The sequence below is a fragment of the Bradyrhizobium sp. SZCCHNR1043 genome (genome assembly GCF_032489675.1).
Taxonomy (GTDB): Bacteria; Pseudomonadota; Alphaproteobacteria; order Rhizobiales; family Xanthobacteraceae; genus Bradyrhizobium.
Window position 1 is genome coordinate 457,404 of record NZ_JAUEYN010000002.1, and the last position, 57,311, is coordinate 514,714.

Below are 57,311 nucleotides of genomic sequence, written 5' to 3' on the forward strand. Positions count from 1 at the left end.
TCAGGCTCCACCAGCCGGCATCTGATCGATCAGATCTTCCATCGCGAGGATGTCAGGCGCGTGCTGCGGGTCGAGACGACGCTGTCGGAAATCATGTGCGGGATGGTGTCGTCGGGACTGGGCGTCTCGATTTGTGATCCGTTCACCGCGCGCGAATTCGACGGCCGCGGCGTGGTGATGCGGCCATTCACGCCGCGCATCGATTTCGAATTCGCCGCGGTGTTTCCGCCGCAGCGCAGCCCCTCGCCGGTGGCGCTGGACCTCGTCGAGTCGGTGCGACAGGCCCTGGAAGAGCTCAGCCGGGCATCAAGCGCTGGAGAAACCGGGGAAGGCTTGGTCGGGGGCCTGGTGGGCGCACCTACGACCCGCTGATTGAGCGGCGTATGATCCGGTCCTTCGCCTAGACCAGGGTTCAACTGGTCAGGCCGCGGGCGCTTCAGCGATTGCGCCTCCAGGCGCCGGATCGCGCGGAAACCGCCATGCCGACAGCTCCGCAAGCTCAGCTTCGGGCCGTTGCGCGACGATTTCGCCGCGTCCCAGGTAGAGACGGCCCGTATTGCCGTCGACGGTGATCCAGTCGCCGGGGGACACGACCGCTGCGCCGATACGCGCCTGCTGCGCTTCACCATCGACCCGGATCGCGGCGCAACCGACCACGCAGGGCTTGCCCATCTGACGGGCGACAAGCGAGGCATGCGCGGTGCGGGCGCCAACGGCCGTGACGATCCCGGAAGCTGCAGCGAAACCCGCGATGTCTGCGGTGCTGGTGTCGTGACGGATCAGAATGACCGGATCACCTGCCGCCGCGAGGCGTTCCGCGGACGCGCTGTCGAAGGCCGCCCGACCCGTTGCGACACCGCCGGAAGCCGCAACTCCCACGGCTGCGGGCTGGCCGGCCGAAACGAGCGAGGTCTCCGTGAGTGCCTCGACATCAATGCCTTCAAGTCTTCCCAGGGCCTCTTCCTGCGTGATCGATCCTTCGTGCACGAGGTCGACCGCGATGCGGAGCGCGGCGCGCGGGGTGCGCTTGGCGGCCCTTGTCTGCAGGATCCACAATCGGCCTTCCTCGATGGTGAATTCGATGTCCTGCACATCGCGAAATTCACTTTCCAGCCGCTTCAGAGTTGCACGCAGCCCCAGCGCCACATCCGGCAGCGCCCGTGACAGGGCCCTCTCGGTTTCCGGCGTCCTTCGGCCGGAGACGACGTCCTCGCCCTGCGAATCGAACATGACGTCGATGACCGGCTCGTCCGCTCCCGTCGAGGGATCGCGCGAGAATGCGACGCCCGCACCGGACGACATACCGCCATTGCCGAACACCATGGCCTGCACCGTGACCGCCGTGCCCTCGAGATGCTCGAGGCCCTCGAGCCGGCGATAGGTCCGCGCCCGCTCACTGGTCCAGGATCGATAGACGGCCCGCGCCGAGCGTTCCAGCTGCACCGCGGCATCTTCGAGCCATCCGTCATCATCGAACTCTTCCAGGAGCTTGTGTTCGTCGCAAACCAGCCGCTCGAGCGCCTCGCTGTCCAGCTCACGCTCGTTGCTGACGCCTTCAGCGGCAATCATCTGGCTCAATCGCTCGGCGAGCGGGGCCGGATCGATCCCGACGACCGTTTCGGCGTAGCTCTCGAGCAGGCGCCGCCGGCAGTCCCAGGCCAGCCGCGGCCGCCCCGTTGCACGCACCAGACCGCGCACGGCGCGCGACGTGCAGCCGACATTGAGAACGGTATCCAGCATGCCCGGCATCGACCGCGCCGCACCGGACCTGACGGACACGAGCAGCGGATTGCGCGAGCAGCCGAACGACTTTCCGGTCGCCTGCTCGAGGAAGGCGATCCCTCCTTTCAGTCCGTCAACGAGCTGGCGCGTTGCCTGCCCCTTGCCGGCCACCACGTCGGCGCAAAGCTGCACCGGCAGCACGAAGGCAGGCGGCACCGGCAGATCCAGCGCCGCCATCCGGGCGAGATTTGCCGCCTTCGCCCCGACCTCTTCGGCGCCGGGCAGCTCGCGCCGGCCATCCCCGATCCGCACCATCATCATCACATCGTTCCCTAGGCCGAGAGGTCACTCATCGTGTACCGCCGCAGCAAATGGCCGAAGCTCGCCAGGCAGTCGGTCGCGCGCTCGATCGCCCGCGCGAGCTCCAGAGCGCCAAGAGAGGCTGCCAGATCGAGCCCGCCGGAGAACACGCTCGCAGTGATTTCCCGTTCCTTGGCATCCGCCTGGTGCTCGGCATCCATCAGCCGGGAAACCGCCGCCAACGCATCTTCCGAATCTGCCCGGCGGCCTTCCTGGACCTCGGCAGCGGCGGCGAGGCCCGACGCGGCGTGCTCGGTTGCCGACACCGCAACCAACGCGAGCGCCCCCAGTGCGGACCTGATCTCGGGCTTCAGCGCGCCCGGCGCCAGCGACGCAATGAACGCAGCCTGCTCCAACTCATCGATCGCCTGCTCGATCCGGTCGACCAGGTCGCCGATCACCGGCCGCGCAGCGAGCCGCGCGATTTCCGCACGCGCCTCGATGGCGATCCGGTCGGCCTTCCGCTCGATCCGGCCCGCCCGCTCCGCGAGCTGCCTGACCAACGTCGGCTCCGGTTCGATCATCGACACGGCCTGTTGGACCAGCGCCGCCACATCGCGCGCCAGGCCGATCTGTCGGAGCACCATCGCGAGCAATCCGCTATCGACGCGATCGAGATGTCTGACCAACTCGGCGCCGATCCGGTCCCGCGCCAGCCGTGACGACTGCCCCTCGCGCAAAGCCTCGGTCGAGACCTGCAGGCACGTCTTGAGGAAACCGATCGCGGCCTCTCGCCCCAGCACCTGGTCGAGCCGCTCGCCGAAGCCGATGCGCGTCGGTGCCGCGCTGCGCACGGCTGCGCCGAGCAGCTCGCTGCCGCCAAGCTCCAGAAAGCCGCGGTGACCGACACGCTGCCGCGCCGCCCATTCCAGGATACGAACCGCATCGGTCTTGGCGACCCAGCTGCGCAGCAGTTTGCGCGCCTTGTTCCAGTCGATCAGGAACACCAGCGAAGATCCGATGGCGGCGAGCAATTCGTCGCGATCGTCGGGCGCTCCATACTCACAAGATCCGGTGACGAGATAGAACGTCCCGTCGTCCTCGAGCCCCGCGGCGGCATGCTTGTCCAGGCCGCTCCATTTCAGCGAACACTCGTCGAACAGCGATACGAAGAACTTCGCGCGCGCCAGATGAACATCGGTATAGGTGATGGTCACGGCGCTCGCCGTGACCACGATGACGATCACATGCGCATCGGTGGTGCCGATGTCGTTCTGGATGACCAGCCGGTCGCCCGCCCGGATTGCGGTCGTATCGAGCCCGGGATGATTGAACTTGAGCGGTCTCGTCTCGTTGAGCCCGCGCATGAAGCTCGCGATCGGTGCGCGATCGGCGTCCTGCACGCCGAAGACATGTGCGCCGGCGATGACCTCCTCCGAGTTGCTCGCGGCCAGACGGTTCAATGCCTTGTGCAGGTCCATCACCAGCCGATGCAGGCTGTCCGGTCCGTCATGCTCGACCCCGGTCAGCCGACCGACGCGGGCGATCTCGATCTCCGGCGTCGCTTCGAGGTGACCCGCGCTGCGGATCGAGGCCAGGCGTCTTTCGAACTGCTGACCTTCCGACGGATTGCCTGCGGCGGCGGCACCGATCATCGCGAGAATATCGCCCTCGATGCCCTTCAGCAGAGGAGCGAGTCCCGGTGCCACCACCTTGTCGTCGCCAGCAAGATGTGCGCCGCCGATCAGTGTGACGAGCGCCGCAGGCGCCAGCCCGGCAGCGCGGCTCTCCATCGCGAGATCAGGCACGTTCGCGCGCGGCTGTCTTGCATGTTGGACCGCGGCCTGCAGCGCGCTGAGGCGGAGCTTGATGCGATCGTTGGCGGCCAGTCCCTCTGCCACGAGCTGCGGCAGCAGGATGTCGGGTTGTCCGAGCTCTCTGACAATTTCAGTTTTCATCGGCGCACGTCGCAGTTTGATAACGGCCTCGTAGCAGCCGGCGAACGGTGCAGTGTTGCGCTGGATCATTCATCGAAGTGTCACATTCGGCGATCAGCGCTGAAGCTCGGCAGTCCGTAGGTTACGTGCGTCTTTCCCAAAATGTCGCAGTCGTGCGATCGATGCCTTCGTCCAAGCCTGCGACGACAGAACTGAACCCTTCGTCTGGATCGAGAAAAAGGTTAGCCAGCGCCCCTTCAAAGGCCGACGTATCCCCCGGCTATGAGTCCGGGTACTAGAACTCGATCAGTACCTTCAGGGCGTGCGTACTGGCAGCTGCTCTGAAGGTCTCATAGGCGTCCAGGATCTTTTCGAACTTGAACCGATGGGTGATGAGCTTCTTCGCGTCGATCCTGCGAGATTGTACCGTTTTAAGCAGCATCGGCGTGGTGACAGTGTCGACGAGCCTTGTCGTGATCGCAATATTGCGGTCCCACAGCCGCTCCAGGTGCAAATCGACCTTGACGCCGTGAACACCGATATTGGCAATGACGCCGCCGGGCGCAACGATATCCTCGCAGACGATGAAGCTCGCCGGCACACCGACCGCTTCCATGGCGGTGTCGACGCCGCGACCGCCCGTCATCTCCATGATCTTTTCAACAGCCTTGCCATCCTTGTTGTTGATGACAGTTGTGGCGCCGAAGCGGGACGACATCTCCAGGCGATTGTCGTCGAGGTCGATCATGATGATTTCGGCCGGCGAGTAGAATTGGGCCGTCAGCAGGGCTGCCAAGCCGATCGGGCCGGCGCCGACGATCGCCACCGTCGAGCCGGGCTGGACCTTACCGTTGAGCACGCCGCACTCGAAGCCGGTCGGAAGAATGTCGCTCAGCATCACCAACGCGTCTTCTTCGGTTCCGGCCGGCACATGATAAAGGCTGGTGTCAGCAAACGGAGTACGCACGTATTCCGCCTGCGTTCCGTCGATTCGGTTGCCAAGGATCCAGCCGCCATTCACACAATGGGAATACATTCCGCGCCGGCAATAGTCGCAGGTCCCGCAGGAGGAAATGCAGGAGATGATGACGTGATCGCCCGGCCTGAAGGCGGTAACGGCGCCGCCGATCTTGTCGACGATGCCGACGCCCTCATGGCCAAGAATTCGGCCGGGTACACAGGTCGGAACGTCGCCTTTCAATATGTGGAGGTCAGTCCCGCAGATTGTCGTCTTCACAAGCTTGACGATGGCGTCGGTCGGAGCCGAAATCTCGGGTTTCGGCCTTTCCTCAACGGCCTTCTTTCCCGGACCGTTATAGACGAGCGCCTTCATGACCATCTCCTCTGCGTCGCGGACGAAAAATTCGCAGAGGAAGCTAAATGGGCGACGATGCGCGAGCTTGATGTTGGTCAAACCTCTCCATCCGGCTGCATCACGATGATTTGTCGGAACCAAGATCCAGCATCGAGAGCCAATCCACCGCATGGCCGTTTGCCGCCGTACCTAGGCAGCTAGGCGGAGCGCGTGCACATCGACCTCACCCATGTGATGGATCTTGCCGCCTCATCTCCGCCGACGCTGCCCAAGGCACCTCGAACGCCGGACCGACCGGAATCTCGACCAACCTCTCGTTCCCTCGCTGGATAAGCAGGGCACTGAGGCCCTGCTCCTGCGCCAGCGCCTTGCTCTGCACCGGACCGAGGACCATGAATGCCGTCGCCCATGCGTCAGCATCCATGCAGCTTGCCGCGACGACGGAGACTGAGGCGATTGCGTTGTCGATGGGACCGCCGCGTGACCGGTCCATGGTGTGAGACAGACGTTTTCGCCCGAGATCGATCCAATGCCGGTAATCGCCTGAAGTAGCGACCGCCGCGTCCCATAATTCAATGACGCCAAGCGGACCGCGCTGTTCGTAGTCGGGCTTTTCCACCGCCACGCGCCAAGGTGTTCCGTCCGCCTTGGCGCCTCGTGCTTTCAGCTCTCCATCCAGACTGACCAGCGCATTGGAAATACCGAGGGCCTCGACCGTTCGCATCATCTCGTCCACGGCGAAACCCTTGGCGATTCCTGAAAGGTCCAACGTAGACTGCGCGTGTTTGCGCACCCTGCTTCCCGGCACATCCAGCTCTAGAACCGTATGGGTTGGCGGCAGTCGCTCACGAAGCGCCATCTGGATCGCGTCCTTGTCGGGAGCAGAGGCAGCAGGTCCGAAGCCCCAGGCATTGACCAGGTGCCCCAGGCCGATGTCAAAGGCTCCGCCCGATGCATGTCCGATCGTCACGCCCCGTTGCAGAACTTGCATGATCTCGGCAGGTAGGGATACCCAGACGCCTTGCGCGGCCGAGTTCAATCGCATCAGATCGCTGTCCGGCTTCCATGTGGACATCTGGCGGTCGACGCGATCGACGGCACGAGCCAGGGCGGCCTCCAGTGCGGCAATGTCGGTGTCAGGAAAAGCATAGACCAGCGCCGACCAGCGCGTTCCCATCGTGGCGCCGCTCAATGCGTGGCGAACAAGATCAGTAGACATCTTCAGCAAGCCTCCCCTGGGCCTTGAGCACCATGGGCGTCAGGCCGGTCGGCGCGAGCACATCAGCTATCGCCTCCGTCACGCCCGCCGCCATGTCGCGCCCACCACACACCATGACCTGCGCACCACCGGCGATCAGGGCACGAAATCGATCGGCGTCCTTGCGCAGCCGATCCTGCACATAGCCGCCGCCTTTCACGCGCGAGAAGGCGGTGGCGAGGCTCGTCAGCCGTCTGTCATGCAGCCAGCCGGCGATCTCGCGCTCATAGAGGAAGTCCGAGGCTGGATCGCGGCCGCCGAAATAGAGATGCATGGGCCTGCGCGAGAAATTGGCGCGGACCAATCCCGCCAGGGGACCAATGCCGGTGCCGGCGCCGATCAGGATGACCGGCTTTCGTCCGCGCGCCGGACGGAAGGCTGGATTGGCCTTCACGAAGGCCTCGACGCTGTCGCCCGGCTCAAGCCCGTGAAGCAGGCCCGAGCAAAGCCCGCCGGGATGTTTGCGCACGCAGATCTCGACAAATCCATCGCTGGTCGAACTGGCCAACGAATAATAGCGCGGTGAGGTGCAGCCCGGCGGCACGATGCCTATGAGGTCGCCTGCCGTGAAGCGCGGCCAGCCGCCCCCTGCGACGCGCGCGAACATGTGGCTCATCGGCAGCGCGAAGCGCAGCACGCAGGTTGGCGCCTGCACCTCCGCGCCGTAGTCGACGCGGTCGACAAGCGTCAGGGTATGCGTGCGCGGCCGCTCCGGCACATGCAGCAGCGCCAGCTCTTCGCCCATGACCTGAGACAGCGCCTCGCCCCATCGGGCGAATTCCTGCTCGGATTGGCGGTCGATCGTCTCCAGCGGCATCAGCGACGCCCAGCCCTTCCGCGCCAACGTCGCTTCGACGCCGCGAGCGAAACGGCAGAATTGCGGAAATTGCCGGTCACCGAAGCCGAGGACCGCGATTGGGAAAGGCGGCGGCTCTGTGATCCCGTCGAGGCGTTTGAGGAACACGCTGGCCGTCGCGGGAGCCGCGCCGTCGCCATAGGTCGCGGCCAGCAGGAACATGCGCCGCGCCGATGGATAGGATCGCAACAAGCTATCCATCGAGGCCGTATGAACCCTGTGTCCGCTAACCGTCAGGGCAGCGTGTAGCGTGCGGGCGAAGCCCCATGTGCTGCCACCTTCGCTCCCGACCAGGATCACGGTGTCGGCGTTCTTGGCGATAACGTTGTCAGCAATTGGAGCATATGCACGGCGCCGGCTCCACCACATCACAGCTCCGCTCAAGCCAAGTACCGGAACGTTGAGGGCACTGACGCCCAGCAGCAAGCCGAGCCACCACAGCCCTTGGCCGGTGTGCAGCATGTAGATGAATTCGTAGATCTGCCGGGCGATTGAATGGTCGTGCCAAGCCAGCAGGCCTCCGCCCGCGGGATCGACATATCCTTCGCCGGTCGCGGTGGTCAGGTGAAAGAGGTCGTCCGGGTTCGCCGGGTTGGGAAAAGTCAGCACTCGGAGCTGGGAAAGATCGATGCCGCGCAAGGCAGCGATTTGCTCGACGGGAAGAGCCGGGCCGCGGGTCGTCGCCGTCGGGAAAGCGGGCGCCTGCGACATGCCGTCCGAAATCAGTCCGAACGTGGTGAGCGACAGATAGAGCGCCGTCAGAGTTGACAGCAGAAGCCCACCAGCCGCCAGCCGGCCGAGGTCGGTATGTAGTCGCTGAATGCCATTGCCGCGCGCCCGGCTGAGAATCTGTCCCCATCCTCCCATGCGCCGGGCGGTCATCTGCAGGCCAGACAGCAGCAGGACCAGCATCGCCAGCGCGCCGGCGCCGGCGGCCACGCGCCCGCTATCGCCGAGAAAGAACGAACGATGCAGGTTGGTCATCCAGCGTTCGAACGCCGAGCGCGTGTAGTCCGAAACAAATTCACCGCTCACAGGGTTCACCACGCTCGCGGCCGGGCCATCGTTCCCGGAATAGAAGGCGATGATCTTACCGGAGGGCAGGCGTTTGAGCTCCTCCACACCAGGATAGGTGCCGACGACTCGGCCAGCCAAAGCGGCGACGGTGACACTGCTTGGCGAAATTGCTTCAGCCCGATCCCAGGCCGGAATCGCCGACAGCACCGAACCGCTGATCGCGAGTGCCATCAGCGGAATGATGACGAAAAGGCCTAGAATCCGATGAATCCAGCGCAGCATGACATCCATCCCTGTCCATAGGCCTACATGGCGTAGGTGAAGGAGCGGACGTAGCTTCGGCCCGCCGCGGGCCGACTTGCTCCCGCGGATGTCAGCGGAACGACCACCTCGGACGGGCTGTCCCGCATGTCCTCGGCGGCGGCGTCGATGTGGAGCTTGTAGCCTGCATCAAAGAGCGCATCCGCGAGGTCCAGCGTGACTTTCAGCGTCCGGCCGGCACCGACGCTGGCACCCGTAATGCCGTTGATTTCGGCGGGGTTTCCGCGGGATCCTCGGTTCCAACCGCTGAGATGGCTGTAATATTTGGACTTTGAGCCCGCCACCCACAGCGTGCCTTTATAGGCGCCCGTGGAATCGGTCACGTAAAGCGCGAGATAGGCTCCGTTCCCGCCATAGTTGCTGAGCGTGGTGGTCAGCGTGACAGGACGCGCCATGGCGAGCCCGGGAGCGGTCAGCGCGGTGGTGACGGCAAGGACGGCGAGCAGCGATTTCATTGTTGGTCTCCAGCAGTGGCGTATTGATCGCACCAAGACTGAAGACCGCAGATGACGTGCTCCTGAAGGTCGATCGGAATCTGCTTCAGGCAGCCGTCAGGTTGGACCTTTTCAAAAACGGCAAACGCCCCGCAGCAGGCGGGGCGTCCTTGAACGCGATGTGTTCGTTCGCCTCAGGCAATGGAAGTCAATGGCGCCGACTCTCACCTTCTCTGATCACGGCTCCAACGAGATGGACTCCGTACCACGGCATCACTTGACTTCGGCCTTGGGGGCGGCACCGCCCTGAAAAAGCCCGTTGGAAGGCGGTACTCCCGCTGGCTCAGGGGCTCCCCCCGGCCCGGAGCGTCCACCACGCCGGGCACCGTCTTCCTCATCATCGCGGTTCCTGCCGTGCTCTCCACGCTTCTGTTTCACGCGGATCACGGCGAGCGATGCGGGATCCACCTTTGCCTCGATGTCACGACCGTTCTCGTCCTGCCCTCTAATCTCGAAGCATCCGTCGTCGATCTTGATCCTTCGCACGGTCCAGCCGCGCGCCTTTGCCATTTGCTCGACTGCTTCGCGCGGCTGCCATTGGGCCATGGGAACCTTGCAGTCGTCACTATCAGCCACCGCCAGACCCGGCGCCAGAGTGCCCATCAGAATGGCGACGATCACTGCTATCGCTTTCACGTTTCCTGCTCCCGTTCGAAGCCTCAACCTGTCGTCCTTGTGAGCCGGTTTCCTGACGGCGACCTGAAGACGCTGTGGCTTTTGCGTCAGGTCAACGTCAGATTCCCCTCTATGACTATCTATGATCCGAGATGGATGGGGGGGGTGGGCGGAATGAGGCGATGCGGATATTGCTGATTGAAGACGACACGATTCTGGGCGCTGCGGTGCGCGACCAGATCGTCTCCGATGGACACTCAGTTGACTGGGTTACCCGCCTTGATGCCGCGCAGGACCATCTGCGCAGCACGGCCTATGACCTGCTTCTACTGGATCTGATGCTGCCCGACGGTCGCGGTATCAAGCTCCTGCGCGATCTCCGCACCGAGGGCACGGTGACGCCGGTCATCATCCTGACGGCACTCGATCAACTCTCCGATCGCATTGAAGGCCTCAACGCCGGCGCGGACGATTATATGATCAAGCCCTTCGATCTTTCGGAGCTTTCGGCGCGGTTGAACGCCGTCGCGCGTCGCTATTCCGGTAATCCGAATCCACTTGTCGGGATCGGCGATCTCCAGATCGATCTGGCCGCCCGCTCAATCACCCGTGCAGGAAAGAACATCAACTTGACAGCGCGAGAATGGGTGCTGTTCGAGACCTTCGTGCAGCGACCGCGTCGGGTCCTGTCAAAGACCATTCTTGAGGAACGGCTCTATTCATTTGGAGAAGAGATCGAGAGCAACACCATCGAGGTGCACGTCAGTCGGCTTCGCAAGAAGCTCGGACACGACGTCATCGAGACGGTGCGTGGTCTCGGTTACCGACTGGGACACAGCGCATGATGCCGCCGCGCAGCTTGCAGTGGCGCATCTCGCTGTGGCTAGGACTCGGCATCGCACTTCTCTGGATCGTCGCAGCCGTCGCGACAGCTCAAAGGCTGCGCCACGAAATGAACAGGGTTTTCGATAGTGCGCTCGAGGAAACAGCCCAGCGCATCCTGCCACTCGCAGTGCTCGACGTCCTGGACCGTGAGGACGGCGACACCTCGCAGCGTATTGCGACCCTGAGGGAGCATGACGAGTACTTCACTTATATCGTGCGCGACGCGCGCGGGTCCGTGCTGCTGCGCTCGCACCGCGCTGACGACGCGATATTTCCGCCTTTCGCCAAGACGGGGTTCGTCGACACAGCGACCCACCGACTCTACTTCGACGCCGCGCTGCGAAACACGGTGACGATCGCCGTGGCAGAACCGCTTGCCCACCGTCGCGAGGTCGCAAACAAGGCTCTCCTCGGTCTGGCTCTGCCGCTCGGCCTCTTGGTGCCTCTCGGTCTTGTGGCGGTTTGGGGCGTCGTGCGCGTCTCGATGGCGCCGGTCAGGCGCCTGGGGAGGGGTATAGAGGCGCGTGGCAGCGGCGACCTGTCTCCGATTCCGGTCGCAGACCTGCCCTCCGAGATCGCACCGATTGCCGACGCTGTGAACCACCTGTTGGAAGGGCTTCGGCGTGCACTGGAAGCTGAGCGAAGCTTTACTGCCAACTCTGCGCACGAACTGCGTACACCGATCGCCGCCGCGTTGGCGCAGACACAGCGGCTGATCGCGGAGACGCAGGACGCTGCGGCGCAAAGTCGGGCACAGCAGATCGAGACGGCGCTGCGGCGGCTTTGGCGACTGTCTGAAAAGTTGATGCAACTGGCAAAGGCCGAGGGCGGGCGCCTTCAAGCCAAGGAGACGATCGACATCGCATCCGTGCTGAAATTAGTCTCAGACGAGATAATGCGCGATCCGGCCACGGCCGGCCGGCTTGTTCTCAATATTCCTGCGACGCCGGTTCTGTTGGATATTGATACCGATGCTTTTGCCATTCTGGCGCGCAACCTGATCGAGAATGGCCTCAAGCACGGAGCGTCGGACGCTCCGGTCACAGTGACACTTTCAAACATTGGCGTGCTCACGGTGACCAACGAAGGACCGCCGGTTCCGCCAGAGTTGCTGACGCGCCTGTCCCGCCCCTTCGAGCGCGGTCGTACTGATGCAGAAGGATCCGGCCTGGGCCTGGCCATTGCAAGAGCCATCGCCTCCGGCGTTGGCGGCGAGCTTATTCTAACATCTCCGTTGCCTGGAGCGCAGAGTGGTTTCCAGGCCCGCTTTTCCCTCCAAGCCTTGGGCCCAGTTGAAGAAAGTGCGAGTAGAAAGGGAAAAAACCCCGGCGCGGTAGGCTCGACGCATTGCATGTGATGAGAATACGAAAAACCGGGCGCGTCCTCACCTGTCCACGACGGGAGGCCAGGCCGGCAGACCGACGGCCGCTAGGTCACTCCGGAAGGCGAGCAGCTGAACAGCGACGGCCGCCGCCGCGAGGTTCTCGGCATGGACATCGTCCCTCCGAGACATTCTGGACGGCGTTCCTGCACGTGCTCGCCCGCCGTGGGCTGTGCGGCGTCAAACTTGTGATCTCCGACGCGGATGAAGACATCAAGGCTTCAGTCAGCAAGGTCCTGTCCGCATCGCGCCAAGCTGCATTCGACCGATCCGATCGAGCGGCTCAATGGCGAGATCAAGCGCCGGCATCTTCCGAAATGACCGCTTGTCGGAATGGCTTCACGGGATCAGCCAATTCACGGGATCAGCCAAGAGTCCTTGAAAGGCTTGGTGGGCGCACTAGGGCTCGAACCTAGGACCCGCTGATTAAGAGTCAGCTGCTCTACCAACTGAGCTATGCGCCCGGATCTTGCATCCGGAGAAAGCCTTCCGCGAGAGCCGGTCGTTTAGCAAAGCGATTCCGAGATGTCCAGCGATCCCTGAGGATTTTTCGGCACTTTCGATGCAGAAAAACCGCCGGCGGGCGGCGGTTTTCCCCAAGTGAAATCAGACGGATCGTTAAACGGCTGTCAGAGCCGCCCGGACTCGCGTTCCTCCTCGGACCAGCCCATGCGGCCCATCGGTCCCGGGCCGAAACGATGCTCGCCGAAGCCCGGACCATCCTCCGTGCCGCCCTCGCCGCGCTCCATCCAGCGGTGATGGCGCGGACCGTCCGGTCCCATCATGCGCCCCATCGGCCGGGTCAGCATCGACAGCCGGCGCTTCTGGCCGTCGTCGAGCGTCTTGTAGAGCGGGTCGGCGGCGTCGGCGACCTTCTTCATCGCATCCGCCGTGACCGCCATGGTGTCGGCACGCTCGCGCAGCCGCGCCACCGGATCGACATCCTTGTCCTGCGCCTCGTCGGCGGCCTTCATCCGCGCGTTGGCACGATCGAACCGCAGCTTGACGAGATCGCGCACCGCGCTCTCGACCGGCGGCCACAATTTCTCCTGGTCCGCCGTCAGCTTCAGTCCGGCATGGACGGAAGCGATGCGCGCATCGAGCATGGCGGCGCGATCTTCCGGATTCATGCGCGCATGGTGCATGTGATCATGAAACCAGCCGCGCTGGGCGTAGACCGCGGTCGAGCCGGCGATGGCGAGCACGGCGACTGCGGCGATAGTGAACCTTCTCATGCCAACCTCCTTGGAAACTCGGATCAGCATGAGCCTGCCGTTCCGCGCCTTCAACTTACAGTTTGGACAGAGTGTACGACCTTACGAAGATGTAATTGCTTCAAATACCTTTCTGTTTTTGCAAATCAGTTTCAGTTTGTTGCCGCGCCTCAAAGCATCCCCAGCATGCGCGGCAACCACAGCGAGATTTCCGGCACGTAGGTGACGAGCGCGAGGAAGCCCAGCATCGTCAGCAGCCAGGGCATGACGGCGATGGTCAGTTCGGTGATGCCCATCTTGGCGATGCCGGAGGCCACGTAGAGGTTGAGCCCGACGGGCGGGTGGCACATGCCGACCTCCATGTTGACCACCATCAGGATGCCCAGATGCACCGGATGGATGCCGAGCTTGACCGCGACCGGGAACAGGATCGGCGCCATGATCAAGACGATCGAGGTCGCCTCCATCACGTTGCCGGCGAGCAGCAGCAGGATGTTCACCACCAGCAGGAACACCGCCCAGTTGACGCCGGCGCCTGCCATCCAGTTGGCGATCTGCTGCGGGATGTTCTCGTTCGCCATCAGGAACGAGAACAGCACGGCATTGGTGATGATGTAGAGGATCATCGCGCTCATATTGGCCGAGCCGAGCAGCACCTTCGGCACGTCCTTCAGCGACATGTCGCGATAGACGAACACCGCGATGACGAAGGCATAGACGGCGCTGACGGCCGCGGCCTCGGTCGGCGTGAACTTGCCGGTGTAGATGCCGCCCAGCACGATCACGATCAGCAGCAGGCCCCAGATGCATTTGCGGAACGCGACGAGGCGCTCGGCCCAGCTCGCCCGCGGCATCCGCGGATAGTCGTTCTTCCAGGCGCGGTAGAAGGTGGTGAAGCCGAGCAGGCTCGCCAGCATCAGCCCAGGGATCACGCCGGCGATGAACAGCTGACCGACCGAGGCCGAGGAGACGCGATGGCCGGCCGGATCGAGCGCGATGCTGCCGCCGGTGGCGACCGCATAGACCACCATCACGATCGACGGCGGGATCAGGATGCCCAGCGCGCCCGAGGTCGTGATGACGCCGGCGCCGAAGCGCTTCGGAAAGCCCTGGCGAACCATCGCCGGCAGCATGATCGAGCCGATTGCGATCACCGTCGCCGGCGACGAGCCGGACACGGCGGCGAACAGCGCGCAGGCCATCACGCCGGCAAGGCCGAGGCCGCCATACCAGTGCCCGACCATCGAGGTGGCGAAATTGATCATCCGCCGGGCGACGCCGCCATGGGTCAGGAAGTTGCCGGCCAGGATGAAGAACGGGATCGCCATGATCTCGAAATTGTCGATGCCCGTGAACAATTTCAGCGCGACCGACTCGGTCGGCACGTTGGTCATGAAGAAGACGAAGGACAGCACGGTCAAGCCGAGCGCGATCGAGATCGGCATGCCCGTCAGCATCAGGAAGATGAGCAGGCTGAAGATGAGGAGGCTGCTCATCGCGCGGCCTCCACGCTCGTCGTCTCGATGCCCTCGACGGCCGCATGATCATGATGCGGTAGCTCGTCGTGGCGCAGATAGTGCCAGGCGACCTGCAGGAAGCGGAAGCACATCAGATAGGAACCGAGCGGGATGCAGAGATAGACCAGCCAGCTCGGCAGCTCCATGTCGGGCGTCACCTGGTCGGTCTGCGACAGGCCGTAGACGAACTTGGCGCCCATGGTGCCGATGATGGAGGTGAACAGCGCTCCGCAAAGCAGGCCGAACAGCACCGTCACCTTGCGCAGCGATGGCCGCATCATGTTGACGACGACGTCCACGCCGACATGGATGCCGGTGCGCACGCCATAGGCGGCGCCGAACTTCGCCATCCACACGAACATGTAGATGCAGAGCTCCTGCGCCCAGGACAGGTCGATCGGAAACAGGATCGGATAGAGGAACGGCACGCCGACCAGATAGCGGTGCAGCACGGCCACGAAGATGATCGAGGTCGCCGCCGCGATCAGGAATGCGATCAGGATCTCCTCGAGCCGATCGAGGATGCGCAACAGAAAGCCCAAGTCCCCTACCCCCACAATCAAACGTCCGCGGCGCTTGGCTGCGCCGTCTGCCTTCTTGCGCGCCGAGTGCTTCACCCCCTCGGTGCGCGGACCATGGCCCGCGCACCGCTCGCCTCACGCCATCAGTTGGTCGTGCCGCGCGTCTCCTTCAGGAACTCGTCGATCAGCGGCTGGCCGACGCGCCCCGCGACGTCCTTGTAGACCGGCATCATCGCCTTGCGCATCGCCTCGTCCTGGGCCGGCGTCAGCTTGACCAGCTCGGTCTTGCCGGATTTGCGGATCTCCTCGAGCGCGTCGTCGTTCTCCTTCGCCGACTGGTTGTTGCCGTAGGCGGTCGCTTCCTTCATCGCCTTCTCGCAGGCGGCGCGGATATCCGGCGGCAGGCCGTCCCAGAACTTCTTGTTCACGACCACGACGTAGCCGATGTAGCCGTGATTGGTCAGCGTGATGTACTTCTGCACCTCGTGCATCTTCTGGGTATAGATGTTCGAGGGCGTGTTCTCCTGGCCGTCGACGACGCCGGTCTGCAGCGCCTGGTAGACTTCCGAGAACGCCATCACCTGCGGAATCGCGCCGAGCGTCCGGAACTGCGCGTCCAGCACCTTCGAAGACTGGATGCGGAACTTCAGACCCTTGTAGTCGGCGGGATCGACGAGCTTCTTGTTGGCGCTCATCTGCTTGAAGCCGTTGTCCCAGTAGGCGAGGCCGATCATGCCCTTGGGCTCGAGCAGCTTCAGCAGCCTGGCGCCGAGCGGGCCGTCGGTCACCTTCCGCAAGGTGGCGAGGTCGGGCAGGATGTAGGGCAGATCGAACACCTCGAATTCCTTGATGCCGATCGGGCCGAACTTCGAGTTCGACGGCGCCAGCATCTGGACCGCGCCGAGCTGCAACGCCTCGAGCTCTTCCTTGTCCTTGTAGAGCTGCGAGTTCGGATAGACTTCGACCTTGACCTTGCCGTCGGTGTACTTCTCGGCCAGCTCCTTGAACTTGTCGGCGGCGAGGCCCTTCGGGGTGTTCGAGGCCACCACGTGGCTGAACTTGATCACGATCGGATTGTCGGCGGCGAGGGCCGGGCCGGCCAGAGCGAGCACCGCGAGCGAGGCGGCGGTGGCGATCACATGGCGAAACTTGAAGTGCAAGGTGTCCTCCCGACGTTTCGGGGGACATTGCAATGACGCCCCCGCTTTGTATGCCAAGGACATTGTTAGCGGGTCGCCGGCCGGAATGCCATTGACCGTTAGCCGCAGAGGCGGGGATTCCCGTGCTGCAGCGCAAAAATGGTAGTGACTGTCATTCCGGGGCAGCCGCGCAAGCGGCTGAGCCCGGAATCCGGAGGTTATTGGCGCTGGCGCAAGCCAAGCTCGGGATTCCGGGTTCGACGCTGCGCGTCGCCCCGGAATGACGAAGCAAGGTTCGGCCCCAACCGACGATCGTGAGCTCAGCTCGCCGCTGCGGCCGCCGTACCCGCGCCCTGCGCCACGTCGCGCTGGCGCTTCATGACCAGCTTGTTGAGCGCACCCAGATAGGCCTTCGCAGATGCCACCAGCGTATCCGGATCCGCCGCGCGCGCGGTCATCGAGCGGCCATCCTGCGACAGGCGGACCGAGACCTCGGCCTGCGCGTCGGTGCCCTCGGTGACGGCGTGGACCTGGTACAGCTCCAGCTTGGCCTCGTGCGGCACCAGCGACTTGATGCAGTTGAACACGGCATCGACCGGCCCGTTGCCCTCGCTCTCCTCGATCTTCGTCACGCCGTCGACGTCGAGCTTCATGGTGGCGCGCTGCGGGCCACGGGTGCCGGCAATCACCGACAGCGACAGCAGCTTGATCCGGTCATGGGCACTGACCATGCCCTCGTCGATCAAGGCCTCGATGTCCTCGTCGTAGATGTGCTTCTTGCGATCGGCCAGCGCCTTGAAGCGGACGAAGGCGTCCTCGACCTGGTTGCCTGCCAGCTTGTGGCCCATCTCCTCCAGCTTGTGGACGAAGGCGTGACGGCCGGAATGCTTGCCCATCACCAGCGAGGTCTGCTTCACGCCGACCGTCTCCGGCAGCATGATCTCGTAGGTCTGCGCGTTCTTCAGCATGCCGTCCTGATGGATGCCGCTCTCATGCGCGAACGCATTACGGCCGACGATGGCCTTGTTGTACTGCACCGGGAACGAGGTCGCGGCCGAGACCACCTTCGAGGCGTGGGTGAGCTGCGTGGTGTCGATCTTGTTCCAGTACGGCAGCTTGTCGTTGCGCACGCGCATCGCCATCACGACCTCTTCCAGGGCCGCGTTGCCGGCGCGCTCGCCGATGCCATTGATGGTGCATTCGATCTGGCGGGCGCCGGCGCGGACGCCGGCCATCGAGTTGGCGACCGCCATGCCCAGGTCGTTGTGGCAGTGGACCGAGAACACCGCCTTGTCGGAGTTCGGCACGCTCTCGCGCACGCGCTTGAACAGGTCGTAATACTCCTCCGGCACGGCATAGCCGACGGTGTCTGGGATGTTGATGGTGGTGGCGCCGGCCTTGATCGCAGCCTCGACGCAGCGGCACAGGAAGTCGAACTCGGTGCGGGTGCCGTCCTCGGACGACCACTCGACGTCGTCGGTGTGGTTGCGCGCGCGCGTCACCGAGGAGATCACCAGCTCGTAGACCTGCTGCGGGTCCATCTGCAGCTTGTACTTCATGTGCACCGGCGAGGTGGACAGGAAGGTATGGATGCGGCCGCGCCTGGCCGGGCGGATCGCCTCCGCACAGCGGTCGATGTCCTTGGCGCCGGCGCGCGACAGGCCGCAGATCACCGCGTTCTGGGACCGCTTGGCGATCTCGTTGACAGCCTCGAAGTCACCGTCGGACGCGATCGGGAAGCCGGCCTCGATGATGTCGACGCCCATGCCGTCCAGCATGGCCGCGATGTTGAGCTTCTCCTCGAAGGTCATGGTGGCGCCGGGGCACTGCTCGCCGTCGCGCAGGGTGGTATCGAAAATGACGACGCGGTCCTTGTCGGACTGAACGGGATTGGACATCTGCTTTCCTCGAACTTTTCGGGTGGTGCGCGTGGCTTCCAGAGGCGCTGAAGGGTGTTTCGGTGTCGAAGCAGCCCCCTGAGTGCCCAGGCGCATCCCGCCCAGCCGGCCCTCAGGGGCAGCTAAGAAGCAGAAGCTCGATCGCGCCGATCAGGTCGGCGGGCTGCAGCGCGGCGAGCGCGATCGTCCGGGCGTCTGCCCCGGCGATGGCCTCGATCTCTGCGCTGCGAATCAGCATTGCCAAACCCTTTGCGAGAACACGAAAACTGTGCGGCAAAACCGTTGACGGTTTGTTGCCGAGGTGCCCTCGACAGCGCTTTTACTGGGAATGGGAGGGTCTCGCAACGCCGAATAATGGTCAGGAGGGGTGACGTATTGGGGCGGGCACGCGCCGCTCTCCCTATAAATAGTGTCATCCCGGGCAAGGCCGCCAACGCGCCAGCGTTGGTGGACGCCGACCCGGGATCCATACGCCGCGGCGGATTTGGCTGGGCGAGTTGGAGCGGCCATCGTGCCTCGCAGATCTCCCTGGGGTTATGGATCCCGGATCGGCGCACGCGTGACCGCGCGCTTGTCCGGGATGACGGTGAGGGTGTGGTTGTCGGCATCTGCACCAGCACGCATTTCACGCTCCCGCGACACATCCGTGCCCGAGTTGTTCACCGGCATCGAACCCTCTTCCATCAGAGGGTGCAGGGAAGACCGGGCGTCTGCCGACACCCGCGGCCCCCGTGCGATAGAAAATGCACGGGGCAGGAACCACAGGATCGGCCAGGACAACCCGGCCTTCCCTGCGCAACGGCTTTACGGCTTACTTCGCGCTCTCCCTGGGGATCGGCGTTCTTGCCCCCATCGCCCGCGCCGCGGCTTCGCGCAACGGCACGAACTTGACCTCAGCATCGGGAGGCCAGGACCACACGACTTCGCCGTCCGCAAAACGCCGGTCGTCCACCGGCGCCTCACGGCCATCGCTCCCCGCACTCCACGTATCGTGACGACGCGTACGCCCCTCTTCGATGAGGCGGGATGACGTAGAGAAGCACGTTTTCTGAAAAAAGGAAAGAGGGAATTTCGTCGAATACGAAGATCGAGCGTGTGGTAACATGACCTCATGACAAACCGCATCTTCGTCCACGGCGTGCCGGACACGCCTGCAATCTGGGGCCCGCTGATCGCCGCCATCGGCGAGACCGTTGCCATCCCCTCCCTACCCGGCTTCCGTGACGAGGCTCCTGCCGGCTTCGCCTGCACCAAGGATGCCTACGCCGACTGGCTGGTCGCGCTGATGGAAGCACAGCACGCGGCGGTCGGGCCGCTCGACCTGGTCGGGCATGATTGGGGCGCGCTGCTGGTGCTGCGGGCCGCATCGCTGCGGCCGGAGTTGGTGCGGTCCTGGGCGGTGGCCGGCGGTGCGCTCGATCCGGACTATCGGGGACATCGCATTGCACGGATCTGGAACACGACTGTGCTCGGCGAGATCTTCATGGCGGTGTCGACCCAGAGCGCGATGGCGCGGATGTTCCGGCAGAACGGATTGCCATCCGAATTGGCGGCGCGCGAAGCCGCCGCGTGGCAGGCCCCGATGCGCCGGGCGATCCTCGCGCTGTATCGCTCCGCCGACGGGCTGCGCTTCAAGGGCGACTGGATCGCGCGGCTCAACAAACTACCGCGGCGCGGGCTGGTGATATCAGGCACGCAGGACCCTTTCGTGCCGCTCGACACGCTCAGCAGGTTTGCGCAAGCGCACGGAGCGCCGCTCCATGTCGAGGCGGACGCCGGCCACTGGAGCATCGTCGAGCGGCCGCAGAGCATCGCGGCTGCGCTGCGGACGCATTGGGCGGGACCCCCGGTCCTATTGCGAGAGGGCTGAGACCAGCGCGTCCCGAACGAGATCGGCAATCTCCTGATCGTGGCCCTGGTGCGCGCTGAACACGTATTGTTGCCCGAGGAGTTGCGTTCGCTTCTCGACGTTCCAAATCCGCAGAGTGACTTTGTGCCGGCCATCGCTGAGAACGGCAGCGTTGCCGACCAGCACGAGATCAAAATGCAGATCTCGAGATTTCTCGAATTGCGGCAGCAGAATATCCGGATGACCTGGGCTTGCCATCGGGACAGGCTCTTCGACGACCCGGAGCGACGGCATTGCGTGGAATCGCGCGCGTAGCGCGCTCGTCAGAAGGGCGGCATCATCTCCCGCCTCGGGCGTCATCGCATGCAGCTCGGGCACCGCGATCACGCGTTCGCCTTCGGCCGAAGCAGGTCGCGCCAGGACCGTGAGCAGAGCCGCGACGGCAAATGCAACACCAAGAAAAACGTCATGAAAACGTCGAAGTATGCCGGCCTGCATGGTCACTTCAATCCTCATCTCAATCTACGCCCGAGCAATGGGCCGGCTCTTCGACGTGCGCGCCGGTTATCACACAATCTTTGATGGATTGCGGTCCTCTGATACCATAACCTGAAAGTCGCTCATCGGAGACATTCGACATGGCGCGTCTCAAGACCGGACTTTGGTTGTTCTCGGCGCTGCTGGTGGCCCGGCTGTTCTCCAGCGCAGCCTTCGCCGAGGACTTGAGCCTCGCCCGCTTTCCTCAATCCGACTGGGCGACCGCCACGCCTGAGGACGAAGGGATGGATTCGGCGGCCCTCGCAAAACTCGTCGCTTCCGGCAAGGCGATGCGGTTCGACAGCCTGCTGATCACGCGCCATGGCCGCATCGTGCTCGATGCCAGCTACGCGCCCTACAAGGCCGACGAGCCGCACATCATCAATTCCGCGACCAAAGCCGTGGTCTCGACGCTGATTGCGATGCTGCTCAAGGACGGCGTGCTCGACAGTCTCGATCATCCGGTGCTCGACTTCTTCAAGGATCGCAAGATCGACAATGTCGACGCGCGCAAGCAGGCGCTCACGGTGCAGCACCTGCTCAACATGACTTCCGGGTTCGACTGGGACGAGGGTTATAGCGGCGGCGCCGAGACATCCCTCTACGAGATGGGCCGGAGCCCGGATTGGGTGCAGTACATCCTTGACCGGCCGATGGCGCAAGCGCCCGGCGAGATGTTCTACTACAACAGCGGCAACTCCCATCTGCTCTCCGCGATCGTCACGAAGCTCACCGGCAAGAGCGCAGAGGACTTCGCCAAGGAGAGGCTGTTTGGGCCGCTCGGGATCACCGAGCACGCCTGGTTCAAGGATGCCCAGGGAATTTCCGCCGGCGGTTTCGGGCTCGCGCTGAAGCCGCGCGACATGGCGAAGATCGGCTACCTCTATCTGCGGCGCGGCCGCTGGGGCGAGCAGCAATTGCTGCCGCCGGACTGGATCGAAGCCGTCAACCACGCCACCGTCAGCATGAATGCGAAGTTCGATCCGGGGCTCTCCTACGCCGATCAGTTCTGGGCCCTGCCGGACAAACACGTGTTCATGGCGGTCGGCTACCACTGCCAGGTCATCATGGTGCTGCCCGACCGCGACATCGTGGCGGTGATGACCGCGCGCGAGTTCTGTCCATTCCGCAAGCTCGCCAACACCATTTCGGCCACTGTGACATCTGACAGCGCCCTGCCTGCGGCGCCGGAAGCGGCAGCCGCGCTCGCCGCTGATGTCCGCGAGGTCGCGACGGAAACGCGAGGCCCGGTCGGAGCCGTGCCGGAGATGGCGGCTTCCGTCTCGGGCAAGACCTACAGCTTCCCGCCCGGCCCGCTCGGCATCAACACGATCAAGCTGGACCTCACGGGACCGGAACCGCAGGTCACCTGGGACATCCCCTCGCGGGACCGCGCCGGAGGCACGGTGCATCTGCAGAGCCCGATCGGCCTCGATGGCCTCTATCGCAAGACCGCGCCGCCCCATCCCTGGCAGCCCTTCACCTACCGGGCCATGAAGGGCAGCTGGATCGACGCCACGACCTTCGTGATCGACGCCCAGTTCGTTGGCCAGGGCGAGGAGCGCAATTGGCGGCTCAGCTTCGACGGCGACAAGGTGACGTTCCGAACGAAGGGCCGCTACGGCAAGGACGTAGTGGTCGAGGGTCATGCGGCGCCATGAGTCCTCGGCGGCTCTGCGCAGCCTGACGAAAGTCGAGCGCAAATGCTGCAGCACTGATCGGCTCCGTTCGGCTGGGCGGAGACATGCCGCACGGCGAGAATTGGAACAGTTCTCATAGCGCTCTGCGTGCCGCGGGCGGCGGATGCGATCTCCCGTCGTTTTCTCAACCAACGCATCTCGTGTATGTCTGCCCTCCCGCCGAGGCTCTCACTCCGCGGCGGGGGATCGTTTTTCGATTGCGGTGGCATAATGTTGAGATTGCTGGAGCGTCTGGGTCTCCGTTTCGAGGATACCGTCGAGGAGCGGCGTTTCGTCGACCATTACGTCCGCGGCAGCACCGCCTGGACGCAGATCGCGATGCTGCTCGGCGCCCTCACCTTTGCCGGCTACACGCTGTGGGACTGGGTGCTCTATCCCGAGATCGTGCCGACCACGTTCGCGATCCGCGGCGGGACCGCCGCGCTGGTGCTGCTGCCGCTGACGGCTTTGCTGTCGACGCCGGCGCGCCGATGGGCCGAGCCGATTCATCTGGTCTATTGCGTGATCCCCGGCTGCGTGCTGCCGACGATCTACTGGGTGCTGCCGTCGGGCTTCACCTACTCCGCGGCCGGCATGATCATCGTCATCCTGTTCGTATCGACCATGCTGCCGTTGCGCACCGGCTCCTACGCGATCTTCTGTGCAACGAGCTGGAGCGCGCTGGCGGTGGCCGAGAGTCTTGCGACCGAGCCGCTGCCGCCCGGCCTGCGCTTCATCGATCATTCGCTGGTCGGCAATGCCTGCCTGCTCTCGCTCTATGCCGTCGGGGCGCGGGAGTACCAGGCACGCAAGCAGTTCCGCACCGCCGAGGCGCTGCAGCGCGAGAAGGAACGCTCCGAGGCCTCGTTGCGCGATCTGCATGCCACGCAGGCCCATCTGGTGCAGGCCGAGAAGCTGGCCTCGCTCGGCCAGCTCGTCGCCGGCGTCGGCCACGAGGTCAGCACGCCGCTGGGCCTCGCGCTGACCACGTCGACGGCGATGGAAGGCGACGTCGAGGCGATCGCCCGCATGCTCGGCGGCGGCCCGGTGCGCCGCTCGGATCTGGCGCGGGGGGTCGAGCGGCTGCAGCAGGGTCTGCACCTGACGACGCAGAGCCTGCATCGTGCCTCCGAGATGGTGCACAGCTTCAAGCAGGTCGCCGTCGACCAGGCCAACGAAACGCTGCAGACCTTCGAGCTGCAAAGCTGGATCAGCGATCACGTCGCGAAGCTCCGCCCGCTGCTGGCGCGCCAGGGACTGACGGTCGTGCTCTCCTGCCCGGAGGGCATCGTGCTCACCAGCTATCCCGGCGCGCTCGGACAGGTCATCAGCATCCTCGCCTTCAATGCGGCGACGCATGCCTATCCTGGCGACATCAGCGGCGTCTTCACCGTGGAGGTCGCACCACCCAGCGAGGACTCGGTGCGCATCGTCTGTGCCGACCAGGGCGTCGGCATGCGCGACCACGTGCGCGGCCGGGTGTTCGATCCGTTCTTCACCACGCGCCGCGAGAAGGGCAATGCCGGCCTCGGTCTGCACATCGCCTTCAACCTCGTCGCGTCCACGCTCGGGGGCCGCATCGAGCTCGACAGCCAGCCGCAGCAGGGCACGCGCGTGACGCTCGACATTCCGCTGATCGGCCCCGGCAAGCCGGCGGAGCTGGAGCTCGCAGCGGCACAATAGTCCCGGCCGATCGCGCGTATCGATGGAGCACGATGAGCGCGCATTCCGGCACGACGTATCCGATGCGCTGACAAGGGTCGGCGCCGAGTCCCGAAAAATGAGACCGACGGTGCTTCATTCGCCAAAGCGGGTGAAGAAGCGCCGCGCATGCGCAACGTCTGCGCGTTCGTGCATCGGTCTGCGCACGCCATGATCAGTTCGCGCGCGAGGCCGCAAAGCTGCCGCGTGCGCGCGCATGTCCGAACCAATTCAGAACATTTCGGCGCCGCGCTGCTTAGAGCAATTCAACTCAGCGCGGCGTGTTCATCGCTCGACCTCGTTGCTACACACCACGTCATGCAAACCGTTCGCTTGAACGGCGCGACGTTGGAAGTGAAAGTAAACGATGACGAAGATGGAAGGCCGGCGCGATCCGCGCTCCGGCACGTGTCACACGATTGCGATCCTGAGTGCCCTGACCGCCGACCTGCTCTGCTCCTCCACACTGCATGCTCAATCCGAGCTGCCGCCGGTGACGGTGGACTCGTCGACACCGAAGCGTAAACCTCAAGCCACCTCTGGCGCGCCACAGCGCCGCGCCCAGGCGCAGCCGGCACGGCGCGCCGCGCAACCACCGCCGATGCCGACGCGCGCCGAGCGCGCCGCAGCCGAGGCCGCGGTGCTCGATGCCGCCAAGCTCAACTACAGGGCCATGCCGAGCGCGACGACCCTGCGCAGCGGCGCCTCGCCGCTCGATGCGGCGCAGTCGGTCAATGTCGTGCCAGCGCAGGTGATCAAGGATCAGTTGCCGCGCAATCTCGACGACGCGCTCGCCAACATCTCTGGCGTCACCCAGACCAACACGCTCGCCGGCACCCAGGATGCAGTGATGCGGCGCGGCTTCGGCGACAACCGCGACGGCTCGATCATGCGCAACGGCATGCCGCTGGTACAGGGGCGCAGCCTCACCGCCGCGGTCGAGAGCGTCGAGGTGCTGAAGGGGCCGGCCTCGCTGCTCTACGGCATCATGGACCCCGGCGGCATCGTCAACACCATCAGCAAGCGGCCGGAGCTGTATCAGCACGGCTCGGTCACGCTGCTCGGCTCGGCCTATGCCAACGACAAGACCGGCGCGGACGGCACCGTGGACGTGACGGGCCCGATCGGCGATGGCGGGCTCGCCTATCGCTTCATCGGCTACGGCGTCAGCGAGGACTATTGGCGCAATTTCGGCCGCCACCGCGAGATGCTGGTGGCGCCGTCGCTCGCCTGGTACGGCGACATGACGACGGTCCAGCTCACCTACGAGCACCGCGAGTTCATCAGCCCGTTCGATCGCGGCACCGCCTTCGTCAACGGCGCGCCGCTGGCGATCCCCGCGACGCGGCGGCTCGACGAACCCTACAACAACATGTGGGGACAATCCGACCTCGTCCAGGCCTCGGTCGAGCAGAGGCTCAACGAGGACTGGAAGCTGATCGCGGCCTACAGCTACAACACCGAGACCTACAGCGCCAACCAGTTGCGCATCACCTCCATCGACGCGACCACCGGCGCGGAGACGCGCAGCAACGACGGCACCTGGGGCTCGCTCAGCAGGGTCAGCTACGGCACCTCCTATCTGCAGGGCGGCTTCTGGATCGGCGGGATGCGCAACGAGGTGCTAGTCGGCGGCGACGCGCAGTATCGCACCATCTATCGCCAGGACCTCATCCGGCAGAAGGTCTCGACGTTCAACATCTACAACCCGGTCTATGGGCTGATCCAGCCGGGCACGACGATCTCGGCCACCGACAGCGACCAGACCGACAAGCTCGGCACCTACTCGCTGTTCCTGCAGGACACGCTGCATCTGACCGACAAGCTCGCGCTGGTCGGCGGCGTGCGCTACATGGACTATGAGCAGATCGCCGGACGCGGACGGCCGTTCAAGGCCAACACCGATGTCGCCGCCGACAAGGTGCTGCCGCTCGGCGGCGCCATCTTCAAGCTCAGCGACCAGCTCTCGCTCTATGCCAGCTACACGCAGTCGCTGAAGCCGAACTCGACGATCGCCCCGCTCAGCGGCGGCGTCGTGCTCGGCTCCAGCATCGCGCCGGAGGAAGGCACGGCCTGGGAGGCCGGCTTCAAGTTCGACCTCGACAAGCGGCTGTCCGGCACTATCGCGGTCTACGACATCGACAAGCGCAACGTGCTGGTGTCGCAGACCAATGCCAGCAACGTGGTCGAATACACCACCGCCGGCAAGGCGCGCTCGCGCGGCGCCGAGCTCGACGTCACCGGCAAGCTCTCCGATCACTGGAGCATGATCGGCAGCTACGGCTACACCGACGCAAGGGTCACGGAGGATCCGGTCTATGCCGGCAAGCGGCTGCAGAACGTCGCGCTCAACACTGCCTCGCTCTATCTCGTCTACGACTTCGGCACCGCCCTGCCCGGCCAGCTCCGGCTCGGCGGCGGCGCGCGCTATGTCGGCGACCGCGCCGGCGACGCCGCCAACAGCTTCGTGCTGCCGTCCTATGTGGTCGCCGACCTCTTCGCGACCTATGAGACCAGGCACCAGAACCTGCCGGTGATCTATCAGCTCAACGTCAAGAACCTGTTCGACAACGTCTACTACCCCTCGGCCGTGAGCGCGCTGAACGTCGCGGTCGGCGATGCCAGGCGGGTGTCGCTGTCGGCAACGGTGAAGTTCTAGCAACGAGGCAGGGAGGACGCCGCTTGACGCCATTGCGCATCAAACCAGCGCTGCTGCAGATCCACTCCGTCCTGGGCCTCGCGGCGGCGCTGATCCTCGCCTTGATGGGCCTCACCGGCGCGGTCATGAGCTTCGAGGACGAGATCCAGGCCGGCCTCAACGCCTCGCTGGCGCGCGTCGCTCCGCGGGTGGAGGCGCCGCTCGCGCCGTCGGAGCTCGTCGCGCGGCTGCAGGCCGATCCCGAGGCCGGCAAGGTGGCCGCAATCACGCTGTCGCGCGATCCCACCGCCGCCGTGCGCATCCGCTTCGCGCGCGGAGAGGACGGCGGGCGGCCAACCTCGGCGCTGGTCGATCCCTATGACGGCCGCATGCTCGGCCCGATCAGCGGCGAGGCGTTCTTCGCCACGGTCCGCCGGCTGCATCGCTGGCTGCTGCTGCCGGGCGACGGCAATGGCGCCGGCCGCCAGATCACCGGCGCCGCGGTGCTCGGGCTCGTGGTGCTGCTGATCACGGGCCTCGTGCTGCGCTGGCCACGACGGGCCGGCAGCGCGACGCTGTGGCTCAAGCCGCAGCTCGGCCTGAACGGTCGCGGCCTGCATCGCTCGCTGCACAGCGTGATCGGCACATGGGTGCTGCCGGTCTACCTGGTGATGGCGCTGACCGGGCTGTCCTATTCCTACGCCTGGTACAAGGACGGCCTGACCTGGCTGCTCGCGCCGTCCTCGTCGCCCGCCCCGATGCCCGGCAAGGCCTCACGCGACGGCCGGGCAGATTCCACAGCGCAGGCCAAGCTCGTCGCGCTCGACGCAGTGTGGGCCACGTTGCGCGAACAGATCGGGGATCGCTTTGCCGTGATGCAGCTCACCTTGCCCACGGGCGTCGGCACGGCGGTGCGCGTGCGCACCTGGCCGAGCGAGGCGCACGACGGCAGGCGCGACGAATTCCGCGTCGACGGCGCGACGGGCCGGCTGCTCGCGGCCGAGCGTTACGCCGACAAGACCGTGGGCGAGCGCGCCCTGGCGCGGATCCTGGATATCCACCGCGGCAGCATTCTCGGCTGGTCCGGCCAATTCGTCTTCATGCTCGCCGCCGCGCTGATGCCGCTGTTCGGGATCACCGGCGTGCTGCTCTACGTCTCGCGCAGACGGCTGCGCCGTCGGCCAGAGCCGGCACGGACGATCCAGCTCGCTCCGGGCGAATGAGGACGCGCGCTCAGGCCACCGCGCGGGCGTGCGACACGCGCCGGACGGCGTTGGCGGCGATGATCACGTGCAGCAGCAGCGACAGGCCGCCAGCAGCGCTGCGGCCATGAACGCGGCACCGGCAACCCAGTGACGGGTGAGAAGGTCCAGCATCACCTATTGATGTGCGAGCCGGCTGACTTGCCAAGCCGGGTTGTCCCGGAGCGACGCCGCCTGCTCCGGGAGGCTGCGGCCTCATGTCCCGTCGCAGCCTCCAAACCTTATGGGGCGCGGCGCGACCTACTTCAGCAGCACCAGGCATTCGCCGGCCGGCGTGGCGTTGGCGCGGGCGGTGTCGCGATCGAACTTGTCGGCCATCACCAGCGGCCTGACACGCTCGACGATCGCGTCCTTGACGACGCTGTCCGGGCCGATGGCCGGCGCGGTCACGTCGTAGATCTGCTTCGCCACCGGCGACAGCTTGGCGGCGCAACTGTCGGCAGCGGCGCGGTTGCCGGCCAGCGCGGCCTGCGACAGAAGACATTGGGAGATGGCGATGATTGTGACAAACGGGAATGCGACGCGCAGCACGGCAATCACTCCTTCGTGCAAATGAGGTTCAGCCCGGTGCAAGCAGGCTCGGCCCGGAGCCCATCCACTCATGGTCCGGCCGCCCGCATGCGGGCTCTGATCCAACCCGAGCCGGCGGCAACGCCTACTCGATTTCGCCCGTCCGCCAGCCAAGGTCCAGACCGTGCAGCAAGCTCCTGAAATGCTTCGAAAAACCCCGGTGCAGAAGCGCACGCGGCAGACCCTCGACGTGATCTTCGAGGCGACTGCTCAACTTCTGCAGAGCGGCGGCGGCAAGGGCCTGAGCACGAACGCCATCGCCGAGCGCGCGGGCTTCTCGATCGGCACGCTCTACAGCTACTTCAGGGACAAGACCTCGCTGTTGCGTGCGCTGGTGCTGCGCGAGTTCGCCCGCCAGGAGGCGCAGTTCGCGGAGGCGCTGGAGACGCATCGCGGGCTCGGCCGCGAGGCGATCGTGCGCGCGGTGGTGCGCCAGGGCTTTGCCCCGTTCGCCGGCCGTCACCATGTGCGGCGCTATCTGCTCGGCCTGTTGGGCCATGACGCGGAGCTGCAGAAGGCGCTGCACGAGATGGTGGACCGCATGACCGAGCGGCTGATCGAGGCGGCGGGATTGCGGAGCGAGACGATGCCGGCCGCGCGCCGCTTCATCCTGGTGCGCGCTGCGCTGGGACCGATCCGGGCCGCCGTCATGCGCGAGCATCGCCTCGTCGGCACACGCGAGCTGGAGGACGAGCTGGTGCGGCTGATGCTGTTTCTGATGGAGCAGGACACGGCGCCGGCGCGATCGGTCTAGTCACGAGCGATCGCGCCGCGCAGCCGACGAACGCCGTGCGGGTCTGTTCGGCGCGGTCTCGGATGGCCGATGGCGGCGCAGATCGCGGATGGCGCGCGAGAGCTCCTGATCCGACATCGGATGCACCAACGGATCGGAGCGGCCGTCGTTCCCCACCGTGCTGCTCTCGCCATCGGCAGCTGCACCGCCGAACAAGCGCCGGACCACGTCGAGGAACGCAATGTGGGGCATGACTGTTCTCCCGAGGCGGCGCCCGGTGACTTTTACCCGCATCTTCTGCGCTCAACTTTAGTTCGGAACTGCCGGCGGCATCATCTCATTTGATATGCGAGAGGACGACACGGGCACGATTGCGATGGAAGCGAACCGGACCGTCATCACCAAGCTCAAGGAGCATTCGCAGCTCTCGAACGACGACGTCGCCGAGATCAAGACGCTCAGCTTCGCCCCGCGCGAGCTGGTCGATCATGAGGACCTGATCCGCCAGGGCGACGAGCCGGACCGCTCCGTCGTCGCGCTGTCCGGATGGGTGGCGCGCTATCACCTGCTGCCGAGCGGCGCGCGGCAATATCTCTCCTTCCACATGCCAGGCGACTGGCCTGACGCCCAGGCCATCTTCCTCGACCGCATGGATCACGCCGTCTGCGCGATCGGGCCGGCGGTGGTGGCGAGCATTGCGCACAAGGAGCTGATCCGCGCGATCAGCCGGCGGCCGGCGCTCGGCTTTGCGATCTGGCGCGAGACGCTGATCGATGCGTCGATCTTCCGCGAGGCCGTCACCAACAACAGCGCGCGGAGCAAGCCGGCGCGAATGGCGCATCTGTTCTGCGAGCTGTTCTATCGCGCCAGGGCGCTCGGCCACGTCCGGGACGATCAGTTGCCGTTGCCGGTGAGCCTGGTGCAGCTCGGCGAGGCGCTGGGCATGGCAATCGCGACGGTCAACCGCACGCTGGTCGATCTGCGCGCCAGCCGCGCCGTCGATTTCCGCAGCGGCATGCTGACGGTGCATGACTGGCCGCGCCTGAGCGAGATCGGCGAATTCGATCCCGGCTATCTGCACCTGAAGAAGCAGCCGCGCTGAGGCACAGGTCTCAGCGCGGCCAATCGCGTGGGATCGTAGATCCCACCTCTTACGGCGCGTCAGCTCAGGCGAGCTTGGTGACGAGCGTGACCGCGTAGGCGTACGGCCCGTTCGGGCTCTTCTCGGCGATCCAGGCGCAGTACCAGTCGGAGCCGTAGCGCAGGCCCGTGTCCCATCCCGAGCCGCCGCCATGCTCGTTGTCCCACGACCAGGCCTTGCGGTCCTTCTTCGGATCGGAAGGGAAGCTGCTGCCGCTGTAGACGGAGATCTGCCCCTGCTGCGCGCGGAACGGGGCGTTCGTGCTCCACTTGAGCCACAGATTGCCCTGTTCCTCGTAGGACGTGAGCGACCATTGGAAGGACGCCGAGGCGGTCTGCGGGTTGGTGCTGGTGGTTGAGGTCTGCTCAATGACTGCCATGATGGTCTCCGTTCAAAATGAGATGAAAAATCTTCACGATAGTGGCTGCCCAAAAGACAACCATTAATTGCATAGCTGATAAAGCTCGCCCCGACAACGTGCGCTGTTCGCACAACGCCGTGATCGCGCGGCGGGCGTCGCGTTCAGCCATGGCCGCAGGTCACTGCGCTCAGATGCAGAGACCGATGACCTTGATGCTGAGGTGGCAGTCCTTGGAGGCGGATGTCGGCGGCTTGGCGCCCCAGCGCGTCACCGGCGTGGCGTTGCCTTTCTCGGATCGGGTCGCGGTCTGCGCGACGATGGCCTTGGCCTTGCTCTTCGGAGCGCCCTTCGGCTTGTCGGCGTCGTAGTCGCCCGCGATCACCATCGCCCAATAGGTGCGCTTGCCGCTGGCATTCTTTGCGCTGGCGATGCCGACCTTGGTCGCCTTGGGGAGCAGCAGATTCTTGCGATGACCCGCCGAGTTGATCCACTGTCCCAGCGTCTTGTCGAAATTGTCATAGCCGTAGGCGATGTTCTCGGCCGCGCGGCCGGCCTTCGACGGCGCCACGCGGCGCGTGAACGGGCCGAGCACCTCGTGGCTGAGATCGTCCTTGTCGGCCATCGCACGCGCCTGCTCCATCGCGATGCGGTCGAGCGTCGCGTCGCGCGTCACGCGGCCTTCGCCATGCGCGAGCCGGAACGCCGAGATCTGATCGGCCGGTGCGGCGTCGCCGGCAAATGCCGCATGGGCCGACAGCGCCAGCAGCGCTGCAACCAAAACCGCGCCAAAGCCGCGCAACGTGAAACGAAGCTCCCGCATGCTAGGACACGTACTCATCAATCCGGAGTGGGTAAGCGCAGCTCGACCGCCGTTTCGGTCCGAAGCGACGGACGTGCTGCACCGCCGCGGAACCACCCGATATGACAATGCCGGAATTCAGTCCAATGCGGGAGGTCGATACTTCTCTATTCTATTTCGACACTTTGTGCCAAGTCGGCGCCACCGTGCTGGCGGGCGCGGCCTCCGAGATCGAGAACGTCAGCCACGTGTTCCAGCCCGACGGCCGGTTGGCGGCGTCGAACTCGCCATATCCCTTCAGCCCCAGGAACGCCTGATTGCTGCCGATCTGGAAAATATATCCGATCTGCGGGCCAACGCCGAGGACGCGCGAGCGGAAGCCGCCGAGAACGGCGGGTTGACCGAAGTCATCGGTAATCTGCTGATAGGCGTAGCCGACGAAACCGACGAAGACCTGCTTCGACAGGAACTGCGACACGCCCCAGTCCAGATGGAAATCGATGCCGCTCTGGTATTGGGTATCGGGATTCTTGAAATTGTAGGTCAAGCCGCCGACGGCCGAAAATTCCGTGCCGGTCGTCGGATTCAAATAAGTGTAGCCGCCGCCAAAGTCGATGGCGCCGTGACCGATGCCGATGTTGGCCAGCCGGTTCCGACTGTAGTCGCCGACGGGAATATCGCCGGTGCCGTAGACCATGGTGTTGTGGACGCCGTTATTCCACTTCAGCTTCACGGTCGGATAGAGATCTCCGTAAGAGACGAGTGCATCTTCGAGGAATCCGGTGCGCGTGCTGACGATCGGACCGGCAACCGTCGTCAACGTACCGGCGATGCTCGCGGAATTTCTGCCGTAGACGCTGGCCAGCGTCGCCGACAACTGGCCGCCGAGCACGGGCGTCGCAAACGTGTAGGTCGGCGCGATGAACATCAGATCGGCCTGGCCGCGCAAAGCCAGATTGAGATCGATGTTGACGGTCGGAGAAAATCGTCCGACCTGGAACTCGCGCGACGCCGCGGCCGCGCCTGAGGCACCCACGCTCGTATGGTAGTAGATGGCAGCCACCGACCAGCCCGGCGTGGCAGGCGTTGCGGCGAGGCTGCCGTACAATCCCGGCAGCCAGAACGAAATGCCGCTCTCATCGGCATGGGCGACCAGAGGCGAAAACGAAGCGAACGCGGCGGACGCGAAAACGCCGCTCAGCCACAATCGCAGGAAGCCGGACCTGCGTCCCGATCTATCGCGCTGCAATCGTACCCCCCACGCTCCCATTTCAGGCGGCATGCCTGAGTTGTCGTCGACGACTACGGCTTGTAGTCGCTCATCCCAGGTCCGGTCTTGTCGTAGACATTGAAAAACTCGTCCGACATGATCGTAGCGATACCACTTTTGGGTACCTCGGTCAGATCTTTCTCAAGCGTCTTGATCCGGAACTTCCACCCGGGCGGGAGCTGCTTGAAGTTGCTTGCTCCTGCGGCAACGAATTGTTCGAAGGTATGCTGCGGCTTGAGGCCTAGCTGGAATCCCTTCATGATCCAGGTATTGCCCTCGGCATCGTCGAGAAGAAGCGCCAGGGCGCCCTTTTTCCAACCGAGCCCGCTCTCCCGCGCGATGGTGATCGGCTTGTACGGAGTGGTTTCCGAGACGCTCACGTTGCTGCCAAGATTCAACTGGGCGACCCATGCGGTGGCGATTCCGTTGAACTCTCTTTGCTTTCCGACGGTGACCTCGACCCAATCCGGCAGCCAGATTTTCGGACCATTCAACGATGCGCCGAGCACGCCGAAGTCCTTCTTCATGGCCTCGAAATCAAGGCCTTCGACCAACATTTGCGGGGCAGTGTCTCTCGACGCGGGGATTCCCTTCGAGGTGAATATGCTGTTGTGGCAGGCGGCAACCACCTTCCCCGTCTTCGCATCGCGGCCTGCGAGGAAGATCTCGATGAAACGAACCTTGCTGGTGTTATCGAAGCGCCTGCTGACAGCGCCGTTGCCGTCAGCGAGAACCTCGGGTTCCGCGGTGCTTGCATTTTGCGCGACCGCTCCCCCTAGGCTCGAGGCCAGAAGGATCGTCGCCAGAATGGCTGTTTTCATTGCCCCTCCTTCTCAAGGGACCGATCACTGACCTGGCGAGCGCGAAGAGCGCATCAATCGGACAGTCCTTTCTTCAACGCCGCTGCCTTGCGGGCTTGGACGGCTTCTTCAGTGTCGGCCTTCTTCATACCCACTAGATCGATCGTCACCTTGCCGATCTTGCCTGTGAACTTGAACGGCACCTTGTAGGCCTCGGTAACAGGCGTGCCCTCATCGGCGCCGACGTCAGCGCCTTCGTCCGCGGAGTAGAAGCAGCATTGGGTTCGTTCGATCCGGCCGGTCGCGACGGTCTTTCCGTTCACGAGGATCGTGCCCACGCCACCCTTGCCCAGGCCGCCACCGTCGTACGCGAACTCAAAGCGCAATGCGGCTTTGCCTGCCGGAAGAGCCTGCTTGGCGGTTACGGTGTATCGCTGCAGACCGAGAAAGTTATACGTGTAGGTCGGCTTGCCGTCCTTCAGGTAGAAGGTCCAGCCACCGAACCGTCCGGCCTGGGCGATGATGACGCCATTGGCTCCGCCCTTCGGGATGTCCAGATCGGCAGTAATGGCGTGCGATTGGTTCTTCAGGTTGATGAAGACATTCTCCGTCATCCCGATCATGCCTTCGTAGACCGTCAGGCTGGTGCGGCCGGCCATCAGGTCGGGACGTCCGACCAGCGCCGCGTTGGTGCGCTCCAGGGTGCGGTCGTCGAGCGGCAGCACGTTGTATTTCACTGCTTCCCTCAGGAACAGCTCCTGCATCTCCTTCAGCTTGTCCGGATTTTTGGCCGCCAGATCGTTGCTCAGGCTGAAGTCCGATCGCGCATCGTAAAGCTCCCAGATATCCTGCTGGAGCGGCCGCCGCGGCTTGGTTTCCCAGGCCGCCCGGTGCACCGTACCGGCCAGCCAGCCGTCGCTGTAGATCGCACGGTTGCCGAAGATTTCGAAATACTGCGTCGCATGCCTGCTCGGCGCCTTGGCGTCGGCAAAGCTGTAGGTCATGCTCACGCCCTCGATGGGAGTCTGGACCGTTCCATTTACGCTCTTGGGCTCGGGCAGTTTCGCTGCTTCGAGAATGGTCGGTACGATGTCGATGACGTGATGCCACTGCGGGCGAAGCTCGCCTTTCGCCGCGATCCCCTTCGGCCAATGGACGACCATGCCGTTGCGGGTGCCGCCATAGCTCGAGGCCACTTGCTTGGTCCAGGTAAACGGAGTGTCGCCAGCGACCGCCCAGCCGGCGGCGTAATGGCCGTAGGTGTTGGGACCGCCGAGTTCGTCATAGTGCTTCAAGACGTCCTGGACGGTTTCCTGCACTCCATTGAAATAGGTCATCTCGTTGTACAGGCCATTCGCGCCGCCTTCGGCGCTCGCGCCGTTGTCGCCGACGATGTAGAAGATCAACGTATTGTCGAGTTGGCCCGTTGTCTTGATGGCGTCGATCAGGCGGCCGATCTCTGTGTCGGTGTATTCGCCAAATCCAGCGAATACTTCCATCTGGCGCACGAACAGCTTCTTCTCGTCAGCGCTCAGCTTGTCCCAGTCCTGGATGGCGTCCGGCTTCGGGGCGAGCTTGGTATCGGGTGGCACCACGCCGAGCTTGATCTGCCGCGCCAACGTCTCCTCGCGCAGCTTGTCCCAGCCCTGATCGAACTTGCCCTTGTACTTGGCGATCCATTCTTTGGGCACCTGATGCGGGGCATGGGTGGCGCCGGGTGCAAAATACATGAAGAACGGCTTGTCCGGCGTCAGCGATTTCTCCGACCGCATCCAGTCGATCGCCTTGTCGGTCATGTCGGTCATGAAATGATAGTTCGGGTCCTTCGACGGCTCCACCTGGGTCATGCCATCGTAAATCAGCGGCGCCCATTGATTGGTTTCGCCGCCCATGAAGCCATAGAACTTGTCGAAGCCCTGGCGCGTCGGCCAGCGGTCGGTCGGGCCGGAGGGACTGACCTCCCATGCCGCGGTCTCGTGATTTTTGCCGAAATGCGCCGTGCTGTAGCCGTTCAACCGCAGCATCTCCGCGACGGACGCGACATTGTTGGGACGCTGGCCCGTCTGTCCCGGGAAGGTCGTCGCGGTTTCCGCGATCGATCCGAAATTGTTCATGTGATGGTTGCGGCCGCTGAGCAGCGCCGCGCGGGTCGGCGAACAAAGCGCCGTGGTGTGAAACTCGTTGTAGCGGAGACCCTCGTTGGCGAGGCGGTCGACCGTCGGCATCCTGATTGGGCCGCCAAACGCGCTCGACTGGCCGAAGCCCATGTCGTCGATGAGCACGATCAGTACATTGGGTGCACCGGCCGGCGCCTTGACTTCAAACCGCGGCGGCGGCGTCGCATCGCGCGCATCGAATACGGTGCTGTGTGGAGGGTGCGGTTCAGGAATCGGCAGAACCGATCGCTCGGTCGGCAACACAGCACTCGGCGGCGCCGACTGTTGGGCCAATGCTGGAAGCACGAGTAGCGTCGTCAATGACAGCGCCGACACAGCCAACTTCACTATTTGCTTCATGATCACTGCCTTCAAATGAGACAATTTGACACGGCTTCTCGCTGCCGGAACAATTCCTGCCCGCAAATCGCGATCATCGGCGCGGGCAATGACGTTCGGCCAGCCCAACCGGCTCAAGGAGAAGCGAAAATTCTAGCGTCTGCCGACGCGATTGACCGGCCCGCCTCGATTCATCGGCGTTCCCCGCACGCGCACGCCTGGGGTCACCACGGCGCGCGCCACCGGGCGGGGCCGCAGCACGACGCCGGGCCTCACGACGCAGCCGACGGGATACTCGACATACTGACAATACACGACGGCACTAGCCCTTTCAGTGCTCGCGGCTACGAACCCCGTCACCAGCAACAGCCCTGTTAGGGCAATTGATAATTTCATCTTGGCATCCTCCCATCGGACAGCTCATCATCGGGGCCTCCGGGAGGCACGCCTTGATGCAGGTCAAGCGACCTTGGCAAACATTCCTGCATTTGCGGAAATGACCGACGGAGCAGCTTGATCGCAAGCTGACCAATTGGGCCGTGAGGTAAAAGCGTTGACACGCAGGCGGCCAAAAGCCGGCACGAAGGGATCGCGGAAGGGATCCGCCGCGGCCCCATCACCGGCTGCGCCGCAGGATCGGCTTGCTTCCGGCGAAACGGCCTTCTCCAGGCGCGCGACCTGGATTGCAGTAGCGGTCACGATCGCGCTCGTGCTGGTGGTCGGCATGGTTTTTCATCTCCTCAAGGCCGGCGGACCGGCCTCCACGGCGCAGGCCTCATTCGTCGCCACCTATGTGGGCAGCGAAAGCTGCGCCGGCTGCCATCAGGCAGAAGCCAAATTATGGGATATTTCGCAGCACAAGGCCGCGATGGCGCACGCGACCGACAAGACCGTGCTCGGCGATTTCAACAAGAGCTTCGACTATTTCGGTGTGCAGTCCCGCCTCTTCCGCGATGGCGGAAAATTCATGATCGAAACCGACGGGCCCGACGGCAAGCTTGCCGTGTTTGAGGTGAAGTACACGTTCGGTATCGATCCGCTGCAACAATATCTTGTTGAATTTCCAGATGGGCGCATCCAGGCGCTGCCGATCGCATGGGACGGCCGGCCCAAGGACAACGGCGGCCAGCGTTGGTTCCATCTCCATCCCGAGGAAGAGATCAAGCACGACGACGTCCTGCACTGGACCAAGCTGAACCAGAACTGGAATTTCATGTGCGCGGAATGCCACTCGACCGGCCTGCGCAAGCATTACGACGCCGCGACGGATCGCTTCGCGACGACATGGGCGGAAATCAGCGTCGGTTGCGAGACCTGTCACGGTCAGGGCTCCGCCCACGCCGCCTGGGCGCGTGACAAGCAACGCTGGTGGCCGTTCGGCAAGCACGAGGATCCGAGCAAGGGATTGCTGGTCCGCTTCGATGAACGGCGCGGCGTCACTTGGCCGATCGATCCGCGGAGCGGAAATGCGATGCGTTCAGCCGCGCCGGCCGCGCTGCGAAAGGAGATCGAGACGTGCGGGCTATGCCACGCGCGCCGTGCCGGCTTCAGCGAGGACTGGGCACCCGGTCAATCGCTGTCCCAGACCCATATGGTCGAGGCGCTCGCGCGGACCACTTATCATGCCGATGGCCAGATCCGCGATGTGGAGGAGCCCTATAATTATACGCCGTTCAAGCAGAGCAAGATGTTTGCCGCCGGCGTTACCTGCAGCGATTGTCACGAGCCGCACGGCGCAAAGCTCCGAGTCTCCGGCGAAGGTGTTTGCGTGCAATGCCATGCGTCCGAAAAATACGCCGATGCGAAGCATCGCCATCACGCGGGCGCCGATCCGACGCCGACCTGCATGTCGTGCCACATGCCGGCGCGCACCTATATGCAGATCGACCCGCGTCACGATCACGCCTTCCGCGTTCCGCGACCGGATCTTTCGGTCACGTTGGGGACCCCGAACGCCTGCAACGACTGCCACAGCGACAAACCGGCGCAATGGGCCGCCGCCGCGATCGAGCAATGGTTCGGGCCCGACCGAAAGGGCTTCCAGACCTATGGGCCCGCATTCCACGCAGCACGCAGCGACCAGGCCGACGCCGCCGCGCTGCTTGGCCTTCTGGCCGCGGACAGGAACGCGCCGGCTGTGGCGCGTGCGAGCGCGCTCGGCGAACTCGCCTCGCGCATCGCTCCGGCGAACATTGTGACCGCACGGGCAGGCCTGGCCGATCCCGATCCCATGGTGCGGATCGGCGCGCTGGACATGCTGGAAAACGTGCCTGCCGGCCAGATTTGGCCGCTGGTCTCGCCGCTGCTCACCGATCCCGTGCGTGGCGTGCGGATCAGGGTCGCCTCCCTGCTCGCTTCCGTTCCGACTGCAAGCCAGCCGCTGCCCGATCGCGCACGCTTCGATCAGGCGGCAGGCGAATTCATCACGGCGCAGCGCGCCAATGCCGAACGGCCCGAGGCCCGCACCGCACTGGCAAACTTCCTGGCCTTGCGCGGACGGACCGGGGACGCGGAGACCGAGTACAAGGCAGCCCTCAGGCTCAGCCCGCACTATGCGGCGGCCGCCATCAATCTGGCCGACCTCTATCGCCAAATTGGCCGCGACGGCGACGGAGAAACTGTTCTGCGCGGAGCAATTGCGGCATCACCTGCCGACGCGGCCGCGCATCACGCACTCGGCCTGACCTTGACCCGGCTGAAGCGGCACGACGAGGCGCTCGCCGAGTTGCGCAGAGCAACCGAACTCGAACCGGGTCGCGCACGCTATATCTATGTTTACGCGGTGGCGCTGCATTCCGGCGGGCGAGCCGACGAAGCAATGACGGTCCTAAAGGAAGCTCTGGAAAGCCATCCCAATGATAGGGATGTGCTGTCCGCTCTGGTTTCGCTCAGCCGCGCGACAGGCGATGCAAAGGCGGCGCTGGGCTACGCCGAAAGGCTCGCAATCATGACGCCGGAGGACCGGAATCTGGCGGCGTTCATCGGCGAGATCAGGCGGCAGATTGACAAGCCAAACTAAGATAGCTGGCTCTCCTGCCTTAGCTCACAAAGGGCGCTTGAGAAGCTCAAATGGAGCGAGCGCGAAATCGACGCTGAAATGACCAGGGGACGCAACAAAGTCGAACGGGTCTTCAAAGAGATCAAGCACTGTCGGCGGATCGCAACGCAACCACCTCGATCGGGTAGACGTCGATCGCCGGCTCCTCATAGGGATGCGCAGCGCGGATCGCCTGTAGCACGGCCTTCAGCCGGTCCTCGGCGCAGACGGTCTCGATGCGCTCCTCCTCGACCGTCTCGAGCTGGCCGACCGCGCCGACGGCCGGGTTGGCGCCTGCCAGCGGACGAAACCGGCCCACGCCCTTCGCGGTAAACGAACAGTGGTCGTAATTGCCGATGCGGCCGGCGCCGGCCTCGCCCATCGCGTGGCGTACGGCGTCCCCCGCCGCTTCCGGGACATAGACGACGATCTTGTAGGTCTTCATGCTGGCCTGGATCCGGACGTCGATCACACGGCCGTTACCATCGCGTCGCCGCCGGCGCAATTTTCAGCGGGTCACGGCGGGTCACAATCGCGCCAACGGCCGGCGCCGGTGACCAGCCATTCCGAAACACGCCTTGTGCGACGCAGCAAAGCCGATACGTATGGGTGCCCATTTCCGCATTTCCCTACACCATGGAAGGCCCGCGCCTTGGCTGATACCAGTGCCGACACCATCGAGATCGTCCGTCACCGGCCGATGGGCTTCACCGAATTCGTCATCGTGGTCGCGGCGATCATGGCACTCAATCCGCTGGCGATGGACATGATGCTGCCGGCGCTGCCGAACATCGGCGCCTCTTTCCACATCGACGTCGCCAACCGGCTGCAGACGGTGCTGTCGGCGTTCGTCATCGGCTTCGGCCTCGGTCAGTTCGTCATCGGCCCACTGTCCGACAGCTTCGGCCGGCGCCCGGTGCTGATCGGCGGCATGGTGCTGTATGCGGTCGCCAGCCTGTTCGCGATCGCCGCCCCGTCGTTCGAGCTGCTGCTGCTGGCGCGCGCGCTCGAAGGCCTCGGCACCGCGGCGACGCGGGTGATCGCGACCTCGATCGTGCGCGACTGCTATGCCGGCCGCCGCATGGCGAGCGTGGTCTCGCTGGCGATGATGGTGTTCATCGCCATCCCCGTGATCGCACCGTCGTTCGGGCAGGCGGTGATGCTGCTGACGCAGTGGCGTGGCATCTTCGTGGTGCTGACCTTGTACGGCATCGTCGCGCTGCTGTGGACCGCGGTGCGGCTGCCCGAGACGCTGCCGGAGAGCGAGCGCAAGCCGTTCTCGATCGCCGCGATCACCGCCGCCTTCCGCAACACCCTCACCAACCGCCAGACGCTGGGCTATGCGCTCGCGGCCAGCGGCATCTTCGGCGCCATCCTCGGCTATGTCCTGTCCTCGCAGCAGCTATTCACCGGCGTCTATCATCTCGGCCACTACTTCCCGCTCGCCTTCGCGGCGATCGCGGTGACCATTGCCGTGGCCGGCTTCCTCAATGCCCGCCTCGTCGGACGGCTCGGCATGCGCATGATCTCGCACGGCGCGCTGGTCGGCAGCGTCGTCATCGCACTGGCATGCTTCAGCGCGGCCGTTCTCGGCATGCTGCCGCTGTGGCTGTTCATGCTGCTGTCGGCCGGCATGATGTTTACGTTCGGCCTGATGTTCGCGAACTTCACCGCCCTGGCGATGGAGCCGCAGCGGGCGAATGCCGGCACCGCGTCCTCGCTCTACGGCTCGATCACGACCCTGCTCGGCATGGCCGCCGGCGCCGTCGTCGGTCAGGCCTTCGACGGCACCGCGCTGCCCTTCGCCGCAGGCTTCCTGGCCTGCACGTCGAGCGCGCTCGTCATCGTGCTGATCACCGAGAAGGGCCGGCTGTTCCACGGCTCCGGCAAGCCGGTCTGACCGCCCGCCGAGGGCCTCAAATGCAGGGCCCCTGCCCGCGCTGCGGGCACAGCTTCAGCACGCTCGACAGCGTCAACAGCAGACGCGCGCTGCGCGTCGAATTGTCGGGTGCGCGGTAGCTGAGCGGCACGGCGACGCCGAGATCGGCGCGCCAGTCGTTCGGGAAGGTGAAGCGCACCCCGGCGCCCGCCGAGGTCAGCGCCACGCCGTCGGACGGCCGGAAGCCGTCGTTCCAGGCGAGCCCGGCATCGAAGAATCCGTAGAGCTGATAGCTCGTGAGATACTGCCAGTTCGGTTTCTGCTCGAAGCGGACCTCGAACGTGCCGGCGACGCCGTTGTCGCCGCTGATCTCGGCGCTGCCATAGCCGCGGCCATAGGCGAGGCCGCCAAGATAGAACTGCTGCGAATTGTACAGCGGACCCGAGGCGAGCTGCCCGGCGGCCGCGAGCTTCAGCGACCACGCCTCGGACAAGGTCTGATAGCGTGCGAACCAGCCGTTGAAGACCGAGAAGCTCGGCGAGGCGCCCGTGCGCGAGGCGAGTGGATCGTCGAGCCGCGTCGCGCCGAACGCGTTCAGTCCCTGCCGATAGGCCAGCGTGAGATAGCTGTCGCCGCCGACATCATCCTTCCAGCGGTAGTCGGCGGTGAAGGTCAGCGTCCGGATGCGATCGCGATACCAGATGCCGAACAGGTCACGCTCGGTCACGTCGCTGAAGGCGGCCGCGAGATTGAGCTTCAGCGAGGCACGCTGCGACTGGATCGGCGCGAGGCCGCCGCGCAGCTCGAGCGTCTCGGTCACGGTGTTGTCGTTGAACAGCCGTCTCCAGTCGCCCGGTCGCACCTCGCTATACAGCGCGGAAGCGCCGATATGCGCCCCGTCGGTGCCGACCGGCACGTCGTAGGACAGTCGCCCGAACGCGAGTTGGCGCGGATCGCCGGGAGTTGTCGACATGTTGGCCGTGAGCGTGTCGCCCGGCAGCAGATAGGAGTTGAAGGCGGCGGTGGCATAGCTCTGCCACGGGCCCACCGTCGACGATCCCAGATTGTCGATGCCGGCATAGCCATAGACGTGCCAGGTCTGCAGCTCGATCACCAGGCGGAACCGGCCGGTGGTGCCGCCGATCTCTTCCAGAGAGGAATCGGCCAGACGGACGCCGCCGCGACCGTTGATCAGCAGCAACTGCCGCTCCAGGGTCTCGAGGCGGGACGGCTGCTCCGCCAGCACGGGGCCAAGCATCGGCCTGATGCCGAACTCTTCCGCGCCGGCGCCCTTCAAGGCCACTTCGGTGATGCTGCCTTCGACGATCTGGATCCGCACCCGGCCATCGCGGATGTCCTGCGGCGGGATGATCGCACGGCTGAGATGATAGCCGGCGGTGCGGTACTGATCGCTGATCGCTGTCGCGATCGCAGCGAGGTCGGCCTGCGACACCGGCTTGCCGAGATAGGGCTGATAGCTCGCGGCGAGCTGCTCGGCAGGCAGCGCGGACGCCCCCGTCAGGGTGACGGCGCGCATGGTAAACAAGGGCTTGCGATCGCCGCCGCCCTGGGTCGCGAATTGCGGCCGCCGCGGCGGCGCCGGCTGCGTTGAGCGCGACTGCTGCTCGTCGAAATATCGCTCGGTCTGCCGCGGATCGAAGCTCGGTTGGCTGACCTGCTGCGCGTGGGCCGTCGCTGCAAACAGCGCCGCCGACAGGGAAATGCCGGCGGCAAGCGCGGCTCCATGCAGCCGTCGCGAGGCGTGCGGTATGATGGCCCTGTCGCGCCAACCCGCAGCCCTTCCAGTTCGCTCAACACAACCAGCGCGCATGCCTCGTTTTTAGTTTGTTAAGGTCAATGAAGCGTAAATGCGGGAAGCAAACACGGCTGCAACTCCTAAGGGTCTCTTGAAACATTTCGATTAGTTTCAAAAGCCGCCAACGACGCGAGTTCGTGCCATGTCCTTCAAGCGCTTCCTGATACCGGCGTTAGTCGCCGCGTGCCTTTTCGGTGCAACACCGGCCGCATTCGCGGCCGACGGTGAGCCGTGGCTGGTGAGCAAATCGTCCGGTGAGGTCTGGGTCACCACCCAGGGCGCAGCGCAGGTGTCGCTCGGTCGCGAGGACCCGCTGAAACCAGGCGATACGATCCGCACCGGGCCGACCGGCCGCGTCCGGTTGACACGCGGCGCCGAGACGATCGTCATCGCGCCGAACTCCGAAGTCGGCCTGCCCGCCGCGCCCAAGGACGGCATGGCGACGACCATCCTGCAGCGCGCCGGCTCGATTCTGCTCGACGTCGAGAAGCGCAATGTCCAGCATTTCGAGGTCGAGACGCCCTATCTCGCCGCCGTCGTGAAGGGCACGCAGTTCAGCGTCACGATCTCAGGCCGCAGCACCAAGGTCGAGGTCAGCCGCGGCCAGGTGCAGGTGTCGGATTTCAAGACCGGCCAGATCGCCCAGGTGATGCCCGGCCAGGCCGCCACCGCCTTTGCGACCGGCCGCTCCGGCCTCAGCCTGTCCGGTTCCGGCACCTTCAGCCCGATCGAGCACGGCCGCCCGCGCGCCTCCACGATCGATCGCGTTCCGGTGCCGCGCGACGGCCTGCATCCGCCGCGCGAAGCGAAGGGGAGCGTGATCCACGCACTGAACGCCAACGGCTCGGGCGCAACGGTCGTCGCACAGCAGCATTCTGCAACTGGCTTCGGCGGCGCGAAGCCGGGTGTCGTGCGGATCTCGTCATCGATCGGCGAGGTCAACCTGAACATCCAGAAGGCGACGCGCGGCCTCGCCCATGGCGCCCACACGCCGACCGCCGGTGCAGGACGAAGCACCGCCTGGAATGATGCGCGCGGCAACAGCGGCAATGCGACGAGCAACTCGGCCACCGCAAGCGGCACGTCGGGAGACTCCTCGATCGCAGCCGCCGTCACCGCAGCGATCGGCTCACCGAGCGGCTCCGCCAGCGCCAATGCCGCCAGCAATGGCAACGGCGGCAACGGCAACAACAATGGCGGCAGTGGCAACGGCAACAACGGCCACAGCAACAACGGTAACGGCAACGGCGGTAACGGAAACAGCGGCAACGGTAACGGCGGCAACGGTAACGGCGGCAACGGAAACAGCGGTAGCGGCAACGGCAATAGCGACGACCATGGCAATGGCAGCCACGGCAACGGCAATGCCCACGCCTACGGTCACAACAAGAACTGAGGATCCGCCATCGAGCTTCACGCCGGCATGCGTGGTCATTGGGGAGCGCAGGCCAGCACGATTCCTGATGGCTCTGCGGTCGGAGTGGGATGAGATTGGGATCGCGAAAGCGGGCGTCGACGTGGCACGCAGTCATTGGGGAGAGGGCATGTTCAGGCGGTTCATGCCGCATATTCTGGTGGTCGTTGCGCTGCTGACGGTCGGCCTGTCAGGCGGCCACGAGCTGTTGAGCCAAGCTCTCGTCGATCTGCGCTTCCGCCTCGACAACCGCCCTGCCAGCGGCGAGATCGCGGTGGTCGCGATCGACCCGCGCTCGATCGAAGCCATCGGCGTTTGGCCGTGGCCGCGGACCCAGTATGCGCACCTGCTGGAGCAGTTGCAGCGCGCCGGTGTCCGCGACGTCGCCTTCGACGTCGATTTCAGCACGCCGTCCGACGCGGCCGGCGATCAGGCCTTCCTGAACGCGCTGCAGAGTGCCAAGAGCTCGGTCGTGCTGCCGGTCTTCAGGCAGCTCGATGCGGCGGGGAAGGAAACCGCCATTCACCTCAACCGACCGCTGCCACAGTTCGAGCAGCTCGCATGGTCGGCCTTCGTGAACATCGAGGTGGCACGCGACGGTCGCGTCAGAAGCTACGCTTTCGGCGAAAATGATGAGACCGGCGGCGCGAAGACCTACCTGCAGTCCATGGGAGCGTTCCTCGCCGGAAGCGATGCGGTCAAGCACAGCTCGTTCCTGGTCGACTACGGCATCGATCCATCGTCCCTGCCGAGGGTGTCGTATGTCGACGTCGTCCGCGGCGACGCGGCGGCGCTGGCCAGGCTCAAGGACAAGCGGGTGATCGTCGGCGCGACCGCCATCGAGCTCGGCGACTACTACAGCGTGCCGAACGGCCGCGTTCTGCCCGGCGTCATGCTGCAGGCGCTGGCGGCCGAGTCCATCATTCAGCACCGCACCCTGCTCTCGACATCGACGACGGCCACCATGGCCGGCCTGCTGCTGATCGTCATCATCATGCTGGCGAGCTGGCGGCAGCTCTCGGCGGCGCGGCGCGCGCTGCTGATCGCCATGATCAGCGTCCTGATCGAGGCCGCGGCGCTGCTGCTGCACGACCGCTATGCCCTGGTGCTCGACACCTCGCTGCTGCAGATCGCGCTGGTCGCCTATCTCGCGGCAACGGCCCTCGACGAGATCGGCTTCCGCGGCCTGCTGCGGCACGTTGCCGAGAGCCGCTTCGAGCGAATCGCGATGTCGATCGGCGACGGGCTTGTCTGCACCGACCGGGACCGGCGGATCACGGTGTGGAATCCGGGCGCCGTCGCGATCTTCGGTTACGGTGCCGACGAGATCATCGGCCAGCCCTTCGCGCGCCTGCGCGCCGACGGCAGCGACACGCATGACCTGTTTCCGCAGCAGGAGGCGGCGCTGCCGGCGACGTTGATGCCCGGCGGATCCACGATCGAGTTCGACGGCCGCCGCAAGGACGGCGAGGTGTTTCCGGTCGAGGCGAGCTTCTCCGCCTGGCAGGGCGCCGACGGCCTGCAATACGGCGTGATCCTGCGCGACATCTCGGTGCGCAAGCGCGAGGCCGAGCGCATCCGCTACCTCGCCGAGCACGACACGCTGACCGCGCTGATCAACCGCAACACGCTGCAGAGCGAGCTCGCCGCCATGATCGAGACCGCGGATGCCGCGTCCGACCGCGTGGCGCTGCTGGTGATCGGGCTCGATGCGTTCCAGCGCATCAACGACATGCTCGGCCACGCCTTCGGCGACAGCGTCTTGCGCGCGGCGGCCGAGCGGCTCCGCACCGAGATCGGCAACATGGGCCGCGTCGCCCGGCTCAGCGGCGACGAGTTCGCCGTCGCCATTCCCTGCTCCGCCATCGGCGGCACCGTGGCCGAGCTCGCCGACCATCTGTCGCAGCTGTTCGAGGCGCCGCTGGACGCGGGCACGCGTCAGCAGCGCGTCAAGGTCACCCTCGGCGTCGCGGTGCATCCCGAGGGCGGGCACTCGGCAGACGAGTTGCTCAGCAACGCGCACCTCGCCCTCTGTCGCGCCAAGATGGACCGGCCGGGCAGCCATGTGCTCTTCGAGAGCGCCATCCGCCGCGAGCTCGAGCAGCGATTGACGCTGGAGGCCGAGCTTGCGCTCGCCGTCGAGCGGAACGAATTCGAGCTGTTCTACCAGCCGCAAGTGGAGCTGTTGAACGGCCGCGTGATCGGCGCCGAGGCGCTGATCCGCTGGCGTCATCCGACGCGCGGCCTCGTGCCTCCTGGTGATTTCATTCCGGTCGTCAACACCTCGCATCTGTCCGAGGCGGTTGCGACCTGGGTCATGGCCACCGCCTGCCGGCAGGCGCGGGAATGGCAGCTCGCCGGCCACGACATCCGCGTCGGCGTCAACCTGTCGCCGTCCCAGTTCCAGTCCGGCGACCTCGCCGCCTTCGTCAGCAAGCTGCTCACGTCGACCGGCCTGTCGCCGCGCCTGCTCGAGCTCGAAGTCACCGAGGACATCCTGCTGCACGACGAACCCGGCGTGCTGCAGACGTTCAACCGGCTGCAGGCGCTCGGCGTCAGCCTGGTGTTCGACGATTTCGGCACCGGCTATGCGAGCCTGAGCTACCTGAAGAAATTCCCGCTCGATGGCCTGAAGATCGACCGCTCCTTCGTGCGTGACGTGCTGACCCAGGCCGACGACGCGGCCATCGTCGGCTCGACGGTCAGCCTCAGCAAACAGCTCGGCCTGTCCGTGATCGCCGAGGGCATCGAGAACGAGGCGACGGCGGAGTTCCTGCTGCGGCTCGGCTGCGAGCAGGGACAGGGCTATCACTTCGGCAAGCCGATGCCGGCCACCGATTTCGAGCGTCGATTCCTGGTGGCGGGCGACGCCGACCGGCGGCAGGCCGGCGCGGCGTGAGGCAACGCCGGGTGATTGCGGCTTTGGCTTCGCGTCTCAGCCGTCGCCCTTCTTGCCGCCCTTGCCTTCGCTCTCCAGCGCCTTCCGCACCGCCTTGAACTCCTCGCGCGAGGCGGCATCGACGCGCGGAAAATGCAGATCCAGGCTTTCCAGCGCGGCGACGATGGTCGAGCCGATGACGACACGGGCGAACCATTTGTGGTCGGCCGGAACGACGTGCCACGGCGCATAGGGCGTCGAGGTGTGGCGCACGATGTCCTGATAGACCGCCTGGTAGCGGGGCCACTTGGCGCGCTCGGTGATGTCCCCCATCGAGAACTTCCAGTTCTTCGCCGGCTCCTCCAGCCGGTCGAGAAAGCGCGCGCGCTGCTCCTCCTTGGAGATGTTGAAGAAGAACTTCAGGATCACGGTGCCGTTGCGCGACAAGTAACGCTCGAAAGCGGAGATGTCCTCGAAGCGCTCGCGCCAGATGTTCTTGGTGACGAGCCTCGGGGGCAGCTTCTCGGCCTTGAGGATCTCCGGATGCACGCGCGTGACCAGGCATTCCTCGTAGTAGGAACGGTTGAAGATGCCGATGCGGCCGCGCTCGGGGAGCGCGATGGCGCTGCGCCACATGAAATCGTGATCGAGCTCCTTCGAGGTCGGCTGCTTGAACGAGGTGACCTCGCAGCCCTGCGGATTGACGCCCTCGAAGATGCTCTTGATGGCGCTGTCCTTGCCCGATGCATCCATGCCCTGCAGCAGCACCAGCACCGACCAGCGGTCCTGTGCGTACAGTTTCTCCTGGAAATCGGAGAGGCGCTGGCGGTTCTGCTCGATGATCGCCTCGCCCTGCTCCTTATCGAGACCGCCCTTGACCTTGGTCTTGTGCGATTTGAGGTGAAATCTGTGCCCGCCATCGATCCGGAACGGCGAGATGAAACCATCGAGCTCATCGGCCAGCGTGCGCGGTTTCTTGCTCATGAGGACGGCTCTCCGGGGCTGAATTGCGTTTCGAGGAAGGCGGTCACGAAGCGCGGCATCGCCGCAGTCAGATCGCTCCTGCTTCGAACCAGCCGGATCGAGCAGAGTTCCGGCTCGTCCTGGGCCGCGAGATTGGCCTCGATGCGGCGCTGCAGAGCCTCGCCCATGTCGGAGGCGTCGAGCACGCGCATCAGCGCGATCGACGCGCCGGTCACGACACAGTCCCAATGCGCCGCGGCCTGATAGTCCGATGGCGCGAGCCCGGTCTCCTCCTCGACCTCCCGCGCGACGTTGGCGGCGAGATCGAGCACGCCGTTGTTGACGTCGGCGAGATCCGGCGTGCCGGCGGGAAAATACAGCCGGCCGGCATTGGCGGTATGCACGCCCATCTCGCCGAGCACGAAGGCGCCGTCGGCGGCACGCAGCGCGCCCATGCCGAAGCCGTTGAAGGCGGAGCGATCCGGAAAGCCCCAGTCGCGCCACGCCAGCAGGCTGGCGAAATCGGTCTCGAAATAGCTCGCTTCGAACAGGCCGTCCGCGAAGCGCGGGTTGCGCCCTAGCAGCACGCGACCGTTCCATAGGCCCGGCTTGGCGCGCCGGCATTCGGCGAAATGCGCCGCGATGTCGTCGCGGCGCTGTTTCGCGAACGGCCACTCCCACGGCTCGACCTTGAGGTCGAGCGCGGTGACGCGGTGGATGACGACCTCGGTCATCCCCCTACTTCGTGCCCTTCGCCTGTTCGACGAACTTGTTGGTGAAGGTCTTGCTGACGTCAACATTGGCCTTGGCGACGTCGGGCGAGCCGGTGCTGAACACCGCGAGCACGGCGTCGGCGCCCTTCGGGTCCATCTTGCCGGTCTGCGAGTACATCGGGATGGTGTTCTTCAGCGCCGCGAGATAGAGCGCCTTGTCCTTGCCGACCAGCTCCTCCGGCATCTTCGCCATGATCTCCTCCGGCGTATGCGAATGGATCCAGCCCAGCGTCGCCACGATGGCGTTGGTCAGCGCCTGCGTCTCCTTGTCATGGCCGGCAATCCAGGCCGCCGTCGAGTACAGCGCGCCGCCGGGATATTCGCCGCCGAACACCTCCAGCGTATCGTGCTGGGTACGGGTATCGCTGAGGATCTTGAGATCCGGATGCTTGCCCTGCAGCACGGTGACCGAGGGATCGAGCATCACGGCCGCATCGATCTGGCCCTGCTCCATCGCAGCCACGGCGGTCGCGCCGAGACCGACGCCGATCACGGCCGTGCCCGACGGATCGAGGCCGTTCTTCTTCAGCATGTACTTCAGGAAGAAGTCGGTCGAGGAGCCCGGCGCGCTGACGCCGACCTTCTTGCCGGCGAGATCCTTGACCGAGCTGATCTCCTTGTTGTGCGACGGCGCCACGACGAGCACGAGCCCGGGATAGCGGTCGTAGACGACGAAGGACTGCATCTCCTGCTTCTTGGCCGCGAGATTGACGCAGTGATCGAAATAGCCGGAGACGACGTCGGCGCTGCCGCCGAGCACGGCCTTCAGCGCATCCGAGCCGCCCTTGAGGTCGACCAGCTCGACCTCGAGCCCAGCCTTCTCATATTCGCCAAGCTGCTTGGCCAGCACGGTCGGCAGATAGCACAGGCAGGCGCCGCCCCCGATTGCGATCGTGACCTTGGTGGCGGCGCTGGCGAGACCGGTGCTTAGCGTCAGCGCCAGCAGCGCGCCGGTGACCCGGCCCAACATCTTGTTCATTGATTTCCTCCGTTCATGTTATCGGTCAGATTAGGCGTGTGTGCTGTGAATGAGAAGGCCGCCCCGAATTGCCGCTGTCGTCCCGGCGAACGCCGGGACCCATACCGCGTGATGTCGCGGTTGGAGAAGACTGGTCATCGCGCGTGCCACAAACGACGTCCCGCGGTTATGGGTCCCCGCATTCGCGGGGACGGCAGCGGTGGGCATGGCGGCACCGCGCCCATCATCGCCCATCCGCCGCATCCGGGCGCCACACCAGCAGCCGACGCTCCACCAGCGTGACACAGATGTCGATCAGGATGACGAACGCCGACAGCACGAACATGCCGGCAAATACGCCGGCGACGTCGAAGATGCCTTCGGCCTGCTGGATCAGATAGCCGAGGCCGGCCGCGGAGCCGAGATATTCGCCGACGACAGCGCCGACGACGGCGAAGCCGACCGACGTGTGCAGCGACGAAAACATCCACGACAGCGCCGACGGCCAATAGACGTGGCGCATCAGTTGCCGCTCGCTCATGCCGAGCATGCGGGCATTGTCGCGCACCACGGTCGAGACCTCCTTGACGCCCTGATAGACGTTGAAGAACACGATGAAGAACACCAGGGTCACGCCGAGCGCGACCTTGGACCAGATGCCGAGGCCGAGCCACAGCGTGAAGATCGGCGCCAACACGACACGCGGCAGCGCGTTGGCCATCTTGACGTAGGGGTCGAACACCGCGGCGACCAGCGGCTTGCGCGCGAACCAGAAGCCGACCAGCACGCCGCCGAGCGAGCCGATCGCGAACGCCAGGATCGACTCCCACAGCGTGATCGCGAGGTGCTTCCAGATCGCGCCGGTGGCGAACCATTTGACGACCTGCGCGAACACGTCGACCGGGTTGGAGAAGAAGAATGGCGGAAGCCAGATGCGTCCAAACACGGGCACGGTGGCGAGCAGTTGCCACAGCGCAATCGCGATGATCGCGACGAGCAATTGCAGCGCGAGCAGACCGAGACGCGACATCACGCTGCTCCATGCGGTGTGGTGGGTACGAAGGTGAAGCCTCTCACGCCGCTCTGCTCCCCTCCCCCTTGCGGGGAGGGGTTGGGGGTGGGGGTGCCACGAGCACCAATCTTTGCTGGGTCCCCCCCACCCCAACCCTCCCCCGCAAGGGGGGAGGGAGCGCACCGCCGTGGCCGAGAAGGAAGCGCGCGACAACTCAAGCCCTGCAAACGCGCCATCACACCGCCTCCGCCTGCTTGTAGGTCTTCTCGACCTCGGCCTTCAGCGTCTGCCAGATCTCGCGGTGCAGCTCGTGGAACTCGTGCTTCATGCGCACCTCGAAGATGTCGCGCGGGCGCGGCAGCGTGACGCGCCAGTCGCCGATGATGCGCGAGGCGGGGCCGGCCGACATGATGACGACGCGGTCGGCGAGCGCGATCGCCTCCTCCAGGTCATGGGTCACGAACAGCACCGCCTTGCGGTCGGCATTCCAGAGATCGAGCAGCAAATTGCCCATGATCTGCCGCGTCTGCGCGTCCAGCGGCCCGAACGGCTCGTCCATCAGGATGATGCGCGGATTACGGATCAGCACTTGGGCAAGGCCGACGCGCTTGCGCTGGCCGCCCGACAGCATGTGCGGATAGCGGTTGCCGAATGCGCCGAGGCCGACCGAGGTCAGCCATTGCTGCGCCTTGGCGGCCGCATCCTTCGACGGCGTGCCCGCGACCTCGAGCCCGATCGCGACGTTCTCCAGCGCGGTCTTCCATGGGAACAGCGCATCGGCCTGGAACAGGTAGCCGGCGTCGCGATTGAGGCCGGCCAGAGGCTGGCCGAAGATGCGCACGTGGCCGGCGGCCGGCTTCAGCAGGCCCGCCGCCACGTTGAGAAGGGTGGATTTGCCGCAGCCGGTCGGCCCCACGATGGCGACGAACTCGCCGTCGGAGACGCTGAGATCCGCCGTCTCGACGGCGGTGTAGGTGCGTCCGCCGGCGAGACGGAATGCCACCGTCGTTCGCTCCAGCGCGACCGCGGCGGCCGTGGGCATCGTCACGTCCAAGTTCCTCCCCCGAGAATGGCCGGGACGGCTTAGCCGCTTGCGGGGCGAAGTTCAACGCGGCGGCCGGACGTGCTAGGTGTTCGGCCTGAGCCAAGGCCAACCGCTCCAAAAGGCCGCATGCAGCGCACGCCGTTCATCGTCTATGCCAATGTCCGCAAGAGTTTCCCCGGCGCGGCAGGCGCCGTGACCGCGGTCGACGGCGTATCGCTGGAGATCGCCGAGGGTGAGTTCCTGGCAATCGTGGGCGGCTCCGGCTCGGGCAAGACCACGCTGCTGCGGCTGACCAACCGCCTGATCGAGCTGGACGGCGGCACGATCCGGATTGCCGGCGAGGATATCGCCGGCCTCGATCCTGTCAGCCTGCGTCGCCGGGTTGGCAATGTGTTCCAGAACGGGGCGCTGTTTCCGCACATGACGGTTGCCGCCAATATCGGCATCACCCCCAGGCTGCTGGGGACCCCGCCGGCCGAGATCGCCACGCGCGTCGACGAGCTGCTCGACCTCGTCCAGCTCGACCGCAAGGCGCATCGCGACCGGCTGCCGCACGCGCTATCCGGCGGCCAGCGCCAGCGTGTCGGCGTCGCCCGCGCGCTCGCGGCGCGGCCGCGCATCGTGCTGATGGACGAGCCGTTCGGCGCGCTCGATCCGCTGACGCGCGATGCGCTCGGCGGCGACTATCGCGCGCTGCACGACAAGCTCGCGCTGACCACGATCATGATCACGCATGACATCACCGAGGCGCTGCTGCTCGCCGACCGCATCGCGGTGATGCGCGGCGGACGCCTCGTCGAGGTCGGCACGCCGGCCGAGCTCGCGGCCAGCCGCGAACCCTACGTGACGGAGCTGATGACGACGCCGCGGCGGCAGGCGGCGCGGCTGGTGGCGCTGCTGCCCGACAGCGGGGCGGCATGAGCGTCCTGTCGGATCCACGCTTCGCCGAGGCGCTGTCGCATCTCGCCGACTATCTCGGCAGCCATCTGCGCGTCAGCATCGCGGCGCTCGCGCTCGGTCTCGCCATCAGCTTCCCGCTCGCGCTCGTCGCGCGCAATCACCCTGCCCTGCGCAATCTGCTGCTCGGCGTCGCCAGCGTGGTGCAGACGGTGCCGGGACTGGCGCTGCTGGCGCTGTTCTATCCGCTGCTGCTGGCGCTGGCGGCACTGAGCTTGCGCTGGTTCGGCCTGTCGTTCTCGGCCTTCGGCTTCCTGCCGGCCATGCTGGCGCTGGCGCTGTATTCGATGCTGCCCGTGCTGCGCAACACCATCACCGGGCTGAACGGCGTCGACGCCAGCCTGATCGAGGCCGCCAAGGGCGTCGGCATGACCGAGCGCCAGGCGCTGACGATGGTGGAGCTGCCGCTGGCGCTGCCGGTCATCATGGCCGGCATCCGCACCGCGGCGGTGTGGGTGATCGGCACCGCGACCTTGTCGACGCCGATCGGCCAGACCTCGCTCGGCAACTACATCTTTGCCGGATTGCAGACCCAGAACTGGGTGCTGGTCGTGTTCGGCTGCGTCGCCGCCGCGGTGCTGGCGCTTGCGGTCGATCAGCTGCTAGCGCTGATCGAGCATGGCTTGCGCACGCGCAGCCGCGCCCGCGTGGGCCTCGGCACCGCGACGATCGCGCTGATGGTCGGCGCCAGCCTGCTACCCTCGCTCGCCGGCACGTCCGCGCGCTACGTGATCGGCGCCAAGACCTTCACCGAACAATATGTGCTGTCGGCGCTGCTCAGCGAGCGGCTGCAGGCGGCAGGCCTCACGGCCACATCCCGCGCCGGCCTCGGCTCCAGCGTCATCTATGGTGCGCTCAAGAGCGGCGACATCGATCTCTATGTCGAGTATTCCGGCACGCTGTGGGCGAACCAGTTCCACCACACGGAGCAGCTGCCGCGCGTCGCACTGCTCGATGCGTTGAAGCAGGATCTCGCCAAGGACAAGGTCACCCTGCTCGGCGAGCTCGGCTTCGAGAACGCCTATGCGCTGGTGATGCCGCGCAAGAAGGCGGAAGCCTTCGGCATCCGCTCGATCGCCGACCTCGCGCGCCATGCCTCCGAGATGTCGATCGCCGGCGACTACGAGTTCTTCTCGCGCCCGGAATGGGCGGCCCTGCGCGACGCCTATGGTCTCGCCTTCCGCGCCCAGCGCCAGATGCAGCCCGACTTCATGTATGCGGCAGTCGCGTCCGGCGAGGTCGACGTCATCGCCGGCTACACCAGCGACGGGCTGATCGCGAAATACGACCTCGTCGTGCTCGACGATCCCAAGCAGGCGATCCCGCCTTACGACGCGATCCTGCTGCTGTCGCCGAAGCGCGCCGAGGACCGCGCATTGCAGGATGCGTTACGGCCGCTGCTCGGCCGCATCGACATCGCGACCATGCAGCAGGCCAATCTGCGCGCTTCCGGTAGTGACGCACAGTCCTCGCCGCAGGCGGTGGCGCGCTGGCTGTGGAGCAAGATCGCGAAGTAAGCCTTCGCCTTCGCAGCACGTCATTGCGAGGCGCGTAGCGCCGAAGCAATCCAGAGTCCTTGCGGAGCCCTGGATTGCTTCGCTTCGCTCGCAATGACGGCGGTGGTTGGCGCTGCGACCGCCGCACCAATCAGCTGGGCACGCTCACATCCCCGGCTCGATCGGCTTCTCCACCGCGCCGCCATTCTCGGCCCAGTCCTTGAACGCGCCGACGTTGAACACCTTGTCGTAGCCGAGATCCTTCAGCGTCTTGCCCGACAGCGCCGAGCGGCCGCCCGAGGCGCAATACAGGATCACGCTCTTGTCCTTGGCGAAATTCTTGTCGTGATAGGGCGAGTCCGGATCGGCGCGGAATTCGAGCATGCCGCGCGAAACGTGCACGGCGCCGGCAATCTTGCCGCTCTTCTCGACCTCCGGCGCATCGCGCACGTCGACGATGAGGGTGTTGCCCTTGGCGATCATGGCCTGCGCCTCGGCCGGCGTGATCTTCGGAACCGCGGCGTTGGCGGCTTCCAGCATCTGCTTGACTGATGTCGACATCGATTGGCCTCCCGGACGTTGAGGCGGCACCGGTAGCGGGCCTCCACCCGCGTCACAAGCCACGATCGGGCGAGCATCGCGCGTGGCCACCGCACGTCCGACATTTGTCCACATAATGGACGCTTAATCATCACATCTACAAATATATGGACTCTCCAAAATTCCTGGATCATTCTGCGCCGCATGCCCGCACCACCACGATCCGCCCTCGCCGTCCGCAATCGCGCCCTCGAAACGATGCTGGCCGACAGCGCCGGCGACGCCGCCTTTGCCACCACGCTGGCCAAGGGCCTCATCGTGCTGGAGGCGTTCGGGACGGAATCTCCCGTGCTCGGAAACATGGACATATCGGTGCGCACCGGAATTCCGCGGCCTACGGTCGCCCGGCTGACCCACACGCTCACCGAGCTCGGCTATCTCTCCTTCGACCAGGACCTCGCGAAATATCGCCTTGGTGTCCGCGCGCTGCGGATGGCGCATCCGCTGCTCGCCGACATGCCGTTCCGGCAGCTCGCACGGCCGTTGATGCAGGATTTTGCCGCCAGCGTGCGCGGCACCGTCTCGATCGGCCTGCTCGACGGCAACGCCGTGGTGTATGTCGAGACGGCGCGCTCCGGCGATGTCGGGCCGCACGTTCCCGACATCGGCATGCCGATCACCGTGGTCGCGACCGCGATGGGACGCGCGGCGGCCGCGATCCTGCCTCCAGCCGAAGCCGCGCGCTTCGACGCGCAGCTCGCCGCCGACGATGCCAGGCAATGGGCCAGCTTCCGCACGCTCTATTTCGACGGCATCACGCAATGTGCCGAGCGCGGCTTCTGCACCTGTGTCGGCGAATACATGCCCGCGATTCACGCCGTCGCTGCGCCGCTGCATTACGCGAATAGCTCCGGCCGCGCCTTCGCGATCAATTGCGGCATTCCCGCTTTCCGGCTGCAGCCGGGTCAGCTCGAGGCCGAGATCGGTCCGCGCATCACGGCGCTCGCCGCCAGCATCCGGGCGCTCATCAACGAAGCCGAGCCCGAGATCATCAGGCGCGCGCCGGAGCCGGCGCTTGCGGCCGAAGCCGGCTGAGACAGGTGCATCACGACATGGCCGGGCCACTCCAGGGTTTGCGCGTTCTGGACATCGCGACGATCATCGCTGCACCGTTCGCGGCGACGCTGCTCGCCGACTACGGCGCCGAGGTTCTGAAGATCGAGATGCCGGGCCATGGCGACGCTGTCCGCACCTTTCCGCCGTTCAAGGACGGCAAGCCGCTGTGGTGGAAGACCGCCAACCGCAACAAGAGCCTCGCGACGCTCGACCTGCGCACGCCGGAGGGGCTCGCGCTGTTCAAGCGGCTGCTGCCGCGCTTCGACGTCCTGATCGAGAACTTCCGCCCGGGCACGCTCGACCGCTGGGGGCTGACGAAAGAGGTGCTGTGGTCGATCCAGCCGCGCCTCGTCATCCTGCGCGCCACCGCGTTCGGCCAGGACGGGCCGTACCGCGACCGTCCGGGCTTTGCCCGCATCTTCGAGGCGATGGGCGGGCTCACCTACATCACCGGCGAGGCCGAGGGCGAGCCGACCCATCCGGGCTATCCGATCGGCGATGCCATCGGCGGCGCGTTCGGCGCACTCGGCGTGCTGGCAGCGTTGTGGAAGCGGGCTGTTGATCCCGAGGCGCCGGGCGAGGAGATCGACCTGGCGCTGACGGAGGCCGTGTTCCGGCTGCTCGACGTGCTGCCGGTCGAGCACGATCAGCTCGGCTCCAGCCGCAGCCGGATCGGCAATGCCAACGGCTACTCGGCGCCGGCCGCGGTCTATCGCACCCGCGACGATCGCTGGGTGACGCTCGCCGGCTCGACCAACGCGCTCTACGCCGCCAATTGTCGCGCGATCGATCGTCCCGACCTGATCGAGGATCCGCGCTTCGCGAACAATGCCTCGCGGGTGAAGCATGCGGCCGAACTCAACGCGATCTTCGCCGCCTGGTGCGCCGCGCATGACCTGGATGATGTCGTCGCCCGCTTCACCGAGGCCAAGGGAACGATCGCGCCGATCTACGCGATCGACCAGATCGCGACTGATCCGCAGGCGATCGCGCGCGAGATGATCACGCGCGTGCCCGACCGCGATTTCGGCTCGGTGGCGATGTCGAACGTCGTGCCGCGCTTTGGCAACGATCCCGCCACGCTGCGCCATGCCGCCGGCGACGTCGGCCAGGACAACCGCGAGATCTACCAGGGCTGGCTCGGACTATCAGACCAGGAGATGGACGATCTCGCCCGCAGGAAGGTGATCTGACGCGGCGCG

General features: G+C 65.3%; 51 protein-coding genes, 1 tRNA gene and 1 pseudogene (1 of these 53 only partly in view). 19 read left to right on the plus strand and 34 right to left on the minus strand.

Features of this window, described 5'->3' with window-relative positions; translation table 11 throughout:
• On the plus strand, positions 1 to 372 hold the final stretch of the coding sequence (locus QX039_RS04825) for a LysR substrate-binding domain-containing protein (RefSeq protein ID WP_315736971.1). Its footprint begins 594 nt before the window's first position; 372 of the gene's 966 nt are visible here — the last part of the coding sequence; its start codon lies beyond the left edge, outside the window; the stop codon is at positions 370 to 372.
• 48 nt (positions 373 to 420) lie between these two features.
• On the opposite strand, the gene QX039_RS04830 is transcribed toward QX039_RS04825, so the two are convergent.
• From QX039_RS04830 to QX039_RS04860, 7 genes are all read right to left on the minus strand, one after another.
• Positions 421 to 2,043, minus strand: coding sequence for a PEP/pyruvate-binding domain-containing protein (locus QX039_RS04830; protein WP_315771626.1), 1,623 nt, complete (start codon positions 2,041 to 2,043; stop codon positions 421 to 423).
• Between the two features lie 11 nt (positions 2,044 to 2,054).
• Positions 2,055 to 3,980, minus strand: a complete 1,926-nt coding sequence (locus QX039_RS04835; RefSeq protein WP_315771628.1) for a hypothetical protein — start codon at positions 3,978 to 3,980, stop codon at positions 2,055 to 2,057.
• A gap of 274 nt (positions 3,981 to 4,254) precedes the next feature.
• The gene (locus QX039_RS04840) at positions 4,255 to 5,292 is read right to left on the minus strand and encodes a zinc-dependent alcohol dehydrogenase family protein (protein ID WP_315771721.1); all 1,038 of its coding nucleotides are present in this window, start codon (positions 5,290 to 5,292) and stop codon (positions 4,255 to 4,257) included.
• A gap of 205 nt (positions 5,293 to 5,497) precedes the next feature.
• Positions 5,498 to 6,502 carry an FAD:protein FMN transferase gene (locus QX039_RS04845; protein ID WP_409998852.1) on the minus strand — a complete coding sequence of 335 codons (1,005 nt, stop codon included), beginning with the start codon at positions 6,500 to 6,502 and terminating at the stop codon, positions 5,498 to 5,500.
• Entirely contained in the window at positions 6,483 to 8,687 is a 2,205-nt protein-coding gene (locus QX039_RS04850) for a PepSY domain-containing protein (RefSeq protein WP_315771631.1), read from the minus strand. Before QX039_RS04850 ends, QX039_RS04845 begins: the two co-directional genes overlap by 20 nt.
• 23 nt (positions 8,688 to 8,710) lie before the next feature.
• Positions 8,711 to 9,181: a DUF2271 domain-containing protein gene (locus QX039_RS04855; RefSeq protein ID WP_315736963.1), complete on the minus strand. Its 471-nt coding sequence runs from the start codon at positions 9,179 to 9,181 to the stop codon at positions 8,711 to 8,713.
• Positions 9,182 to 9,433: 252 nt separating this feature from the next.
• Positions 9,434 to 9,856: a PepSY domain-containing protein gene (locus QX039_RS04860; protein ID WP_315771633.1), complete on the minus strand. Its 423-nt coding sequence runs from the start codon at positions 9,854 to 9,856 to the stop codon at positions 9,434 to 9,436.
• Between the two features lie 161 nt (positions 9,857 to 10,017).
• Here QX039_RS04860 and QX039_RS04865 point away from each other — a divergent pair, with 161 nt between their 5' ends.
• From QX039_RS04865 to QX039_RS04875, 3 genes and pseudogenes are all read left to right on the plus strand, one after another.
• A complete protein-coding gene (locus QX039_RS04865; protein WP_315736961.1) occupies positions 10,018 to 10,680 on the plus strand; it encodes a response regulator transcription factor in 663 nt (220 codons plus the stop codon).
• Positions 10,677 to 12,077, plus strand: a complete 1,401-nt coding sequence (locus QX039_RS04870; protein ID WP_315771635.1) for an ATP-binding protein — start codon at positions 10,677 to 10,679, stop codon at positions 12,075 to 12,077. The genes QX039_RS04865 and QX039_RS04870 overlap by 4 nt, the downstream gene beginning before the upstream one ends.
• 96 nt (positions 12,078 to 12,173) lie before the next feature.
• A pseudogene (locus tag QX039_RS04875) lies at positions 12,174 to 12,355 on the plus strand (transposase); the annotation flags it as partial.
• A 134-nt stretch (positions 12,356 to 12,489) separates the two neighbouring features.
• On the opposite strand, the gene QX039_RS04880 reads toward QX039_RS04875, so the two are convergent.
• From QX039_RS04880 to QX039_RS04915, 8 genes are all read right to left on the minus strand, one after another.
• Positions 12,490 to 12,565 (minus strand) — tRNA-Lys (locus tag QX039_RS04880).
• Between the two features lie 165 nt (positions 12,566 to 12,730).
• Positions 12,731 to 13,336: a Spy/CpxP family protein refolding chaperone gene (locus QX039_RS04885; RefSeq protein WP_315771636.1), complete on the minus strand. Its 606-nt coding sequence runs from the start codon at positions 13,334 to 13,336 to the stop codon at positions 12,731 to 12,733.
• Positions 13,337 to 13,485: 149 nt separating this feature from the next.
• Positions 13,486 to 14,811, minus strand: a complete 1,326-nt coding sequence (locus QX039_RS04890) for a TRAP transporter large permease subunit (protein ID WP_315771638.1) — start codon at positions 14,809 to 14,811, stop codon at positions 13,486 to 13,488.
• The gene (locus QX039_RS04895) at positions 14,808 to 15,374 is read right to left on the minus strand and encodes a TRAP transporter small permease (RefSeq protein ID WP_315771641.1); all 567 of its coding nucleotides are present in this window, start codon (positions 15,372 to 15,374) and stop codon (positions 14,808 to 14,810) included. The genes QX039_RS04890 and QX039_RS04895 overlap by 4 nt, the downstream gene beginning before the upstream one ends.
• Positions 15,375 to 15,496: 122 nt before the next feature.
• Positions 15,497 to 16,513, minus strand: coding sequence for a TRAP transporter substrate-binding protein (locus tag QX039_RS04900; protein WP_315736952.1), 1,017 nt, complete (start codon positions 16,511 to 16,513; stop codon positions 15,497 to 15,499).
• 299 nt (positions 16,514 to 16,812) lie between these two features.
• Complete coding sequence (locus QX039_RS04905) at positions 16,813 to 18,390, minus strand: 2-isopropylmalate synthase (RefSeq protein WP_315736950.1); 1,578 nt, start codon at positions 18,388 to 18,390, stop codon at positions 16,813 to 16,815.
• A gap of 112 nt (positions 18,391 to 18,502) precedes the next feature.
• On the minus strand, positions 18,503 to 18,628 hold the full coding sequence (locus tag QX039_RS04910; protein WP_284423887.1) for a hypothetical protein: 126 nt from the start codon (positions 18,626 to 18,628) through the stop codon (positions 18,503 to 18,505).
• Between the two features lie 296 nt (positions 18,629 to 18,924).
• Positions 18,925 to 19,059: a hypothetical protein gene (locus tag QX039_RS04915; protein ID WP_315736949.1), complete on the minus strand. Its 135-nt coding sequence runs from the start codon at positions 19,057 to 19,059 to the stop codon at positions 18,925 to 18,927.
• Between the two features lie 442 nt (positions 19,060 to 19,501).
• Here QX039_RS04915 and QX039_RS04920 point away from each other — a divergent pair, with 442 nt between their 5' ends.
• On the plus strand, positions 19,502 to 20,260 hold the full coding sequence (locus tag QX039_RS04920; RefSeq protein WP_315736948.1) for an alpha/beta hydrolase: 759 nt from the start codon (positions 19,502 to 19,504) through the stop codon (positions 20,258 to 20,260).
• On the opposite strand, the gene QX039_RS04925 is transcribed toward QX039_RS04920, so the two are convergent.
• A complete protein-coding gene (locus QX039_RS04925) occupies positions 20,243 to 20,737 on the minus strand; it encodes a hypothetical protein (RefSeq protein WP_315737082.1) in 495 nt (164 codons plus the stop codon). The two genes, QX039_RS04920 and QX039_RS04925, sit on opposite strands and share 18 nt — an antisense overlap.
• 140 nt (positions 20,738 to 20,877) lie before the next feature.
• Here QX039_RS04925 and QX039_RS04930 point away from each other — a divergent pair, with 140 nt between their 5' ends.
• From QX039_RS04930 to QX039_RS04945, 4 genes are all read left to right on the plus strand, one after another.
• Entirely contained in the window at positions 20,878 to 22,437 is a 1,560-nt protein-coding gene (locus tag QX039_RS04930; RefSeq protein WP_315771642.1) for a serine hydrolase, read from the plus strand.
• 249 nt (positions 22,438 to 22,686) lie between these two features.
• On the plus strand, positions 22,687 to 24,138 hold the full coding sequence (locus QX039_RS04935) for a HAMP domain-containing sensor histidine kinase (protein WP_315771643.1): 1,452 nt from the start codon (positions 22,687 to 22,689) through the stop codon (positions 24,136 to 24,138).
• Positions 24,139 to 24,523: 385 nt separating this feature from the next.
• A complete protein-coding gene (locus QX039_RS04940; protein ID WP_315771645.1) occupies positions 24,524 to 26,815 on the plus strand; it encodes a TonB-dependent siderophore receptor in 2,292 nt (763 codons plus the stop codon).
• Between the two features lie 23 nt (positions 26,816 to 26,838).
• Positions 26,839 to 28,017 (plus strand): PepSY-associated TM helix domain-containing protein, encoded by a 1,179-nt coding sequence (locus QX039_RS04945; RefSeq protein ID WP_315771647.1) that lies wholly within the window; start codon positions 26,839 to 26,841, stop codon positions 28,015 to 28,017.
• A gap of 279 nt (positions 28,018 to 28,296) precedes the next feature.
• Here QX039_RS04945 and QX039_RS04950 read toward each other — a convergent pair whose 3' ends face one another.
• Positions 28,297 to 28,587, minus strand: coding sequence for a hypothetical protein (locus QX039_RS04950; protein ID WP_315771648.1), 291 nt, complete (start codon positions 28,585 to 28,587; stop codon positions 28,297 to 28,299).
• Between the two features lie 181 nt (positions 28,588 to 28,768).
• Here QX039_RS04950 and QX039_RS04955 point away from each other — a divergent pair, with 181 nt between their 5' ends.
• Positions 28,769 to 29,380, plus strand: a complete 612-nt coding sequence (locus tag QX039_RS04955; protein WP_315771649.1) for a TetR/AcrR family transcriptional regulator — start codon at positions 28,769 to 28,771, stop codon at positions 29,378 to 29,380.
• On the opposite strand, the gene QX039_RS04960 is transcribed toward QX039_RS04955, so the two are convergent.
• The gene (locus tag QX039_RS04960) at positions 29,381 to 29,611 is read right to left on the minus strand and encodes a hypothetical protein (RefSeq protein ID WP_315771650.1); all 231 of its coding nucleotides are present in this window, start codon (positions 29,609 to 29,611) and stop codon (positions 29,381 to 29,383) included.
• A 124-nt stretch (positions 29,612 to 29,735) separates the two neighbouring features.
• On the opposite strand from QX039_RS04960, the gene QX039_RS04965 reads away from it, so the two are divergent.
• Positions 29,736 to 30,461 carry a Crp/Fnr family transcriptional regulator gene (locus QX039_RS04965; protein ID WP_315771651.1) on the plus strand — a complete coding sequence of 242 codons (726 nt, stop codon included), beginning with the start codon at positions 29,736 to 29,738 and terminating at the stop codon, positions 30,459 to 30,461.
• Between the two features lie 64 nt (positions 30,462 to 30,525).
• Here QX039_RS04965 and QX039_RS04970 read toward each other — a convergent pair whose 3' ends face one another.
• From QX039_RS04970 to QX039_RS05005, 8 genes are all read right to left on the minus strand, one after another.
• Positions 30,526 to 30,879: a hypothetical protein gene (locus QX039_RS04970; RefSeq protein ID WP_315736933.1), complete on the minus strand. Its 354-nt coding sequence runs from the start codon at positions 30,877 to 30,879 to the stop codon at positions 30,526 to 30,528.
• A complete protein-coding gene (locus QX039_RS04975; protein WP_315736932.1) occupies positions 30,866 to 31,030 on the minus strand; it encodes a hypothetical protein in 165 nt (54 codons plus the stop codon). The genes QX039_RS04970 and QX039_RS04975 overlap by 14 nt, the downstream gene beginning before the upstream one ends.
• An 18-nt stretch (positions 31,031 to 31,048) precedes the next feature.
• Positions 31,049 to 31,681, minus strand: coding sequence for a CAP domain-containing protein (locus tag QX039_RS04980; RefSeq protein WP_315736931.1), 633 nt, complete (start codon positions 31,679 to 31,681; stop codon positions 31,049 to 31,051).
• A gap of 151 nt (positions 31,682 to 31,832) precedes the next feature.
• Complete coding sequence (locus QX039_RS04985) at positions 31,833 to 32,861, minus strand: transporter (RefSeq protein ID WP_315737080.1); 1,029 nt, start codon at positions 32,859 to 32,861, stop codon at positions 31,833 to 31,835.
• Between the two features lie 101 nt (positions 32,862 to 32,962).
• Positions 32,963 to 33,751, minus strand: a complete 789-nt coding sequence (locus tag QX039_RS04990; protein ID WP_315736930.1) for a hypothetical protein — start codon at positions 33,749 to 33,751, stop codon at positions 32,963 to 32,965.
• Positions 33,752 to 33,804: 53 nt separating this feature from the next.
• Positions 33,805 to 36,363 carry an arylsulfatase gene (locus QX039_RS04995; protein ID WP_315736929.1) on the minus strand — a complete coding sequence of 853 codons (2,559 nt, stop codon included), beginning with the start codon at positions 36,361 to 36,363 and terminating at the stop codon, positions 33,805 to 33,807.
• 15 nt (positions 36,364 to 36,378) lie between these two features.
• Positions 36,379 to 36,621, minus strand: a complete 243-nt coding sequence (locus QX039_RS05000; RefSeq protein WP_315736927.1) for a hypothetical protein — start codon at positions 36,619 to 36,621, stop codon at positions 36,379 to 36,381.
• 63 nt (positions 36,622 to 36,684) lie between these two features.
• A complete protein-coding gene (locus QX039_RS05005) occupies positions 36,685 to 36,951 on the minus strand; it encodes a hypothetical protein (RefSeq protein WP_315736926.1) in 267 nt (88 codons plus the stop codon).
• On the opposite strand from QX039_RS05005, the gene QX039_RS05010 reads away from it, so the two are divergent.
• Positions 36,935 to 39,244 (plus strand): tetratricopeptide repeat protein, encoded by a 2,310-nt coding sequence (locus tag QX039_RS05010; protein ID WP_409998853.1) that lies wholly within the window; start codon positions 36,935 to 36,937, stop codon positions 39,242 to 39,244. The two genes, QX039_RS05005 and QX039_RS05010, sit on opposite strands and share 17 nt — an antisense overlap.
• A 121-nt stretch (positions 39,245 to 39,365) precedes the next feature.
• On the opposite strand, the gene QX039_RS05015 is transcribed toward QX039_RS05010, so the two are convergent.
• Positions 39,366 to 39,707, minus strand: a complete 342-nt coding sequence (locus QX039_RS05015) for a YqfO family protein (RefSeq protein ID WP_315771653.1) — start codon at positions 39,705 to 39,707, stop codon at positions 39,366 to 39,368.
• A 207-nt stretch (positions 39,708 to 39,914) separates the two neighbouring features.
• Between QX039_RS05015 and QX039_RS05020 the strand changes: the two genes are divergently transcribed.
• On the plus strand, positions 39,915 to 41,162 hold the full coding sequence (locus QX039_RS05020) for a multidrug effflux MFS transporter (protein ID WP_315771655.1): 1,248 nt from the start codon (positions 39,915 to 39,917) through the stop codon (positions 41,160 to 41,162).
• 16 nt (positions 41,163 to 41,178) lie between these two features.
• On the opposite strand, the gene QX039_RS05025 is transcribed toward QX039_RS05020, so the two are convergent.
• Complete coding sequence (locus QX039_RS05025) at positions 41,179 to 42,972, minus strand: ShlB/FhaC/HecB family hemolysin secretion/activation protein (RefSeq protein WP_315771657.1); 1,794 nt, start codon at positions 42,970 to 42,972, stop codon at positions 41,179 to 41,181.
• Positions 42,973 to 43,099: 127 nt separating this feature from the next.
• Here QX039_RS05025 and QX039_RS05030 point away from each other — a divergent pair, with 127 nt between their 5' ends.
• Together QX039_RS05030 and QX039_RS05035 are read left to right on the plus strand one after the other, a co-directional pair.
• The gene (locus QX039_RS05030) at positions 43,100 to 44,353 is read left to right on the plus strand and encodes a FecR family protein (protein WP_315771658.1); all 1,254 of its coding nucleotides are present in this window, start codon (positions 43,100 to 43,102) and stop codon (positions 44,351 to 44,353) included.
• Between the two features lie 148 nt (positions 44,354 to 44,501).
• Complete coding sequence (locus tag QX039_RS05035) at positions 44,502 to 47,270, plus strand: EAL domain-containing protein (protein WP_315771659.1); 2,769 nt, start codon at positions 44,502 to 44,504, stop codon at positions 47,268 to 47,270.
• A gap of 36 nt (positions 47,271 to 47,306) precedes the next feature.
• Here QX039_RS05035 and QX039_RS05040 read toward each other — a convergent pair whose 3' ends face one another.
• The 5 genes from QX039_RS05040 to QX039_RS05060 all read right to left on the minus strand — a co-directional run bounded on the left by QX039_RS05040 (position 47,307) and on the right by QX039_RS05060 (position 51,997).
• The gene (locus tag QX039_RS05040; protein WP_315771660.1) at positions 47,307 to 48,233 is read right to left on the minus strand and encodes a polyphosphate kinase 2 family protein; all 927 of its coding nucleotides are present in this window, start codon (positions 48,231 to 48,233) and stop codon (positions 47,307 to 47,309) included.
• Positions 48,230 to 48,946, minus strand: coding sequence for an NUDIX hydrolase (locus QX039_RS05045; protein ID WP_315771662.1), 717 nt, complete (start codon positions 48,944 to 48,946; stop codon positions 48,230 to 48,232). Before QX039_RS05045 ends, QX039_RS05040 begins: the two co-directional genes overlap by 4 nt.
• A gap of 4 nt (positions 48,947 to 48,950) precedes the next feature.
• Positions 48,951 to 49,964, minus strand: a complete 1,014-nt coding sequence (locus tag QX039_RS05050) for an ABC transporter substrate-binding protein (protein WP_315736915.1) — start codon at positions 49,962 to 49,964, stop codon at positions 48,951 to 48,953.
• Between the two features lie 223 nt (positions 49,965 to 50,187).
• Positions 50,188 to 50,973: an ABC transporter permease gene (locus QX039_RS05055; RefSeq protein WP_315756344.1), complete on the minus strand. Its 786-nt coding sequence runs from the start codon at positions 50,971 to 50,973 to the stop codon at positions 50,188 to 50,190.
• Between the two features lie 217 nt (positions 50,974 to 51,190).
• A complete protein-coding gene (locus tag QX039_RS05060; protein WP_409998856.1) occupies positions 51,191 to 51,997 on the minus strand; it encodes an ABC transporter ATP-binding protein in 807 nt (268 codons plus the stop codon).
• A 129-nt stretch (positions 51,998 to 52,126) separates the two neighbouring features.
• On the opposite strand from QX039_RS05060, the gene QX039_RS05065 reads away from it, so the two are divergent.
• Both QX039_RS05065 and QX039_RS05070 read left to right on the plus strand, forming a co-directional pair.
• Positions 52,127 to 52,921, plus strand: coding sequence for an ATP-binding cassette domain-containing protein (locus QX039_RS05065; protein ID WP_315771665.1), 795 nt, complete (start codon positions 52,127 to 52,129; stop codon positions 52,919 to 52,921).
• Complete coding sequence (locus tag QX039_RS05070; RefSeq protein WP_315771668.1) at positions 52,918 to 54,474, plus strand: glycine betaine ABC transporter substrate-binding protein; 1,557 nt, start codon at positions 52,918 to 52,920, stop codon at positions 54,472 to 54,474. Before QX039_RS05065 ends, QX039_RS05070 begins: the two co-directional genes overlap by 4 nt.
• Before the next feature lie 144 nt (positions 54,475 to 54,618).
• Here QX039_RS05070 and QX039_RS05075 read toward each other — a convergent pair whose 3' ends face one another.
• Positions 54,619 to 55,014: a rhodanese-like domain-containing protein gene (locus tag QX039_RS05075; RefSeq protein WP_315736910.1), complete on the minus strand. Its 396-nt coding sequence runs from the start codon at positions 55,012 to 55,014 to the stop codon at positions 54,619 to 54,621.
• 183 nt (positions 55,015 to 55,197) lie between these two features.
• On the opposite strand from QX039_RS05075, the gene QX039_RS05080 reads away from it, so the two are divergent.
• Positions 55,198 to 56,088 (plus strand): IclR family transcriptional regulator, encoded by an 891-nt coding sequence (locus QX039_RS05080; RefSeq protein ID WP_315771670.1) that lies wholly within the window; start codon positions 55,198 to 55,200, stop codon positions 56,086 to 56,088.
• 17 nt (positions 56,089 to 56,105) lie between these two features.
• Positions 56,106 to 57,302 carry a CoA transferase gene (locus QX039_RS05085; RefSeq protein ID WP_315771671.1) on the plus strand — a complete coding sequence of 399 codons (1,197 nt, stop codon included), beginning with the start codon at positions 56,106 to 56,108 and terminating at the stop codon, positions 57,300 to 57,302.
• Positions 57,303 to 57,311 lie beyond the last annotated feature (9 nt).

Bases quoted from the DNA above. Each gene is read 5' to 3' on its own strand.
- QX039_RS04830 (WP_315771626.1), bottom strand. From the start codon at position 2,043: ATGATGATGGTGCGGATCGGGGATGGCCGGCGCGAGCTGCCCGGCGCC.
- QX039_RS04835 (WP_315771628.1), bottom strand. From the start codon at position 3,980: ATGAAAACTGAAATTGTCAGAGAGCTCGGACAACCCGACATCCTGCTG.
- QX039_RS04840 (WP_315771721.1), bottom strand. From the start codon at position 5,292: ATGAAGGCGCTCGTCTATAACGGTCCGGGAAAGAAGGCCGTTGAGGAA.
- QX039_RS04850 (WP_315771631.1), bottom strand. From the start codon at position 8,687: ATGCTGCGCTGGATTCATCGGATTCTAGGCCTTTTCGTCATCATTCCG.
- QX039_RS04855 (WP_315736963.1), bottom strand. From the start codon at position 9,181: ATGAAATCGCTGCTCGCCGTCCTTGCCGTCACCACCGCGCTGACCGCT.
- QX039_RS04865 (WP_315736961.1), top strand. From the start codon at position 10,018: ATGCGGATATTGCTGATTGAAGACGACACGATTCTGGGCGCTGCGGTG.
- QX039_RS04870 (WP_315771635.1), top strand. From the start codon at position 10,677: ATGATGCCGCCGCGCAGCTTGCAGTGGCGCATCTCGCTGTGGCTAGGA.
- QX039_RS04885 (WP_315771636.1), bottom strand. From the start codon at position 13,336: ATGAGAAGGTTCACTATCGCCGCAGTCGCCGTGCTCGCCATCGCCGGC.
- QX039_RS04890 (WP_315771638.1), bottom strand. From the start codon at position 14,811: ATGAGCAGCCTCCTCATCTTCAGCCTGCTCATCTTCCTGATGCTGACG.
- QX039_RS04905 (WP_315736950.1), bottom strand. From the start codon at position 18,390: ATGTCCAATCCCGTTCAGTCCGACAAGGACCGCGTCGTCATTTTCGAT.
- QX039_RS04910 (WP_284423887.1), bottom strand. From the start codon at position 18,628: ATGCTGATTCGCAGCGCAGAGATCGAGGCCATCGCCGGGGCAGACGCC.
- QX039_RS04915 (WP_315736949.1), bottom strand. From the start codon at position 19,059: ATGCCGGTGAACAACTCGGGCACGGATGTGTCGCGGGAGCGTGAAATG.
- QX039_RS04920 (WP_315736948.1), top strand. From the start codon at position 19,502: ATGACAAACCGCATCTTCGTCCACGGCGTGCCGGACACGCCTGCAATC.
- QX039_RS04925 (WP_315737082.1), bottom strand. From the start codon at position 20,737: ATGCAGGCCGGCATACTTCGACGTTTTCATGACGTTTTTCTTGGTGTT.
- QX039_RS04930 (WP_315771642.1), top strand. From the start codon at position 20,878: ATGGCGCGTCTCAAGACCGGACTTTGGTTGTTCTCGGCGCTGCTGGTG.
- QX039_RS04935 (WP_315771643.1), top strand. From the start codon at position 22,687: ATGTTGAGATTGCTGGAGCGTCTGGGTCTCCGTTTCGAGGATACCGTC.
- QX039_RS04940 (WP_315771645.1), top strand. From the start codon at position 24,524: ATGACGAAGATGGAAGGCCGGCGCGATCCGCGCTCCGGCACGTGTCAC.
- QX039_RS04955 (WP_315771649.1), top strand. From the start codon at position 28,769: ATGCTTCGAAAAACCCCGGTGCAGAAGCGCACGCGGCAGACCCTCGAC.
- QX039_RS04960 (WP_315771650.1), bottom strand. From the start codon at position 29,611: ATGCCCCACATTGCGTTCCTCGACGTGGTCCGGCGCTTGTTCGGCGGT.
- QX039_RS04965 (WP_315771651.1), top strand. From the start codon at position 29,736: ATGGAAGCGAACCGGACCGTCATCACCAAGCTCAAGGAGCATTCGCAG.
- QX039_RS04970 (WP_315736933.1), bottom strand. From the start codon at position 30,879: ATGGCAGTCATTGAGCAGACCTCAACCACCAGCACCAACCCGCAGACC.
- QX039_RS04975 (WP_315736932.1), bottom strand. From the start codon at position 31,030: ATGGCTGAACGCGACGCCCGCCGCGCGATCACGGCGTTGTGCGAACAG.
- QX039_RS04980 (WP_315736931.1), bottom strand. From the start codon at position 31,681: ATGCGGGAGCTTCGTTTCACGTTGCGCGGCTTTGGCGCGGTTTTGGTT.
- QX039_RS04990 (WP_315736930.1), bottom strand. From the start codon at position 33,751: ATGAAAACAGCCATTCTGGCGACGATCCTTCTGGCCTCGAGCCTAGGG.
- QX039_RS05000 (WP_315736927.1), bottom strand. From the start codon at position 36,621: ATGAAATTATCAATTGCCCTAACAGGGCTGTTGCTGGTGACGGGGTTC.
- QX039_RS05005 (WP_315736926.1), bottom strand. From the start codon at position 36,951: ATGCCGACCACCAGCACGAGCGCGATCGTGACCGCTACTGCAATCCAG.
- QX039_RS05015 (WP_315771653.1), bottom strand. From the start codon at position 39,707: ATGAAGACCTACAAGATCGTCGTCTATGTCCCGGAAGCGGCGGGGGAC.
- QX039_RS05025 (WP_315771657.1), bottom strand. From the start codon at position 42,972: ATGCGCGCTGGTTGTGTTGAGCGAACTGGAAGGGCTGCGGGTTGGCGC.
- QX039_RS05030 (WP_315771658.1), top strand. From the start codon at position 43,100: ATGTCCTTCAAGCGCTTCCTGATACCGGCGTTAGTCGCCGCGTGCCTT.
- QX039_RS05035 (WP_315771659.1), top strand. From the start codon at position 44,502: ATGTTCAGGCGGTTCATGCCGCATATTCTGGTGGTCGTTGCGCTGCTG.
- QX039_RS05040 (WP_315771660.1), bottom strand. From the start codon at position 48,233: ATGAGCAAGAAACCGCGCACGCTGGCCGATGAGCTCGATGGTTTCATC.
- QX039_RS05045 (WP_315771662.1), bottom strand. From the start codon at position 48,946: ATGACCGAGGTCGTCATCCACCGCGTCACCGCGCTCGACCTCAAGGTC.
- QX039_RS05050 (WP_315736915.1), bottom strand. From the start codon at position 49,964: ATGAACAAGATGTTGGGCCGGGTCACCGGCGCGCTGCTGGCGCTGACG.
- QX039_RS05055 (WP_315756344.1), bottom strand. From the start codon at position 50,973: ATGTCGCGTCTCGGTCTGCTCGCGCTGCAATTGCTCGTCGCGATCATC.
- QX039_RS05060 (WP_409998856.1), bottom strand. From the start codon at position 51,997: ATGCCCACGGCCGCCGCGGTCGCGCTGGAGCGAACGACGGTGGCATTC.
- QX039_RS05065 (WP_315771665.1), top strand. From the start codon at position 52,127: ATGCAGCGCACGCCGTTCATCGTCTATGCCAATGTCCGCAAGAGTTTC.
- QX039_RS05070 (WP_315771668.1), top strand. From the start codon at position 52,918: ATGAGCGTCCTGTCGGATCCACGCTTCGCCGAGGCGCTGTCGCATCTC.
- QX039_RS05075 (WP_315736910.1), bottom strand. From the start codon at position 55,014: ATGTCGACATCAGTCAAGCAGATGCTGGAAGCCGCCAACGCCGCGGTT.
- QX039_RS05080 (WP_315771670.1), top strand. From the start codon at position 55,198: ATGCCCGCACCACCACGATCCGCCCTCGCCGTCCGCAATCGCGCCCTC.
- QX039_RS05085 (WP_315771671.1), top strand. From the start codon at position 56,106: ATGGCCGGGCCACTCCAGGGTTTGCGCGTTCTGGACATCGCGACGATC.